This window comes from Xanthomonas sp. XNM01 (assembly GCF_014851915.1).
Lineage (GTDB): Bacteria > Pseudomonadota > Gammaproteobacteria > Xanthomonadales > Xanthomonadaceae > Pseudoxanthomonas.
In genome coordinates this window covers 1-57671 of record NZ_JACVAP010000003.1, presented here as the reverse complement: position 1 = coordinate 57671, position 57671 = coordinate 1, and the positions used below count along the sequence as shown (strand labels likewise).

Annotated in this window: 48 protein-coding genes and 1 pseudogene (1 of these 49 running past the window's edge); 37 read left to right on the top strand and 12 right to left on the bottom strand. The window is 70.0% G+C overall.

Features of this window, described 5'->3' with window-relative positions; genetic code table 11:
- From IB242_RS11525 to IB242_RS11515, 3 genes and pseudogenes are all read left to right on the top strand, one after another.
- Window positions 1-738, top strand: the 3' portion of a protein-coding gene (locus IB242_RS11525) for a 3-deoxy-7-phosphoheptulonate synthase class II (protein WP_192279409.1). Its footprint begins 657 nt before the window's first position; the window shows 738 of its 1395 coding nt (coding positions 658-1395); the start codon falls outside the window, past its left edge; the stop codon is at window positions 736-738.
- 169 nt (window positions 739-907) lie between these two features.
- Window positions 908-1609 carry a hypothetical protein gene (locus IB242_RS11520; protein ID WP_192279407.1) on the top strand — a complete coding sequence of 234 codons (702 nt, stop codon included), beginning with the start codon at window positions 908-910 and terminating at the stop codon, window positions 1607-1609.
- A gap of 171 nt (window positions 1610-1780) precedes the next feature.
- Window positions 1781-2845: pseudogene (locus IB242_RS11515) on the top strand (mechanosensitive ion channel domain-containing protein); the annotation flags it as partial.
- A gap of 90 nt (window positions 2846-2935) precedes the next feature.
- On the opposite strand, the gene IB242_RS11510 reads toward IB242_RS11515, so the two are convergent.
- The 3 genes from IB242_RS11510 to typA all read right to left on the bottom strand — a co-directional run bounded on the left by IB242_RS11510 (window position 2936) and on the right by typA (window position 6931).
- On the bottom strand, window positions 2936-4534 hold the full coding sequence (locus IB242_RS11510; RefSeq protein WP_192279403.1) for an amidase: 1599 nt from the start codon (window positions 4532-4534) through the stop codon (window positions 2936-2938).
- Window positions 4535-4599: 65 nt separating this feature from the next.
- Window positions 4600-5088, bottom strand: coding sequence for a DUF2127 domain-containing protein (locus tag IB242_RS11505; protein WP_192279401.1), 489 nt, complete (start codon window positions 5086-5088; stop codon window positions 4600-4602).
- A gap of 13 nt (window positions 5089-5101) precedes the next feature.
- A complete protein-coding gene (gene typA / locus IB242_RS11500; protein WP_192279399.1) occupies window positions 5102-6931 on the bottom strand; it encodes a translational GTPase TypA in 1830 nt (609 codons plus the stop codon).
- A gap of 219 nt (window positions 6932-7150) precedes the next feature.
- Between typA and IB242_RS11495 the strand changes: the two genes are divergently transcribed.
- The 4 genes from IB242_RS11495 to prpE all read left to right on the top strand — a co-directional run bounded on the left by IB242_RS11495 (window position 7151) and on the right by prpE (window position 11247).
- The gene (locus IB242_RS11495; protein WP_192279398.1) at window positions 7151-7645 is read left to right on the top strand and encodes a peptidylprolyl isomerase; all 495 of its coding nucleotides are present in this window, start codon (window positions 7151-7153) and stop codon (window positions 7643-7645) included.
- Window positions 7646-7706: 61 nt separating this feature from the next.
- Window positions 7707-8066 (top strand): glutaredoxin domain-containing protein, encoded by a 360-nt coding sequence (locus IB242_RS11490; RefSeq protein ID WP_192279396.1) that lies wholly within the window; start codon window positions 7707-7709, stop codon window positions 8064-8066.
- A gap of 65 nt (window positions 8067-8131) precedes the next feature.
- Window positions 8132-9115: a malate dehydrogenase gene (locus tag IB242_RS11485; protein ID WP_192279394.1), complete on the top strand. Its 984-nt coding sequence runs from the start codon at window positions 8132-8134 to the stop codon at window positions 9113-9115.
- A 239-nt stretch (window positions 9116-9354) separates the two neighbouring features.
- Entirely contained in the window at window positions 9355-11247 is a 1893-nt protein-coding gene (gene prpE, locus IB242_RS11480; RefSeq protein ID WP_192279391.1) for a propionate--CoA ligase, read from the top strand.
- 511 nt (window positions 11248-11758) lie between these two features.
- Here the strand turns inward: prpE and IB242_RS11475 are convergent.
- Both IB242_RS11475 and IB242_RS11470 read right to left on the bottom strand, forming a co-directional pair.
- Window positions 11759-13129 (bottom strand): M14 family zinc carboxypeptidase, encoded by a 1371-nt coding sequence (locus IB242_RS11475; protein ID WP_225540587.1) that lies wholly within the window; start codon window positions 13127-13129, stop codon window positions 11759-11761.
- 265 nt (window positions 13130-13394) lie between these two features.
- A complete protein-coding gene (locus IB242_RS11470; RefSeq protein ID WP_192279387.1) occupies window positions 13395-14621 on the bottom strand; it encodes a citrate synthase family protein in 1227 nt (408 codons plus the stop codon).
- Between the two features lie 120 nt (window positions 14622-14741).
- Between IB242_RS11470 and prpB the strand changes: the two genes are divergently transcribed.
- The 8 genes from prpB (at window position 14742) to IB242_RS11430 (ending at window position 23583) form a co-directional block, all read left to right on the top strand.
- The gene (gene prpB, locus IB242_RS11465; RefSeq protein ID WP_192279386.1) at window positions 14742-15647 is read left to right on the top strand and encodes a methylisocitrate lyase; all 906 of its coding nucleotides are present in this window, start codon (window positions 14742-14744) and stop codon (window positions 15645-15647) included.
- 31 nt (window positions 15648-15678) lie between these two features.
- Window positions 15679-16281 (top strand): DUF1003 domain-containing protein, encoded by a 603-nt coding sequence (locus IB242_RS11460; protein WP_192279384.1) that lies wholly within the window; start codon window positions 15679-15681, stop codon window positions 16279-16281.
- A 41-nt stretch (window positions 16282-16322) separates the two neighbouring features.
- Window positions 16323-17489 carry a 2-methylcitrate synthase gene (gene prpC, locus IB242_RS11455; protein WP_192279382.1) on the top strand — a complete coding sequence of 389 codons (1167 nt, stop codon included), beginning with the start codon at window positions 16323-16325 and terminating at the stop codon, window positions 17487-17489.
- Window positions 17490-17699: 210 nt separating this feature from the next.
- The gene (gene acnD, locus IB242_RS11450; RefSeq protein ID WP_192279380.1) at window positions 17700-20324 is read left to right on the top strand and encodes a Fe/S-dependent 2-methylisocitrate dehydratase AcnD; all 2625 of its coding nucleotides are present in this window, start codon (window positions 17700-17702) and stop codon (window positions 20322-20324) included.
- 43 nt (window positions 20325-20367) lie between these two features.
- A complete protein-coding gene (locus IB242_RS11445) occupies window positions 20368-20838 on the top strand; it encodes an SRPBCC family protein (RefSeq protein WP_192279378.1) in 471 nt (156 codons plus the stop codon).
- A gap of 73 nt (window positions 20839-20911) precedes the next feature.
- A complete protein-coding gene (locus IB242_RS11440) occupies window positions 20912-21646 on the top strand; it encodes a hypothetical protein (RefSeq protein WP_192279376.1) in 735 nt (244 codons plus the stop codon).
- A gap of 13 nt (window positions 21647-21659) precedes the next feature.
- Window positions 21660-22850, top strand: a complete 1191-nt coding sequence (prpF, locus tag IB242_RS11435) for a 2-methylaconitate cis-trans isomerase PrpF (RefSeq protein WP_192279374.1) — start codon at window positions 21660-21662, stop codon at window positions 22848-22850.
- A gap of 169 nt (window positions 22851-23019) precedes the next feature.
- Entirely contained in the window at window positions 23020-23583 is a 564-nt protein-coding gene (locus IB242_RS11430; protein WP_192279373.1) for a hypothetical protein, read from the top strand.
- A 93-nt stretch (window positions 23584-23676) separates the two neighbouring features.
- On the opposite strand, the gene IB242_RS11425 is transcribed toward IB242_RS11430, so the two are convergent.
- From IB242_RS11425 to IB242_RS11415, 3 genes are all read right to left on the bottom strand, one after another.
- Window positions 23677-24288 carry a glutathione S-transferase N-terminal domain-containing protein gene (locus tag IB242_RS11425; protein ID WP_192279371.1) on the bottom strand — a complete coding sequence of 204 codons (612 nt, stop codon included), beginning with the start codon at window positions 24286-24288 and terminating at the stop codon, window positions 23677-23679.
- Window positions 24289-24361: 73 nt separating this feature from the next.
- On the bottom strand, window positions 24362-24820 hold the full coding sequence (locus IB242_RS11420; protein WP_192279369.1) for a cell wall hydrolase: 459 nt from the start codon (window positions 24818-24820) through the stop codon (window positions 24362-24364).
- A 293-nt stretch (window positions 24821-25113) separates the two neighbouring features.
- A complete protein-coding gene (locus IB242_RS11415; protein ID WP_192279367.1) occupies window positions 25114-27159 on the bottom strand; it encodes an NADPH-dependent 2,4-dienoyl-CoA reductase in 2046 nt (681 codons plus the stop codon).
- Window positions 27160-27313: 154 nt separating this feature from the next.
- On the opposite strand from IB242_RS11415, the gene IB242_RS11410 reads away from it, so the two are divergent.
- The 3 genes from IB242_RS11410 to IB242_RS11400 are packed head-to-tail and all read left to right on the top strand — an operon-like array spanning window position 27314 to window position 32296.
- Window positions 27314-28756 carry a hypothetical protein gene (locus IB242_RS11410; RefSeq protein ID WP_192279365.1) on the top strand — a complete coding sequence of 481 codons (1443 nt, stop codon included), beginning with the start codon at window positions 27314-27316 and terminating at the stop codon, window positions 28754-28756.
- The gene (locus IB242_RS11405; protein ID WP_192279363.1) at window positions 28753-29499 is read left to right on the top strand and encodes a hypothetical protein; all 747 of its coding nucleotides are present in this window, start codon (window positions 28753-28755) and stop codon (window positions 29497-29499) included. The genes IB242_RS11410 and IB242_RS11405 overlap by 4 nt, the downstream gene beginning before the upstream one ends.
- Entirely contained in the window at window positions 29492-32296 is a 2805-nt protein-coding gene (locus IB242_RS11400) for an ATP-binding protein (RefSeq protein ID WP_192279361.1), read from the top strand. Before IB242_RS11405 ends, IB242_RS11400 begins: the two co-directional genes overlap by 8 nt.
- Before the next feature lie 93 nt (window positions 32297-32389).
- On the opposite strand, the gene IB242_RS11395 is transcribed toward IB242_RS11400, so the two are convergent.
- A complete protein-coding gene (locus tag IB242_RS11395) occupies window positions 32390-33406 on the bottom strand; it encodes a zinc-binding alcohol dehydrogenase family protein (protein ID WP_192279359.1) in 1017 nt (338 codons plus the stop codon).
- Between the two features lie 286 nt (window positions 33407-33692).
- On the opposite strand from IB242_RS11395, the gene IB242_RS11390 reads away from it, so the two are divergent.
- The 4 genes from IB242_RS11390 (at window position 33693) to IB242_RS11375 (ending at window position 36660) form a co-directional block, all read left to right on the top strand.
- The gene (locus tag IB242_RS11390) at window positions 33693-34793 is read left to right on the top strand and encodes an OmpA family protein (protein ID WP_192279357.1); all 1101 of its coding nucleotides are present in this window, start codon (window positions 33693-33695) and stop codon (window positions 34791-34793) included.
- A gap of 149 nt (window positions 34794-34942) precedes the next feature.
- Window positions 34943-35452: a hypothetical protein gene (locus tag IB242_RS11385; RefSeq protein WP_192279355.1), complete on the top strand. Its 510-nt coding sequence runs from the start codon at window positions 34943-34945 to the stop codon at window positions 35450-35452.
- A gap of 16 nt (window positions 35453-35468) precedes the next feature.
- Complete coding sequence (locus IB242_RS11380; protein WP_192279354.1) at window positions 35469-36242, top strand: pseudouridine synthase; 774 nt, start codon at window positions 35469-35471, stop codon at window positions 36240-36242.
- Between the two features lie 103 nt (window positions 36243-36345).
- Window positions 36346-36660, top strand: a complete 315-nt coding sequence (locus tag IB242_RS11375; protein WP_192279352.1) for a hypothetical protein — start codon at window positions 36346-36348, stop codon at window positions 36658-36660.
- A gap of 71 nt (window positions 36661-36731) precedes the next feature.
- Here the strand turns inward: IB242_RS11375 and kbl are convergent, their stop codons facing one another.
- The gene (gene kbl, locus IB242_RS11370; protein ID WP_192279350.1) at window positions 36732-37925 is read right to left on the bottom strand and encodes a glycine C-acetyltransferase; all 1194 of its coding nucleotides are present in this window, start codon (window positions 37923-37925) and stop codon (window positions 36732-36734) included.
- 265 nt (window positions 37926-38190) lie between these two features.
- Here kbl and IB242_RS11365 point away from each other — a divergent pair, with 265 nt between their 5' ends.
- The 6 genes from IB242_RS11365 (at window position 38191) to IB242_RS11340 (ending at window position 44360) form a co-directional block, all read left to right on the top strand.
- Window positions 38191-39558, top strand: a complete 1368-nt coding sequence (locus IB242_RS11365; protein ID WP_192279348.1) for a porin — start codon at window positions 38191-38193, stop codon at window positions 39556-39558.
- 26 nt (window positions 39559-39584) lie between these two features.
- Window positions 39585-40610: a sulfate ABC transporter substrate-binding protein gene (locus tag IB242_RS11360; protein ID WP_192279346.1), complete on the top strand. Its 1026-nt coding sequence runs from the start codon at window positions 39585-39587 to the stop codon at window positions 40608-40610.
- A 3-nt stretch (window positions 40611-40613) separates the two neighbouring features.
- Window positions 40614-41474: a sulfate ABC transporter permease subunit CysT gene (gene cysT, locus IB242_RS11355; RefSeq protein ID WP_192279345.1), complete on the top strand. Its 861-nt coding sequence runs from the start codon at window positions 40614-40616 to the stop codon at window positions 41472-41474.
- A gap of 44 nt (window positions 41475-41518) precedes the next feature.
- Window positions 41519-42427: a sulfate ABC transporter permease subunit CysW gene (gene cysW, locus IB242_RS11350; protein ID WP_343237138.1), complete on the top strand. Its 909-nt coding sequence runs from the start codon at window positions 41519-41521 to the stop codon at window positions 42425-42427.
- Between the two features lie 14 nt (window positions 42428-42441).
- Complete coding sequence (locus IB242_RS11345) at window positions 42442-43476, top strand: sulfate/molybdate ABC transporter ATP-binding protein (protein ID WP_192279343.1); 1035 nt, start codon at window positions 42442-42444, stop codon at window positions 43474-43476.
- 182 nt (window positions 43477-43658) lie between these two features.
- A complete protein-coding gene (locus IB242_RS11340) occupies window positions 43659-44360 on the top strand; it encodes a TorF family putative porin (protein WP_192279341.1) in 702 nt (233 codons plus the stop codon).
- 106 nt (window positions 44361-44466) lie between these two features.
- On the opposite strand, the gene tdh is transcribed toward IB242_RS11340, so the two are convergent.
- Window positions 44467-45501, bottom strand: coding sequence for an L-threonine 3-dehydrogenase (gene tdh / locus IB242_RS11335; protein WP_192279338.1), 1035 nt, complete (start codon window positions 45499-45501; stop codon window positions 44467-44469).
- Window positions 45502-45654: 153 nt separating this feature from the next.
- Here tdh and IB242_RS11330 point away from each other — a divergent pair, with 153 nt between their 5' ends.
- The 9 genes from IB242_RS11330 (at window position 45655) to IB242_RS11290 (ending at window position 55751) form a co-directional block, all read left to right on the top strand.
- Window positions 45655-47814, top strand: coding sequence for a S46 family peptidase (locus IB242_RS11330; RefSeq protein ID WP_192279336.1), 2160 nt, complete (start codon window positions 45655-45657; stop codon window positions 47812-47814).
- Between the two features lie 108 nt (window positions 47815-47922).
- A complete protein-coding gene (locus IB242_RS11325; RefSeq protein WP_192279334.1) occupies window positions 47923-48567 on the top strand; it encodes a histidine phosphatase family protein in 645 nt (214 codons plus the stop codon).
- 128 nt (window positions 48568-48695) lie between these two features.
- Complete coding sequence (locus IB242_RS11320) at window positions 48696-49763, top strand: sensor domain-containing diguanylate cyclase (RefSeq protein WP_192279332.1); 1068 nt, start codon at window positions 48696-48698, stop codon at window positions 49761-49763.
- A 34-nt stretch (window positions 49764-49797) separates the two neighbouring features.
- Complete coding sequence (gene folC, locus IB242_RS11315; protein ID WP_192279325.1) at window positions 49798-51069, top strand: bifunctional tetrahydrofolate synthase/dihydrofolate synthase; 1272 nt, start codon at window positions 49798-49800, stop codon at window positions 51067-51069.
- A gap of 64 nt (window positions 51070-51133) precedes the next feature.
- A complete protein-coding gene (locus IB242_RS11310) occupies window positions 51134-52177 on the top strand; it encodes an SPOR domain-containing protein (protein ID WP_192279323.1) in 1044 nt (347 codons plus the stop codon).
- Between the two features lie 28 nt (window positions 52178-52205).
- Window positions 52206-52847: a CvpA family protein gene (locus IB242_RS11305; protein ID WP_192279321.1), complete on the top strand. Its 642-nt coding sequence runs from the start codon at window positions 52206-52208 to the stop codon at window positions 52845-52847.
- A gap of 21 nt (window positions 52848-52868) precedes the next feature.
- A complete protein-coding gene (gene purF, locus IB242_RS11300) occupies window positions 52869-54341 on the top strand; it encodes an amidophosphoribosyltransferase (RefSeq protein ID WP_192279319.1) in 1473 nt (490 codons plus the stop codon).
- Between the two features lie 52 nt (window positions 54342-54393).
- On the top strand, window positions 54394-54939 hold the full coding sequence (locus IB242_RS11295) for a hypothetical protein (RefSeq protein ID WP_192279317.1): 546 nt from the start codon (window positions 54394-54396) through the stop codon (window positions 54937-54939).
- On the top strand, window positions 54936-55751 hold the full coding sequence (locus tag IB242_RS11290) for a ferritin-like domain-containing protein (protein ID WP_192279315.1): 816 nt from the start codon (window positions 54936-54938) through the stop codon (window positions 55749-55751). The genes IB242_RS11295 and IB242_RS11290 overlap by 4 nt, the downstream gene beginning before the upstream one ends.
- Window positions 55752-55788: 37 nt before the next feature.
- Here IB242_RS11290 and IB242_RS11285 read toward each other — a convergent pair.
- Window positions 55789-57671 (bottom strand): tetratricopeptide repeat-containing protein kinase family protein (locus tag IB242_RS11285; protein ID WP_192279313.1); only part of this gene is annotated, 1883 nt, incomplete at its 5' end.

The window sequence follows — 57671 nt, the reverse complement described above, 5'->3', positions numbered from 1 at the left end:
GAGGCGGTGCGTTTCATGGAGACGCTGGCCGGCGCCGAGGTGCACAACCTCAACCGGATCGATTTCTTCACCTCGCACGAAGCGCTGCTGCTGCCGTACGAGGAGGCGTTGACCCGGCAGGTGCCGCGCCAGTGGGGCTGGTTCAACCTGTCCACGCATTACCCGTGGATCGGCATGCGCACCGCCGCGCTGGATGGCGCGCATGTGGAGTACTTCCGCGGCATCCGCAACCCGATCGCGATCAAGGTCGGACCGTCGGTGCAGCCGGACCAGCTGCTGCGCCTGATCGACGTGCTCAACCCCGACGACGAGCCGGGCCGGCTGACCTTCATCCATCGCATGGGCGCGGCGCAGATCGCGCAGAAGCTGCCGACCCTTCTGGAAGCGGTGCGCCGCGACGGCCGTCGCGTGCTGTGGGTCTGCGATGCGATGCACGGCAATACCGAGAGCACCGCCAACGGCTACAAGACGCGCCGGTTCGCCAACATCCTCGGCGAGCTCGAGCAGGCATTCGATCTGCATGCGGCCGCCGGCACCCGTCTGGGCGGCGTGCATCTGGAGCTGACCGGCGAGGACGTCACCGAATGCACCGGCGGCGCGCGCGAGCTGACCGAGACCGACCTGGAGCGCGCTTACCGCTCGACCGTCGACCCGCGCCTGAACTACGAACAGTCGCTGGAGATCGCGATGGCGATCGTGCGCAAGCAGAACCAGCGGCCGGTCGCGGCCGGCGCCTGAGCCGTTTCGCAGCGCGCCCGCCGCCTGCTGGTGGGGGGTGTGTCCGGCCTGCGCGGTGCGCGCAGGCGCCCTGTGGCGGTGCATCGCGACGTTTCCGCGCCGCGTACCCGCCGGATCCGCCGGGCGAAGCGGCGCAGTGCCCGCCACCATGGCCAGACAGGAGCGGGTCGTGACCCCTGAAGCCTTCGCGGTCGTCGAACAGCGGTGTGGCGCGTCGCGCCGCCAGAACGACACGTTCGGATCGCTCCTGCCTGCTGATCGGTCCGACACCAGGCGGGTCGAGCTGGCCCGCGCCGCGATCGACCTGGCGCAGGAGCATCACTCCGCCACGGTTCGCCTCGTCCTCGCCCGCGAGTTCGGCGCCGCTGCTGCGCTGCTTCGGCCCATTCTCGAGGCTGCTGCAACGGGCGACTGGTTGGTCTATGTGGCCAGCAATGAGCAGGTAGCCGCCCTGCCGATGGACGCAGCGGACAATCCCGTCGTGGACGTCCCGCCGCTGGGTGAAATGGCGAAATCGCTCGTGCCCGTGTTTCCGCCGATCAGCATGATCGTGGAGGGGTGGAAGCCGGGAGGCGCTGCCAAGTGGCTGCACAAGTACGCGCACGGCAGCGTGCCGCAGCTGAATCGCCGCGGCGACGATGGATGGTCCGAAGGTGACCTGGTGTTTGCGCTGATCCGGGCGGACACGTTTGCGACGGTGGCGTGCTGCCTGGAAACGGTGCTGGCCCCCAATCAGCCACTCGCGGCCTATGGCTTCGGGCGGCGGGATGCGCTGGCGCAGGAGCGATTCGATCTCTTCGGCGGCGTCGCCGTTCCCCCTCAACCAGCGACGCTCCCGGAGGCGCCGCTGGTGCTCGCCGAGCGCATGTAGCGCCAAGTCGTGGAACGCCTCGCGGCAGCCGGCGTGGCCGCGCGCGTTCCGCACCGGCATGCATGATCCGCACGCGTGCAGTGACAGCAGTCACGCGCGGCCACCAGATTGCCTACACATGCGCCTGCGCATACTGCATCGCCATCGGTCTTCGATGGAGGTGATGCGGGCATGCGGGATATCCGGTTCGACTCGGCGCTGCTGGAAACCTGGTTCCTTCCGATAGGCGCGGCCCTGCTGCTGGGGCTGGTGGTGCATCTGGTGCTGCAGCGGGTGTCGCGCCGGATGCGCGACCGCGATGCCACCCATGCGCGCGTGCTGCGCGTGGTGATCGTGCCGCTGTCGTTCGCGCTGCCGCTGCTGTTCCTGATGCCGGCGCTGCAGGCCGTGCCGATGGAGGAGAGCACGCTGGCGATGTGGATCCACGTGCTGCGCCTGGCCCTGTTCGGCTGCCTGACCTGGCTGCTGGTGCGCGTGGTCGGCGCGGTCGAGGCCTCGATCCTGCGCCGCAATCCGATGGAGATCGCCGACAACCTGCACGCGCGGCGCATCCAGACCCAGACCCGGGTGCTGAGCCGGGTGGTGATGGGGGCGGTGATCCTGCTGGGCATCGCGCTGGCGCTGATGACCTTCCCGGCGGTGCGCCAGATCGGCGCCACCCTGCTGGCGTCGGCCGGCATCGTCGGCCTGGTGGCCGGCATCGCGGCCAAGCCGGTGTTCGGCAACCTGATCGCGGGTCTGCAGATCGCGCTGGCGCAGCCGATCCGGCTCGACGACGTGGTGATCGTCGAAGGCGAGTGGGGGAGGATCGAGGAGGTCACCAGCACCTACGTGGTGGTCCGCATCTGGGACGAGCGCCGCATGGTGGTGCCGCTGACCTGGTTCATCGAGAACCCGTTCCAGAACTGGACGCGGACCAGCGCGCAGATGCTGGGCACCGCCTTCCTGTGGCTGGACTACCGCACGCCGCTGCCGGCGCTGCGTGCCGAGCTGGAGCGGATCTGCCGCGAGGAGCCGCTGTGGGATGGCCGGGTCTGCGTGACCCAGGTGACCGAGACGGCCGAGACCACGATCCAGGTGCGCCTGCTGGTCAGCGCCCGCAACTCGGGCGAGGCATTCGACCTGCGCTGCATCGTGCGCGAGCGGATGATCGATTTCCTCACCCGTCAGCATCCCTACGCGTTGCCGCGGCTGCGCGCGGAGATCGAACAGGCCGAACAGGCGAGGACGCCGTCCGCGCGCCAGCCGCGTCCGGAGATTCCCAGTTCCCCGCGCGCCGAGGACGTCGATCCCGAGCTGCCCCCCGCTGCGGCCGGTTGAGCGGGCTCAGTCGACGGTGGTGGCCGGCATCGCCGGCAGCGGCGGCGGGCGGCGCGCCTGGGTGAGCTGCTCGTAGGCGTAGCCGTACTGCAGCACGCGCGCGTCGTTCCAGGCCGTGCCGATGAAGCTCAGGCCCAGCGGCAGTCCTCCGGCCTGACCCATCGGTACCGTCAGCGCCGGATAGCCGGCCACCGCGGCGGCGCCGTAACCGGCACCGGGGAACCGGTCGCCGTGGGCCGGGTCGATCCGCCAGGCCACGCCGGTGGTCGGTGCGACCAGCACGTCCAGGCGCTGCGCGCGCAGCGCCGCATCGATGCCTTCCGGACCCGCCAGGCGGCGCGCGCGCATGCGTGCGGCGATGTAGCCGGGATCGTTGAGGCCGCCGCGTGCGGCCGCTTCCTCGAACAGCTCCTGGCCGAACAACGGCATCGTCTGCGCGGCATGCGCGCGGTTGTACTCGATCAGCGCCGCCAGGGTGGTCAGTGGCGCGCCGCGCTGCTGCAGATAGCGCTCCAGGCCGGCCTTGAACTCGAACAGCAGGAGCTCGCGCTCGTCGTCTTCCCACTGCCCGGCGGTGGGGATGGCGGCGTCGACGACGGTGGCGCCGGCCGCTCGCAGCGTGGCGATCGCCTGCCCGGTGGCGGCGGCCACCTCCGGTGAAATCCCGGTCGCCTCGCGCAGCACGCCGATGCGCACGCCGCGCAGCGCGTCGGCGCGCAGGCGCTCGGCGTAGTCCGGCGCGAGCAGGCTGCTGCCGTCGGCGGTGGCCGGATCGGCGGGATCGCGCCCGGCGATGGCCGACAGCAGCAGCGCCGCATCGGCGACGCTGCGCGCCATCGGCCCAGCCGTGTCCTGGCTGTGCGAGATCGGCAGGATGCCATCGCGGCTGACCAGGCCGACCGTGGGCTTGAAGCCGACCACGCCGTTGACCGCGGCCGGGCACAGGATGCTGCCATCGGTCTCGGTGCCGATGCCGGCGGTGGCCAGGTTGGCCGCCACGGCCACCGCGGTGCCCGAGCTCGATCCGCACGGCGAGCGGTCCAGCGCATAGGGATTGCGCGTCTGCCCGCCGCGCGAACTCCAGCCCGAGATCGAGCGGGTGGAGCGGAAGTTGGCCCATTCGCTGAGGTTGGTCTTGCCGAGGACGACCGCGCCGGCTTCGCGCAGCCGCCGGACCAGAAAGGCATCCTGCGCCGGGCGGAAGTCGGCCAGGGCCAGCGACCCTGCGCTGGTCGCCATCGGCGTGGCGTCGATGGTGTCCTTGAGCAGCAGCGGGATGCCGTGCAGCGGCCCGCGCAGGCGTCCGGCACGGCGTTCGGCGTCGCGTGCGTCGGCTTCGGCGCCGGCCTGCGGATCGAGTTCGATGATCGCGCCCAGCCGCGGGCCGTTGCGGTCCAGCGTCTCGATGCGCTGCAGGTACGCGTCCACCAGGTGCCGGCTGCTGGTCTCGCCGCGGGCCATCGCGGCCTGCAGCTGGGCGATGTCGGCCTCGCCGTAGGGGAACTGCGCCGTCTGGGGCGATGTCCCGGTGCTGTCGGGCGGGGCGGGAGACGGCTGGCAGGCGCAGAGCAGGGCAGCGGCGGCCAGCGACAGGAACGTACGCATCGGCGATGTCCGTGGGACCACCGGCAGGCTAACCATGCGCATCGGCCCGCGCAACGCGACGCTGCTCAGCCTGCGTCCGGCCCGTTGGCCGGCCGGCGGCGGAACAGGTCGCGGGCCAGCACGCCGACCACGATCAGGTTGACCGCGAGCACCGCCCAGGCGGTCCAGCCCGGGTGGCGGACGATGGCGTAGATGTCGAAGGGCAGGTAGAGCGAGGCGGACACGCAACCCAGCCATGACGCCCAGGCGCGCGCGCGCCACAGGCCCCAGGCCTCGACCAGATGCAGTACACCGTAGGCGAGCATCGCCAGGGCGGCGATGTGGATGGCGTCCGGCGTGATCATCCGCAGCAGCGACGGCAGCGCGCCGTGCTCGGGATCCAGACTGAAACGCTCGATCAGCAGATCGAGCGCATGCTGCAGCGGCAACGGACCGAGGATCTCCAGTCCGGTTGCCGCCAGCAATGCCAACGCGCCCTTGGCCGCCTCCAGCGTGGCGATCAGGTGCAGGCCCGGATGCGCACGCGGATCCGGGTTGTAGGGCGCGTCGGCCACGCGTGCGACGGGATCAGCCGGCGCGCGAGGCGCGCTTGCGGTCGCTTTCGGTCAGGAACTTCTTGCGCAGGCGGATCTCCTTCGGGGTGATCTCGACCAGCTCGTCGTCCTCGATGAAGTCCAGGGCCTGCTCCAGCGAGTACTTGATCGCCGGGGTCAGCGCGATCGCATCGTCCTTGCCCGACGCGCGCATGTTGGTCAGCGGCTTGGTCTTGATCGCGTTGACGGTCAGGTCGTTGTCCTTGGAGTGGATGCCGACCAGCTGGCCTTCGTACACGTTGTCGCCTTCGGCCGCGAACAGCTTGCCGCGCTCCTGCAGCGGGCCCAGCGAGTAGGCCGGCGTGGCGCCCGGCGCATTGGCGATCATCACGCCGTTGATGCGCTTGGCGATCGCGCCCTGCTCCTTCGGGCCGTAGTGGTCGAACACGTGGAACAGCAGGCCCGAACCCTGGGTCAGGGTCTTGAACTCGTTCTGGAAGCCGATCAGGCCACGCGCCGGGATCTGGTACTCCAGGCGCACGCGGCCCTTGCCGTCCGGCTCCATGTTCTTCAGCTGGCCCTTGCGGGTGCCCAGCTTCTCCATCACGCCGCCCTGGTGGACTTCTTCCACGTCGACCACCAGCTGCTCGATCGGCTCCATCTGCTGGCCGTCGATCTCCTTGATGATCACTTCCGGACGCGACACGGCCAGCTCGTAGCCTTCGCGACGCATGTTCTCGATCAGCACCGACAGGTGCAGCTCGCCGCGGCCGGAGACCAGGAACTTGTCGGCGTCCTCCAGCTGCTCGACCTTCAGCGCGACGTTGTGCACGGTCTCGCGCTCGAGGCGGTCCTTCAACTGGCGGCTGGTCAGGAACTTGCCGCCCGACAGGTCCTTGTGGCCGGCGAACGGCGAGTTGTTGACCTGGAAGGTCATCGAGATGGTCGGCTCGTCGACGGTCAGCGGCGGCAGCGCCTCGGGCGTGTCCAGCGCGCAGACGGTGTCGGAGATGGTCAGCTCCTGGATGCCGGAGATGGCGACGATGTCGCCGGCCTCGGCCGAATCCTGCTCGATCCGCTCCAGGCCCAGGAAGCCCAGCACCTGCAGCACCTTGCCCTGGCGCTTCTTGCCCTCGCGGTCGATCACCGCGACCGGCATGTTCTTCTTGAGCGTGCCGCGCTGGATGCGGCCGATGCCGATCACGCCGACGAAGTTGTTGTAGTCCAGCTGGCTGATGCGCATCTGGAACGGGCCATCCGGGTCGACTTCCGGCTTCGGCGCGTGCTGCATGATCGCCTCGTACAGTGCGGTCATGTCGCCGTCGCGCACGCTGTCGTCCAGCGAGGCGTAGCCGTTCAGCGCCGAGGTGTAGACGATCGGGAAGTCCAGCTGCTCGTTGGTCGCGCCGAGCTTGTCGAACAGGTCGAACACCTGGTCGATCACCCAGTCAGGACGCGCGCCCGGGCGGTCGATCTTGTTGACCACCACGATCGGCTTGAAGCCCATCGCGAAGGCCTTCTGGGTGACGAAGCGTGTCTGCGGCATCGGGCCGTCCATCGCGTCGACCAGGATCAGCACGGTGTCGACCATCGACAGCACGCGCTCGACCTCGCCACCGAAGTCGGCGTGGCCCGGGGTGTCGACGATGTTGATGCGGTTGCCGTTCCAGGTGATGGCCGTGTTCTTGGCCAGGATCGTGATGCCACGTTCCTTTTCCTGGTCGTTGCTGTCCATCACGCGCTCGGCCAGCACCGTGCGCTCGGACAGGGTGCCGGACTGCTTCAGCAGGCAGTCGACGAGGGTGGTCTTGCCATGGTCGACGTGGGCGACGATGGCGATATTGCGCAGTTTTTCGATGGACATGGCGATAGGCGCGCCGTTCGCACGCGGGGCAGGGAAGAAAGGAAGCCGGCTATTATATCCGGTCTGCCCGTCAACGGTGTGACCGCTGGCGAAGCTGAACGAGGGAGCGTTCCGGACGCCGCCGCCAGCGGCCGGGGCGGGCTTGAATTCGCCACCCTCCATGCCCACCCCAACCGGGCACCGCCATTCCGGCCCGTCCCCCTGCTAGAGGAACTCCGCATGTCCCTGACCGCCACCTTCGACACCTCCCGCGGCACCATCAAGATCGATCTGCTGGCCGACAAGGCGCCGCTGACCGTCGCCAACTTCGTCAACCTGGCCCAGCGCGGCTTCTACGACGGCCTGAACTTCCACCGCGTGATCGGCGATTTCATGATCCAGGGCGGTTGCCCGGAAGGCTCCGGCCGCGGCGGCCCGGGCTACCGGTTCGAGGACGAGACCGACAACGGCGTGCGCCATGAGCGCGGCGTGCTGTCCATGGCCAATGCCGGCCCGAACACCAACGGCAGCCAGTTCTTCATCACCCACGTGGCCACCCCGCACCTGGACGGCCGCCACACCGTGTTCGGCAAGGTCACCGAAGGCCTGGACGTGGTCGACAGCGTCGCCCAGGGCGACAAGATCAACTCGGTGAAGATCGAGGGCGATGCCGAGGCCGCACTGGCCGCCAGGGCCGACCGCGTCGCCGAGTGGAACCGCCACCTGAGCGCCTGATGCGGGCCGGGGCCGGACAGGGTGCGTGCTACCATTTCCGGCTCCCACGCACCGTGACCGCATGCGGATTCCCGCTCTCCTGCTGCTGATCGGCGCCCTCGGCGGCGCCTGGGCCTGGTGGTCGCACGACCGCCAGGCGCCGCTGCATCCGGACGACCCGCGCCAGGCCACCGGCGATGCCGGCATCGTGATGCTGGCCGCCGAGTGGTGCGGCTACTGCCGCAAGCAGCAGGGCGACTTCGAGCGCGCCGGCGTACGTTACCGCGTGCTCGATGTCGAGACCGAGGATGGCGACCGTGCGATGCGCGCGCTCGGCGCGCGTGGCGTGCCGGTCACCGTGGTCGGCCAGGCCGTGATCCGCGGCTACGACACCGCCTCCTTGGACCAAAGACTTAGTCCGCTGGGTTACGACGTCTATTAACCTGCGCCGGCCCCGCGTTCCCTCCACGTTCCACCCGTCATCCACCGCGAAGGACACTTCCACAGATGAAGACCCCCGTTCGAGTTGCCGTCACCGGCGCCGCCGGCCAGATCGGCTACGCCCTGCTGTTCCGCATCGCTTCCGGCGAGATGCTCGGCAAGGACCAGCCCGTGATCCTGCAGCTGCTGGAGCTGCCGATCGACAAGGCCCAGGCCGCGCTGAAGGGCGTGATCATGGAACTGGAGGACTGCGCGTTCCCGCTGGTGGCCGGCATCGTCGGCACCGATGACCCGGAAGTGGCCTTCAAGGACGCCGACGTGGCCCTGCTGGTCGGCGCGCGTCCGCGCGGCCCGGGCATGGAGCGCAAGGACCTGCTGCTGGAGAACGCGAAGATCTTCACCGCCCAGGGCGCCGCGCTGAACAAGGTCGCCTCGCGCGACGTCAAGGTGCTGGTCGTGGGCAACCCGGCCAACACCAACGCCTACATCGCGATGAAGTCGGCGCCGGACCTGGATCCGAACAACTTCACCGCCATGCTGCGCCTGGACCACAACCGCGCGCTGAGCCAGCTGGCGACCAAGGCCGGCGTGGCCGTGGGCGACATCGAGAAGCTGATCGTGTGGGGCAACCACAGCCCGACCATGTACCCGGACTACCGCTTCGCCACCGTCGCCGGTGCGTCGCTGAAGGACCGGATCAACGATGCCGACTGGAACGCCAACGACTTCATCCCGAAGGTCGGCAAGCGCGGCGCGGCGATCATCGAGGCCCGCGGCCTGTCCTCGGCTGCCTCGGCTGCCAACGCGGCCATCGACCACATCCGCGACTGGGTGCTGGGCAGCAACGGCAAGTGGACCACGATGGGCATCCCGTCCGATGGTTCCTACGGCATTCCGGAAGGCGTGATCTTCGGCTTCCCGGTGATCACCGAGAACGGCAAGTACACCATCGTCCAGGACCTGCCGATCGACGACTTCAGCCAGAAGGCCATCGACAAGACCCTGGCCGAGCTGGAAGAAGAGCGCGCCGGCGTGTCGCATCTGCTCTAATCGCAGGCCTGTCGCACGCGTGACGGACAAGGCGGCTTCGGCCGCCTTTTTCGTGCGCGGAGCATGGCCCGCACGGCGCGGGAGATCGGCGCCGATACCGGTGCGCCGTGGCTGTGGCCAGTCCACCTGCTTCCTGCCTGATGCGCGATGGCCCAGGGCCTGCTTCGACCAAGGTCTGAGGGCGCGCGTGGCCTGGCGGGTCTAGATTCGACCCGGCACGCCACTAGGAGGGGGCCGCCATGCAGTACACCGAGTTCCATCGTCGCTCGATCGAACAGCCCGAGGCGTTCTGGGCCGAGCAGGCCGCCGCGATCGACTGGAAGACGCCGCCGCAGACGATCCTCGACGACAGCGATCCGCCGTTCCGGAAGTGGTTCGTCGGCGGTACGACCAATCTGTGCCACAACGCGGTCGACCGGCATCTGGACGCGCGCGGCGACCAGCTCGCGCTGGTCGGCTGGTCCAGCGAAACCGGCAGCGTGCGCGAACTGAGCTACCGCGAGCTGCATCGCGAGGTGAATGCGTTCGCATCGGTGCTGCAGTCGCTGGACGTGGGTCAGGGCGACCGCGTGGTGATCTACATGCCGCATACGCTGGATGCGGCGATCGCGATGCTGGCCTGCGCGCGCATCGGGGCGATCCACTCGGTGGTGTTCGGCGGATTCGCCGCGCAGAACCTGGCGGTACGCATCGATGACGCGAAGCCCAAGGTACTGGTCTGCGCCGATGCCGGCAGCCGCGGTGGCAAGGTGACTCCGTTCAAGCCGCTGGTCGACGACGCGCTGGCGCGTGCGGCGCATCCACCGGCCCATGTGCTGGTGATCGATCGCGGACTGGCCGGCGACGTCGCACTGCAGCCGGGGCGCGATCACCTGTACGGCCCGCTGCGCGAGGCGCATCTGCAGGCGCAGGTGCCGGTGGTGTGGCTGGAATCGAACGCGCCCAGCTACATCCTCTACACCTCCGGCACCACCGGCCGGCCGAAGGGCGTGCAGCGCGATGTCGGCGGCTATGCGGTCGCGCTGGCGTTGTCGATGTGGTCCATCTACGACGTACGTCCGGGCCAGGTGATGTTCTCGACTTCGGACATCGGCTGGGTGGTCGGGCATTCGTACAACGTCTACGGCCCGCTGATCGCGGGCGCGACGTCGATCCTTTACGAAGGCCTGCCAACTTCGCCCGATCCGGGCATCTGGTGGAAGATCTGCGAGCGCTACGGCGTGCGCACGATGTTCTCGTCGCCGACCGCGGTGCGGGTGCTGAAGAAGCAGGATCCGGCCTGGTTGACGCGGCATGACCTGTCGAAACTGCAGTACCTGTTTCTCGCCGGCGAGCCGCTGGACGAGCCGACTGCGCAGTGGATCACCGAAGCACTGGGCAAGACGGTGATCGACAACTACTGGCAGACCGAGACCGGCTGGCCGGTGCTGACCCTGATGCCGGGGCTGGAGATGCAGCCCGTGAAACTTGGCTCGCCCGGGCTACCCGCACCCGGCTACCACCTGCGCGTGATCGACGAGACCACCGGCGCCGATGTCGGCCCCGGGCAGAAGGGCGTGCTGGCGATCCAGCCGCCGCTGCCGCCGGGCTGCCTGAGCACGGTCTGGGGCGACGATGCGCGCTTCGTCTCCAGCTACTTCAGCCACTTCAGGGAGAGGCTGTACAGCTCGCTGGACTGGGCGATCCGCGACGCCGACGGCTACACCTTCATCCTCGGTCGCACCGATGACGTGATCAACGTTGCCGGGCATCGTCTGGGCACGCGCGAGATCGAGGAATCCGTATCCAGCCATCCGGGGGTGGCCGAGGCCGCGGTGATCGGCGTGCACGATGAAGTGAAAGGCCAGGTGCCGGTGGTGTTCGCCACGCTGCGCCAGGCTGGCGATGAGGCCGCGGCGGCTGCGCGCGGGATGCTGCAGACCGTGTCGGAACAGCTGGGGCCGGTCGCGCGGCCATCGCGTGTGTATGTGGTTGGTGCATTGCCGAAGACGCGCTCGGGAAAGCTGCTGCGGCGTTCGCTGCAGGCGCTGGCCGAGCAGCGCGACCCGGGGGATCTGTCGACGCTGGACGATCCCAACGCGCTGGACGAGGTGCGACGCGCGCTGGAGCGGGGTGCGGATGCGGGCGGCTGAGGGCGTGTTGCGGCGCTGATGGGGTGCGCGTCGCGTGTGCTTTTGGATCGGCGCGCGGTTGTCGGCGCGGATGACGGTTGTGATGAAGCGTCGGCTTCGTACGGGCAGCCACCCGCCGATCCACTGCGTGGGGCGTTTTGATCGTGGCTTTGGTGAAGGTGCCTGCAATGAATGCAGTGCGCGTGTCGCGGTGTTGATGCGGGATGTGTCGATGCGACTGTTCGGACGGATGCAGGCCGTCGGTGGGACATCGGCTTCGGATGGGCAGCGGTCCGCCGGGTGACTGCCGCTGTTCCCGCGGCCGGGCGTCCTGCCCGGACGCGTGCGCGAGGCCATCCTGCCGTGCTTTCCGCGGCAGCCGCCGCCGGTCCACTGTGCGGGGCGTTGTGATCCTGACTTCGGTGATGGTGGCAACTGTGAACGCGTTCCGGCGCTGATGCGAGGCGGCGATGCCGCTGTCATCGGGTTGCGTCCTCGGGGTCATCCGACGCGCGGTGATCCGCAGCGGTGTCTACTCCTTCTGTGATCCTGCCTCGTCCTCGTCAGGCTGGACGTGCCCGGGGTCGACATCGCCGGCCAGCGTCCACACCACGTCACGGCCTTCGGGATCGCGGCTGAGCACGAAGCGTGCAGGCGCGCCGGGCAGCAGCGCCGGTGGGCGCGATGCCGCGTTGCCGGCAGGCGGCAGTGGCACGACGAACAGGCCGTGCGCATCGATCGTGCGGCGTGCGTTGGCGTCGGCCAGGTCGCCGACTTCGTTGATGCTGCCGCCGCGCTCGCTCAGCGGATCGCGGAAATTCACCAGCAGGTCGGCGCGCAGCTGTGGTTGGCCGGGCACCGCCAGGGTGCCGCCGAGGATGCGCAGGTCGGGCCAGACCTTGCCGTTCTCCGGCAGGTCGCGGTACAGCGCGGCGGGCAGGCCTGCATGGCTGCCGCTGGCGATGCTGTCCAGGCCGGCGACCAGGGCCAGGAAGTACAGCCGGCGCAGCTGCTGCTTCTCCAGATCACCGTCGATGCCGCCGGCTTCGATCAGCACCGTGCTCGTGCCCCACTGCGTGGTCAGGTCGCCGAACGCACGCGGGTCGAAGGTCTCGTCCCAGCGGGCGATGTGGCCGGCCAGTTGCGGCTCCAGCGCGATCCGGATCGCGCCGGCGACCTCGATCGCACGCGTGCGCACGTCGTTGATCGTGTTGGCGTGGTCGTACGGTGGCGACAGCAGCGCGATCGCGGTGCCGCGCGCGGAATCGCCGGCGCGGTAGCCGACACGCTGGTCGTGCAGGTTGAAGCCGAAGCGCGGCTGCACGCGGTCGTGCAGGGCCTTCAGCGTGCGTGCTTCGGGTGTGGCCAGCGCACGTGCGTCGCGGTTCAGGTCGATGCCCTGCGCGTTGCGGCGCTGGAAGCGCGCGGTGCCGTCCGGGTTGACGATCGGCATGATGTGCAGCGTGGTGCGCTCGCGCAGGCGCCGCACCAGTGGATCGCGCGGATGCTCGCCGAGGAAACGGAACAGGTCGGCCAGCGCCATCGACGCGGTCGCCTCGTCGCCATGCATCTGCGACCACAACAGCACGCGGGTTTTGCCGTTGCCCCAGGTGATGTGGCGCAACGGGCGGTCCTCGACGCTGCGGCCGATCTCCTCGACGCTGAAGCCCTCGCGCGTCTCGAGCAGTGGCATGGCGATCCGCCACCAGTGTTCGGGGTCGAAATCGCGGCGTTCCAGTCCTGCCACACGCAGCTCGCTGGCGTAACGCGCATCCAGCGCGGGCAGCCAGGCCGGTGGCGGCGGGACCGGCGTGGTGCTGGCGGTGGCAGACGTCGCCTGGGCGGGGACGCAGGGCATCGCGCTCAGCAACAGCAGCAGGGGCAGGGCGAAGGCATGGCGCATCACGGGCCTGGGGTCGCGAATGGTGTCAGGCAGGGTCGGCAGCGTGTGCCGCAGTGTCAAGCCGCATGGCGTGAGGATAGAGGCTTGCGATGCAGGCGCGATGTCGTACGTCGATGCCGGCATCGCGCCGCGTCAGGGCGGGTACCGTTGCGTGCCGACCGGTCCTCGCGATTCGTCCTGTGCGCATGCCGTGCACGGCCGGCCATGCGCGTCGTACCTGCGGCATCAGCCGCCGCGTCGGCGCTGCCGTTCGCGCGGCGCCGTGTCACTCCTGCGCCGTGCCGCCTTCGGGCAGGGCGCCAGTGTAGCGGGCGCGCGGCCGGATCAGCTTGCCGAAGGTCTGCTGTTCCAGTGCATGCGCCAGCCAGCCGGCGAGGCGTCCGGCGGCGAACAGCACCAGCGCCGGCGAGGCGGGCAGGCCGTAGGAGTGGCAGATCGCGGCCAGCAGCAGGTCCACGTTCGGCTGCTGGCCGCTGGCCTCGCTGGCGGCGGCGATCATCTCGTCGATGCGGCGCATCGCGCGGCTGCGGCCGGCGCGCTCACGCAGCATGCGCAGCAGCTCGGCCGCGCGCGGGTCGCCCTGCGGGTAGAGCGCGTGGCCGAAGCCGGGCAGCTCGTCGCCGCGTTGCCAGCGCGAGGCGATGAAGGTGCCGGCCGACGGCGCGTTCAGCGCATCGTCGATCAATGCATGCGCGCGTGCGGTGGCGCCGCCATGGCGCGGGCCGGACAGCGCGGCCAGGCCCGCGCAGACCGTGGCATGCAGGTGCGCGCCGGTGGAGGCGACCACGCGCGCGGCGAACGCCGACACATTGAGTTCGTGGTCGGCGCACAGCACCAGCGCGGCGCGGACCAGACCGGCGAAGCCGGCATCGTCCGGCTGCCAGGCCTGCGCCAGGGTCAGATGCACCGGCCGCGGATCCGGCCGCGCGGCGACCAGCAGCGCCGCGTTCTGGCGCAGCAGGCTGGCGGCGATCTCGCGCCGTACCGGCAGCGAGGAGTTGAACGAATGGCGCACGTCCAGCGCCAGCAGCGGGATCGCCGCCATCGCCCGTTCCAGCGGCGGCAGGCGCGCATCGCCAGCGATCGGCGCGACCCGGGTCGGCCAGCGCGTGGCCGGCGCGCTGGCGAACGGATCCTCCTCGCCGCAGTCCCACAGAATCCGGGCGATGTCCTCCAGTGTGGCGCCGGCACGCACCGCCTCAACCGCGGACTGGCCGCGGTAGTAGGGGCTGTCCGGGCGGATCAGCGAGATCCGGGTCTCCAGCACCGGCAGGCCGCGGTCCAGGCTCTGTGCGGCGCCACGCGCGGCGCCGTGGCCGGCGCGCTTGCGCTGCACCAGTTGCTCGACGTCCTGGCGCCGGTACACGCGGCTGCGCTGGTCCGGCCCGGGCCGCGACTCGAGCTGGCCGCGGCTGACGTAGGCGTACAGCGTCGCCGGGCTGATGCCGAGGATCGCGCAGGCCTCGCGGGCCGGGATGTAGTCGTCGCTCATGTCGATATATTGATTGATTGCATCAAGATTGATCAATAGGTTGATTGCTGCCAGATTGACGGCGCCCCATGGGATCCGTTCCCGGGTCGCCGGGGCGCATCGACAGGAGCATCCGATCCCATGAGCACGCAGTCCGCTGGCGCCACCACATCTCCGGGAGCGGCGTTCCGCGCCGCCCTTGCCGCCGAATCGCCGTTGCAGGTGATCGGTGCGATCAACGCCAACCACGCGCTGCTGGCGAAACGCGCCGGCTACCGGGCGATCTACCTGTCCGGTGGCGGCGTCGCCGCCGGCTCGCTCGGCCTGCCGGACCTGGGCATCAACACGCTGGACGACGTGCTGATCGACGTGCGCCGCATCACCGATGTCTGCGACCTGCCGTTGCTGGTCGACATCGACACCGGCTTCGGGCCGAGCGCGTTCAACATCGAGCGCACGATCAAGTCGCTGATCAAGGCCGGCGCCGCCGCCTGCCACATCGAGGACCAGGTCGGCGCCAAGCGCTGTGGTCACCGCCCGGGCAAGGAGATCGTGCCGCAGGGGGAGATGGTCGACCGGGTCAAGGCCGCGGCCGATGCGAAGACCGATCCGGACTTCTTCCTGATCGCGCGTACCGATGCGATCCAGGTCGACGGCGTGGACGCGGCGATCGAACGCGCGATCGCCTGCGTCGAGGCGGGCGCCGACGGCATCTTCGCCGAGGCCGCCTACGACCTGGACACCTATCGCCGCTTCGTCGATGCGGTGAAGGTGCCGGTGCTGGCCAACATCACCGAGTTCGGCAAGACCCCGTTGTTCAGCCGCGACGAACTGGCCTCGGCCGGCGTGGCGATCCAGCTGTTCCCGCTGTCGGCGTTCCGCGCGGCCAACAAGGCGGCCGAAACCGTCTACACGGCGATCCGCCGCGACGGCCACCAGCAGGCGGTGGTGGACGGCATGCAGACCCGCGAGGAGCTGTACGAGCGGATCGGCTACCACGCCTTCGAGCAGCGGCTGGATGCCCTGTTCGCCGGCAAGGGCGCATGATCCACGCAGGTTCCCTCGCACGGGCATGTCCATGAACACACACACCGGCAGCGTGCCGCCAAGCGGTCGCATCGATCGTCGCCAGACCGCGCGGCAGTTGTTGCGGACCGAGCTGGAAAAGCTGCCCGATGCCGAACGCGAAGTGGTGGAGCGTTTCATCGCCAGGCGCCATGTGGCGCGCGACATCGCCAAACAGGTCCATCACGACCGCACGCTCGGCGAGCGCATCGCCGACCGGGTCGCCGAGATCGGCGGCAGCTGGAGTTTCATCATCGGCTTCGCGCTGGTGCTGCTGGCGTGGATCGTGCTCAACAGCGTGCTGCTGCACGGTGGCTTCGATCCGTATCCGTACATCCTGCTCAACCTGTGCCTGTCGTGCCTGGCCGCGATCCAGGCGCCGGTGATCATGATGAGCCAGAACCGCCAGGCCGCGGTGGACCGCCTGCGCGCGCAGAACGATTACGAAGTGAACATCAAATCCGAGCTGGAGATCCTGCAGGTGCACGAGAAGCTCAACCAGCTGCGCGAGCAGGATTGGGCGACCCTGGTCGAGCAGCAGAACCGCCAGATCGCCATGCTGCAGCAACTGCTCGAGCGCGCTGGCGGCCTGCCGCCGGATGCGCCCGCGCGCTGATCCGTCCAGACGACACGACCGCGATATCCCGGAGACGACGCATGAACGACACCAACGCAAGCCAGGCCGCACCGGCCTTCAAGCCGAAGAAGTCGGTGGCCCTGTCCGGCACCGCCGCCGGCAACACCGCCCTGTGCACCGTCGGACGCAGCGGCAACGACCTGCATTACCGCGGCTACGACATCCTCGACCTGGCCACCACCAGCGAGTTCGAGGAGATCGCCTACCTGCTGGTGCACGGCAAACTGCCGACCCGCGCCGAACTGCGCGGCTACAAAGCCAAGTTGAAGTCGCTGCGTGGCATCCCGGCCGCGGTCAAGGCCGCGCTGGAGGAACTGCCGCCGTCGGCGCACCCGATGGACGTGATGCGTACCGGCGTGTCGGTGCTCGGCTGCGTGGCACCGGAGAAGGACGACCACAACCACCCTGGCGCGCGCGACATCGCCGACAAGCTGATGGCCTGCCTCGGCTCGATGCTGCTGTACTGGTACCACTGGAGCCACAACGGCCGCGCGATCGACGTGGAGACCGAAGACGATTCCATCGGCGGCCACTTCCTGCACCTGCTGCACGGGCAGAAGCCGCCGGAATCCTGGGTCAAGGCGATGCACACCTCGCTGATCCTGTACGCCGAGCACGAGTTCAATGCCTCGACCTTCGCCTGCCGCGTCATCGCCGGCACCGGCAGCGACATGCACAGCGCCATCGCCGGTGGCATCGGCGCGCTGCGCGGGCCCAAGCACGGCGGCGCCAACGAGGTCGCGTTCGAGGTGCAGAAGCGCTACGACACGCCGGACGAGGCCGAGGCCGACATCAGGGCGCGGGTGGAGCGCAAGGAGGTCGTGATCGGCTTCGGTCACCCGGTCTACACCGTGTCCGATCCGCGCAACAAGGTGATCAAGCAGGTCGCGCTGGAACTGTCGGACGAGCAGGGCAGCCGCAAGATGTACGACATCGCCGAGCGCCTGGAAACGGTGATGTGGGACATCAAGAAGATGTTCCCGAACCTGGACTGGTTCAGTGCGGTCAGCTACCACATGATGGGCGTGCCGACGGCGATGTTCACGCCGTTGTTCGTCATCGCCCGCACCGCCGGCTGGAGCGCGCACATCATCGAGCAGCGCACCGACGGCAAGATCATCCGCCCCAGCGCCCACTACACCGGGCCGGAAGACCAGGCCTTCGTGCCGATCGACGCGCGCAGCTGAGGACCGGCGTCGGGCCGCGCTCCCGCGCGTGGCCCGGCACGGGTGCAGCCGGGCAGCGGGCACATGTCCGTCGGCGCAGCCGCCAGGCATGCGTCCGCTGCGCGTTCCGTCGTTCCGTCCATGTCCGCGTGTCGCCTCCCACGCGGAGAAGCGCACGCCACCGGACCGGCCACGCCGGATCCGTCGTCTCTTTCTCGAGTACCGCCAGCCATGAACAGCCAGCACCGCAAACCGCTCCCGGGCACATCGCTCGACTGGTTCGACGCACGCGCCGCCGTCGAGGCGCTGGAGCCGGGCGCCTATGCGCGGATGTCCTACACCGCACGCGTGCATGCCGAGAACCTGGTGCGTCGCTGCGATCCGGCGCTGCTGGACACCGCGCTGCGGCAGCTGATCGAACTGCGCCGCGACGTGGACTTCCCGTGGTATCCGGTGCGCGTGGTCTGCCACGACATCCTCGGCCAGACCGCACTGGTCGATCTGGCCGGCCTGCGCGATGCGATCGCCGGGCAGGGCGGCGACCCGGCCCAGGTCAATCCGGTGGTACCGGTGCAGCTGATCGTCGACCACTCGCTGGCGGTGGAATGCGGCGGCTACGACCCCGACGCGTTCGTGAAGAACCGCGCGATCGAAGACCGCCGCAACGCCGACCGCTTCGACTTCATCGACTGGACCGCGAAGGCGTTCCGCAACATCGAGGTGATCCCGCCGGGCAACGGGATCATGCACCAGATCAACCTGGAGAAGATGTCGCCGGTGGTCTACGTCCAGGACGGCGTGGCTTTCCCCGATACCTGCGTGGGCACCGACAGCCACACTCCCCATGTCGATGCGTTGGGCGTGATCGCCATTGGCGTCGGCGGGCTGGAAGCGGAGAACGTGATGCTCGGCCGCGCCTCGTGGATGCGCACGCCGGAGATCGTCGGCGTGGAACTGTCCGGCCGGCCCGGCCCGGGCATCACCGCCACCGACGTGGTGCTGGCGCTGACCGAGTTCCTGCGCCAGTCGAAGGTGGTCGGCGCCTATCTGGAGTTCCGCGGCGCCGGCGCGGCGGCGCTGACCGTCGGCGACCGCGCGACGATCTCGAACATGGCGCCCGAGTACGGCGCGACCGCGGCGATGTTCTTCATCGACGACAACACCCTGGACTACCTGCGCCTGACCGGCCGCGAGGAGGCGCAGGTGCAGCTGGTCGAAACCTATGCGAAGGCGGCCGGCCTGTGGGCCGACGCGCTGGCCGACGCGCGCTACGAACGCAGCCTGTCGTTCGACCTGTCCAGCGTGGTCCGCAATATGGCTGGGCCGTCCAATCCGCATCGGCGCCTGCCGACCTCGGCGCTGGCCGAACGCGGCATCGCCGGCGATCTTGCGCAGGCGCGCGCGCAGGAAGCGCAGGGGCTGATGCCCGACGGCGCGGTGGTGATCGCGGCGATCACCTCGTGCACCAACACCTCCAATCCGCGTAACGTCATCGCCGCAGGCCTGCTGGCCCGCAACGCGAACGCGAAGGGCCTGCTGCGCAAGCCCTGGGTCAAGACCTCGCTGGCGCCAGGTTCGAAGGCGGTGCAGCTGTATCTGGAGGAGGCCGGCCTGCTGCCGGAACTGGAACAGCTGGGCTTCGGCATCGTCGCCTTCGCCTGCACCACCTGCAACGGCATGAGCGGCGCGCTGGACCCGGCGATCCAGCAGGAGATCGTCGAGCGCGACCTGTACGCCACCGCCGTGCTCAGCGGCAACCGCAACTTCGACGGGCGCATCCATCCGTATGCGAAGCAGGCCTTCCTGGCCTCGCCGCCGCTGGTGATCGCCTATGCGATCGCCGGCACGGTGCGCTTCGACATCGAGAAGGACGTGCTCGGCACCGATGCCGATGGCCGGCCGGTCACGCTGAAGGAGATCTGGCCGTCGGACGAGGAGATCGACGCGATCGTCCGCGCCAGCGTCAAACCCGAGCAGTTCCGCAGGGTGTATGCGCCGATGTTCAACGTGCGCGTCGAGCACGGCGAGCCGGTGGCGCCACTGTACGACTGGCGGCCGATGAGCACCTACATCCGCCGGCCGCCGTACTGGGAAGGCGCGCTGGCCGGCGAACGCACGCTGCGCGGCCTGCGCCCGCTGGCGGTGCTGGGCGACAACATCACCACCGATCACCTGTCGCCGTCGAACGCGATCCTCGCCAGCAGCGCGGCCGGCGAGTACCTGGCGAAGATGGGCGTGCCCGAGGAGGACTTCAATTCCTACGCGACCCACCGCGGTGATCATCTGACCGCGCAGCGTGCCACCTTCGCCAACCCGAAGCTGGTCAACGAGATGGCCGTGGTCGACGGCCAGGTGAAGCAGGGCTCGCTGGCGCGCATCGAGCCTGACGGCCAGGTGGTGCGGATGTGGGAGGCGATCGAGACCTACATGCAGCGCCGCCAGCCGCTGATCATCGTCGCCGGCGCGGACTACGGCCAGGGCAGTTCGCGGGACTGGGCGGCCAAGGGCGTGCGTCTGGCGGGCGTGGAGGCCATCGTCGCCGAAGGCTTCGAGCGCATCCACCGCACCAACCTGATCGGCATGGGCGTGCTGCCGCTGGAGTTCCTGCCCGGGCAGACCCGCGCGACCCATGGCATCGACGGCACCGAAACCTTCGACGTGACCGGCACCCGCGGCCCGCGCGCGCAGCTGAGCCTGGTGATCCATCGCCGCAACGGCGAGCGGGTCGAGGTGCCGGTGCTGTGCCGGCTGGATTCGGATGAAGAGGTGTCGATCTACGAAGCCGGTGGCGTGCTGCAGCGCTTCGCGCAGGATTTCCTCGAGCAGAGCGGGGCGCAGGTGTCGAAAACGGCCTGACCCGGCCGTCGTCCCGGTACATCCCGACGCCAGGAGCATCGCCATGTCCAGCCAGTCCTCCAACGCCACCGGCACCGTCCACCTGCACCGTGTCCTGCGCGCGCCGCCGGCGCGCGTCTATCGCGCCTTCCTCGATCCGGCGGCGTTGGCCAAATGGCTGCCGCCGCATGGCTTCACCGGCACCGTCTATGCGTTCGATGCCTCGGTCGGCGGCGGGTACCGCATGGCGTTCACCAACCTCGGGACCGGCAGCAGCCATTCCTTCCGCGTCGTGTTCGTCGAACTGGAACAGGATGCGCGCATCGTCCATGTCGACACCTTCGACAGCCCGGATCTGCCGGGCGAGATCCGGGTCACCGTGACGTTGGCGCCGAATCTGTGCGGCACCGAGCTGCGCATCGAGCAGAGCGGGATTCCGGCCGCGATCCCCATCGATTTCTGCTACCAGGGCTGGCAGGAATCGCTGGCGCTGCTCGCGCTGCTGGTCGAGCCGGAGATCCCGGATGGCGGCTGAGATGCGCCAGGCCTGCGCGATGCGTGACCGTGGGCCCGCTGCGGCCGCGCCTCGCCGTGTTCGCGCCTGGCAGGTGGCATCGCTGCTGGTCCTTGCGCAGCTGGCCGGCCACGCGACGGCCGACAGCGCCCATACCACCCGCATCGCGGCGGACGACGTACGCCGGCTGGACACCCGCGCGCTGGCCATGCGCCTGCTTCCGCCTGAACCGGCCAGCCACGCCGTGTCCCACGACGTGCTCGAGTACAGCGTGTTCCGCTCCCAGCCCGCACGAATCCAAGGGGTCGGCTTCAGGTTGCCCGCAAGCCACGTGGACGGGGTCTGCGCCCAGCTTGAAGCCTTCGTCGGGCTCGATCCCGTCGAGGGCGACGATAGTTTCCTGGCCAGGCATCCGTCGCGCCGCACCTACATGGCGCTCGGCGCGCAGTGCGAGGCGATTCCGCAGGAACGCTATGCCCACTTGCAGATGCGGCTTGATCCCAAGGTGGCGGCGGAAGCCCTGCGCTGGCTCGCACGCCTGCGCAGCTCGGCAGCCATGGGTGAGCCGCTGCCGGAGGTGTCGTGCGCCTCCGAGGTCTCGGACATGGATGCGTGCTCACCGGGCGTGGCCACGATCCTCGCCAGCCTGCCGCTGGAGCGCATCCACACGATCACGCCGACACGGCCGGAAGAAGGCCTGCAACTGTCGGTCATGCCCAACGGTCCCGGGCCGGGACGCGGACATGCCTTCTGGAACGTGCGACTGCTGTTCGATCCGGCCACCCGCTACCGGGTGCAGCTGCAATGGATGATCCCGCCACCCTTCTGACATCGAGTGCCCCATGCCGTTTGCCCCCCAGCTCCGCATCCCCGCCACCTACATGCGCGGCGGCACCTCGAAAGGGGTGTTCTTCCGCCTCGAAGACCTGCCCGCCGTGGCGCAGGTGCCGGGCCCGGCGCGCGACGCGCTGCTGCTTCGGGTGATCGGCTCTCCCGACCCCTACGGCAAGCACACCGACGGCATGGGCGGGGCGACGTCGTCGACCAGTAAGTGCGTGATCATCGCGCCGGCGTCGGTGCCCGACCACGATGTCGACTATCTGTACGGGCAGGTGTCGATCGACAGCGCCTTCGTCGACTGGAGTGGCAACTGCGGCAACCTCAGCACCGCGGTCGGTCCGTTCGCGGTGGCCAACGGGTTCGTCGATCCTGCGCTGCTGCCGCGCGATGGCGTGTTCCCGGTGCGCGTGTGGCAGGCCAACATCGGCAAGACCATCGTCGTGCACGTGCCGGTCGTCGATGGCCAGGTGCAGGAAACCGGCGATTTCGAGCTGGATGGCGTGACCTTTCCCGCGGCCGAGATCGTGCTGGAATTCGTCGACCCTTCCGATGATGGCGAAGGTGCGGCGCTGTTCCCGACCGGGAATCTGGTCGACACGCTGGACGTGCCCGGTGTCGGCCCGCTGCAGGCGACGCTGATCACCGCCGGCATTCCCACGGTGTTCGTCGACGCCGCGGCGATCGGCTTCGATGGCACCGAGCTGCAGCCGGCGATCAACGAGGACAGGGCGCTGTTGGCGAAGCTCGAAGCGATCCGCGTCGCCGGCGCGTTGCGCATGGGCCTGATCCGCACGGCCGAGGAGGCCGCGACCCGCCAGCACACGCCGAAGGTGGCCTTCGTCGCACCGCCGCGCGCTTACCTGGCCAGCAGCGGCAGGGCGATCGGCGCCAGCGAGATCGACCTCAACGTGCGTGCGATGTCGATGGGCAGGCTGCACCACGCGATGATGGGGACGGCGGCGGTGGCGATCGGCACCGCCGCGGCGATCCCGGGCACCCTGGTCAATCTGGCTGCAGGCGGCGGCGCGCGCGAGGCGGTGCGGTTCGGGCATCCGTCCGGCACCCTGCGCGTCGGTGCCCAGGCGCGCCAGGTCGAGGGCCGGTGGGCGGTCACCCGGGCGGTGATGAGCCGCAGCGCCCGGGTGCTGATGGAGGGCGCCGTCCGCGTGCCGGCGGCTGTCCTGCCGGACTGACGGCCTGCCGCCGCGGTGCGGGCCAGGCTCGGCAGTTCCGCCCGCAATGTTCCCAGGCAGGGCGCCGCCTGGTTGCAGTGCGGCATGAATCGCTGCCGGATCGGTGTCAGGATCTGGCGTTCCGCGCGGGGAGCGCGGTGGCGACGACGCGAACCCGGGGGAGGGGCGCATGCGCGACGAGGACGTGTTCCGCAAGACCGAGGCGGGGCGGGACGAGATCGAACACCGGCATCGGCGGTTGGCGCCGCAGCTGCGCACCATCCTGTTGATGGTGGACGGCCGGCGCAGCGCGCGCGACCTGCGCGCGGTCATCGCCGGCGTGCATGCGCCGGCCGATACGCTGGTGCAGCTGCAGGCGATGGAGCTGATCGAGACGACACCGAGCGGATTCGATCCGGCCTCGCTGCTGCAGGCGGTGTCGCCGGGCCAGCAGCCGGGCGACGCCGTCGTCGCGGCACCGGCCGCCTTCGCCACCCCGACATCCGCGCCTGAGCCGGCCGTGTCGGTGGTGCAGCCGCTGGCCGTGGGCGACTACCACCGGCTCTACGAAGGCATGAGCGAGGCGATCCGGGCGCACCTGGGCCTGCGTGGCTACTTCATGCAGCTCAAGGTCGAGCGCTGCCAGGATGCCGTCGCGTTGCGCGCGCTGCTGCCGGAGATGCGCCAGGCGCTGGCCAAGGCCAAGGGCGAGGGATTCGCCGACACCTGGCTGCTGGCGACCGCCGGCCCTTGAAGGGGCGGGCACGGGCCGCTTCTGGCGCCGATGGACGCCTGCGACGTCCATCGGCGCTGCGCCGCCCCGTGGGACGTCGCGCGCTCCGCCTGCTCAGGCCAGGCCTTCGGCCTTCAGCACGGCCTGCACGCCCGGGTCGGCGTCCATGCGCGCCTGGAACGCGGCCAGCTGCGGCAGGCCGCCCAGGTCGACGCCGACCCGGCCCGCCCAGCGCAGGGTCAGATGGAGATAGGGATCGGCGTAGCTGCGGAAGCCGGCCAGCCAGTCCTGGCCACCCAGCTGCCGCTCGGCGGTCTCGAACAGGGCGCGCACGCGCGTGCGGGCGGCGGCCCGGACCGCGTCGTACTGGCTGTCGTCGCCGATGTAGTTGCCCGGCATGAACAGCGGCTTGAAAGCCGGGTGCAGATCGGAGTTGACGAAGGCCAGCCAGCGGTTGGCTTCGGCCCGCTGGCGGGCGCTGCCGTCGCCGGCAAGGCCGGCAGCCGGTGCCTGGTCGGCGATGTAGCCGAGGATGGCGGCGTTCTGGTTCAGCACGAACTCGCCGTCCACCAGCAGCGGCACGGCCCCGGCCGGGTTCAGCGCCAGGTAGGCCGGCGCCTTCATCGTGGTGGCGTCCAGGATCTCGACCTCGAAGGCCAGGCCGCTCCAGCGCAGGGAGATGTGCACGGCGGTCGAGCAGGCGCCGGGCTTGGTGTAGAGCTTCATCGGACGGTTCCGGGAGGTGGGCGGGGCCCGGACTATTCCAGAAGCGCCGGCGTGGCGGCAATCGCCGCCGCCCTCAACCCGCGCGCGGCTTCAGCCGCTGCACCCTGTAGAAGGTGTGGTCGCCGATGGTCGCGACCTGGTACGAATTGCTCCAGCTCGGGCTGGCGATGGCCATGGCCGCGAAATGGCTGGCGCCCGGGACGATCTCCCGCCGCTGGCCGACCGGCAGGGCCCAGTTGCGCTCGGCCGTCAGGGCCACGTTCACCGACCGGTCCCAAGCATCGAAATTGCCCAGGCGGGTGTTCGGCGAGACGATGGTCGGCGCGAACTGCTTGCGCGCGGTGACCACATCGCACATCGAGTCGCCCCACAGGCCGCTGTCCAGCCGGCGCAGGGCCACCTCGGCGACGGCCTGCTGGCCGCGGAGGCTCTGGTCGCGGGCCTCCAGGTACACGGTGGTGCTCAGACACAGCGAGTCGGCGGCCGGCTGCGGCAGAAGCTGCGACAGCCAGAGAATCCATGCCAGTTTCATCTACTTCTCCTTGCTCCGTCTTCGCAGCGGCCTGCTCCGTCCCAACGCGGGGCGGAACATCGACAGGACACTGCTGGGCGTCATGGGGAGGCGACCGCTGCCACGGGTCGCCCGGGAAGCCGGCAGGAATCTGGTGTGCCGGCAAGACCTGCCGAAGGGGGCGGGTCGAAGTGGCGCGCAAGATAGGCGCGCCGATCCGAACCAAAACTGAATAGGCAAGGTTGACGGGAGGGGGCTCGCTGGGGTTGGCCGGAGCGCCCGTGAAGGCGCCACCGGCCGTCCGGATCGGCGGTTCAGAAGCCGGCGGCGAGCCGGCTGCCCTGGGCGATCGCGCGCTTGGCATCGAGCTCGGCGGCGACGTCGGCGCCACCGATCAGATGCGTTTGGATGCCTGCAGCAAGCAGTTCTGCGTGCAACAAGCGGTTGGGTTCCTGTCCGGCGCAGACCACAACATGATCGACCGCCAGCAGCTGTTCGACCTCGTCGACGCGGATGTGCAGGCCGGCGTCGTCGACGCCCAGGTACTCGACGCCGCCGATCATCTTCACGCCCTTGCCCTTCAGCGTGGCCCGGTGGATCCAGCCGGTGGTCTTGCCCAGCCGCGCGCCAGGGCGGCCGGCGCTGCGCTGCAGCAGCCAGACGCGCCGGGCCGGCGGCTCGGGGGCCGGGGCCGCCAGGCCGCCACGGGCGTCGCCGTCCGGGGCCACGCCCCATTCGGCCATCCAGCGGGCGGTGTCCAGGCTGGGCGAAGGCCCTTCCTGCACCAGGAACTCGGCCACGTCGAAGCCGATGCCGCCGGCCCCGATCACGGCCACCGCGGCGCCGGGGCGGACCTGGCCGCGGAGCACGTCGACATAGCCGACCACCTTCGGATGGTCGGCGCCGGGGAAGTCGACGCTGCGCGGCACGATGCCGGTGGCCAGCACGACCTCGTCATGGCCGGCCAGCAGGGCCGCGTCGGCGCGCGTGTCCAGGCGCAGGTCGACGCCGGTTTCCTGCAGGCGGTGACCGAAGTAGCGCAGGGTCTCGTGGAACTCCTCCTTGCCCGGGATCGTCTTGGCCAGGTTGAACTGACCGCCGATCGCGCTGCCGGCGTCGAACAGGGTCACCGCATGCCCGCGCTCGGCGGCCACGGTCGCGCAGGCCAGACCGGCCGGGCCGGCACCGACCACGGCGATCCGCTTCTTCACCGTGGCCGGGGCGTAGTTCAGTTCGGTCTCATGACCGGCGCGCGGGTTGACCAGGCAACTGGCCAGCTTGTTCTCGAACACATGGTCCAGGCAGGCCTGGTTGCAGGCGATACATGTATTGATGGCGTGTGCGCGACCGGCGCGGGCCTTGGCCGGCCACTGCGGGTCGGCCAGCAGGGGGCGCGCCAGCGAGACCATGTCGGCCTGGCCGGCGGCGAGGATGCCCTCGGCCACGTCCGGCATGTTGATCCGGTTCACCGCGACCAGCGGCACGCCGACGTGCGGCTTCAGCCGCGCGGTCACGCCGACGAAGGCGCCGCGCGGGACCGAGGTGGCGATGGTCGGTACCCGCGCCTCGTGCCAGCCGATACCCGAGTTGATGATGGTCGCGCCGGCGGCTTCCACGGCTTTCGCCTGCTGCACGATCTCGTCCCAGGCGTTGCCGTCTTCGACCAGGTCCAGCAGCGACAGCCGGTAGATCAGGATGAAGTCCGGACCGCAGGCCTCGCGTACCCGGCGCACGGTCTCCACCGCGAAGCGCATCCGCTTTTCGGCGCTGCCGCCCCAGGCGTCGTCGCGGCGGTTGCTGCGCGGGGCGGTGAACTGGTTGATCAGATAGCCTTCCGAGCCCATCACCTCGACGCCGTCGTAGCCGGCCTCGCGCGCCCGTGCTGCGGCACTGGCGAACGCGTCGATCTGGCGCTCGACCCCGCGCGCGGGCAGCGCCCGCGGCGTGAACGGGTTGATCGGCGCCTTCAGCTTGGACGGCGCCACCTGCAGCGGGTGGTAGCCGTAGCGGCCGGCGTGCAGCAGCTGCAGGCAGATCTTCGCGTCGTGCTGGTGGACCGCCGCGGTGACCTGGCGGTGGCGGGCGACATCCCATGGGAAGGCCAGGGTGCCGCCGAAGGGCTTGAGCCAGCCGACCACGTTCGGCGCGAAGCCGCCGGTGACGATCAGGCCGGCACCGCCGGCCGCACGCTCGGCGAAGTAGGCGGCCAGCTTCGGGAAGTCGCGCGCGCGGTCCTCCAGCCCGGTGTGCATCGAGCCCATCAGCACCCGGTTGCGCAGGGTGGTGAAGCCCAGATCGAGCGGGGCGAACAGGTGCGGGTAGGGCGACGCGCTGGCGTCGACGGCGGTGGCTGGCGGCATATGGATACGCTGGCGTATTGAAAGCGCACGATGCCGCGAAACCGGGAGCCGTGCAAGCAGGCCGGCAACGGGGGCCGCGGCGGGGGCGCAGCGCCTCGTGTTGTCATCGGCCGCGCGCTCGCCCACCATGGCGCCCCCTTGTCCGCCGGCCACCATGGACGTCGCCACCCTCCCGTTCCACGACTACCTGCGCCCCGGCATCGCCGCGGCCGACCTGCCGGACCTGCATCCGCTGCTGTCGGCGCGCGACCAGCTGCGCGCGTTCTCGACCCTGTTCCATGGCGGCGAGGAGATCGTGATGGTGCGCCTGCTGGTGCTGCGCGCCATCGGCGAACGCGGCCAGGCGCCGGACTGGAGCCCGCAGGAACTGCGCGAGCATTTCGCCTACCTGGACCAGGTCAAGTTCGACACCGTGCTCGGCCGCCTGCGCGACAACGGCCTGCTGCTGTGGGAAGCCGGCAGCCAGCGCTACCGGATCAGCCCGAGCGGGCGCCAGGCGCTGTCGGCGATCGGCCTGCTGCTGCAGTTCAACCAGGAAGGCGACGAGCTGGCCTATGTGACCGCCCAGCTGGCCGCCGGCGAGGCGGTGGGCAAGGTCGGCGCCGACGACCTGCAGCACCTGCTGTCGCGCCTGAACGAGCTGCGCGAGGACTTCGACCAGGCCGTGCTCAGCGGCTCCGAGCACCGGATCCGGCGCGCGGCCGACACCCTGCAGTCGGTCTGGCGCTGGGTGGAGAAGGGCACCGAGATCATCACCCGGATCGCCGCCGACGGTGAGCTCGATACCGCCACCCACCGGGTCGCCCAGCAGATCGGCCGCGCCCAGAGCGCGATGCTGCGCCAGGCCTCGGTGTTCCAGCGGGCGCTGAACCAGCTCGACCGGCACCGCGTGCACCTCGGCGCCAGCGGCCTGTCCTCGTCCGACGTCAACCGCTACCTGCGCGACTGCGGCCCGGCCGCGCTGGCCGCGCTGGCCGACGACGTGCTGGCGCGTACGCCGATCCCGGCCTTCGTACTGGGCCCGATCGCGCTGGACGTGGCCGAGTACGAACTGGTCGAACGCGAGCGCGAGGCCGGCGAGGATGCCTCGCTGCCGCCGGCCCAGGCCGCGCCGGAAGACCTGCAGGCCGCCAGCGGCGAGCAGGAATACGAATACGCCGAGCAGTGGCTGTCACAGCTGGCCGCGCTGGACGATGTCGCCGCGCTGACCGACTGGGTGCCGCAGGAAGGCTTCGCGATCAGTGCCTACCGGCTGTCGCTGCTCGGCCTGATCGGCGACCCCGGTGCCGAGAACCGCAGCGGCGTCAGCGCGCAGCTGGCGCAGCTGCCGCTGCAGTGGCGGGTCGAGGCGGCGCTGGAGCCGATCCAGCGCGCCGGCGTGGCCCTGATGAGCCGCGGCCGGCTGGTGCCGGTCGGCATGGCCGATCCGCTCGCCGTCGCCGACGACGAAAGCAGTGAGGGCGACGCCGACGAGGCGATCCCGCCGCGCCGCGCCGCGAAGCCGGCGGCTGCCGCAGCGGCGCGCACACCCAGGACTTCTTCTGCAAAGAGTGCCGGCGCGCCCGCGTCGCGCCCGCGGAAACAACGGACCCCATGAACGACTCCACCGCTTCCCTGATCGCCCGGCTGCTGGCCGAGCGCTGGCTGCCGCGCGACGACCGCGCCGTGCGCCAGATGCTGGTCGACGCCGAACTGCGCGCCGACCTGGAACGCCGCCTGGCCGCCGCCGGCCTGCGCCTGCTCGAACATCCGTACGCCGCGCATGTCGCGGTCGGCATCGCCCGCCAGCAGGAGGCCGAGGTGTTCGGCCACGCCGAATCCTGGTCGGCCAGCAACCTGCAGCTGAGCCGCGACGCGCTGGCGCTGCTGGTGGTGCTGTGGGCGCTGCTGGTGCTGCCCAAGCGCCAGCGCCAGATCGCGCGCCAGGAAAGCGACCGCCAGCAGGACCAGGAGCAGATGTTCGCCGAGCTCAAGCCGGTGCCGGTCGGTGCGGAGATGGTCGACCCGATCAACGAGCGCACCCTGCTGGCCGACTTCGGCGACCGCCTCGGCGGCAAGAACCGGATCCAGATGAACCTGGGCGCGCTGGCCCGGCAGGGCTTCATCACCCGCCGCAAGGAGCGCATCCACGAAGGCCCGATGCTGGACCTGGCCTTCGACTACGAACGCATCGCCGCGCGGGTGATGGACGGCGCGCTGGCGCATGTGATCGCCGAGGCGCGCGCCTCGCAGGCGGCCGCGCCGCCGCCCGACGAGGCCGACGGCGATGCAGGCAACGACATGACGTCCGAGCCGGCCTACGAGCCGGCCGTGCAGGACGAGGAGCAGGACGATGTTTGAGTTCCGCAGCCTGGAAGTGGTGCACTGGGATTACTGGCAGCGCTACGAACTGCCGCTGGACGCGTCGATCATCACCGTGGTCGGCCCGAACGGCTCTGGCAAGACCACGCTGCTCGACGCGCTGCGCACGCTGCTGGCGATCGACGACCGCGACATGGCGCGCGACTACAAGACCTACCTGCGGCACAACGGCAAGCCGTTCGCCTGGCTGCGCGCGGTGGTCAGCAATCCGGTCGACCGGCGCGGCAAGCGCGCGTTCTTCCCGTGCATGGACGAGCAGGTGACGATCGCCTGCCGGATCCGCAAGCGCGGCGGCGACTGGACCCGCGACTACCAGGTGGTCGCCGGCGACGTGCCGGTGGAGACGCTGGAGCAGGGCGGCGAATGGCTGGGCGTGCGCGACTACCGCGTGCGGCTGGCCGGCGCCGGCCTGAGCCGCGCGATCTGCCGGGTGCTGACCCTGGAGCAGGGCGCCACCGACAAGCTCTGCCAGCTGTCGCCGCGCGAACTGCTGCAGCTGGTCTTCGACGTGTTCGAGGACAAGGCGGTGCTGGACGACTACCAGCGCGCCCGCGCCGACCAGTTCGACGTGGAGAAGGAGATCGGCCAGCTGCAGCAGGGCCTGGCCGAGCTGCATCTGCGTCTGGAATCCTCGCGCGCCGACGTGCGTTCGTTCGAGGAAGGCCGCGCGCTGCGCAACCAGCAGCAACGGCTGCAGGCCGAGATCGCGCCGAAGGTGGAACTGGCCGACCTGAAGGCCACCATCGACGGCGCGCGCCCGCGCCTGACCGGCCTGCGCCGTGGCCTGCGCGAGCGCGAACGCGCGCATGCCGCGCTGCAGGCCGAGGACGCCGCGTCCGGCAACCGCCGCGAGGAACTGCGCGCCGAACTGATCGACGCCAAGGCCGGCGTGCGTGCGGCCGAAGCGGCCTTCACCGAAGCCCGCGACCTGGCGCGCGATGCCGAGCACCTGGTCCGTCGCCACGACGAACTGGCGCGGCTGCAGGCCGAGCGCGGCAGCGTCGACGTCGACACCCTCAGCCGCCAGGTCGAGGATGGCCGCCGCCGCCAGGCCGAGCTCAAGCTCGAGGCCGAGCGCGACCGCCAGCGCAATGGCGAGATCGTCGCCCAGGTGGCCGCGCTCAGCGGTGGCGGGCGCGTGGTCGAGCCGTTCGAGCGCGATTTCCGCGCCGCACTCGACCAGGCCGGCATCGGCCACCGCGTGCTGACCGAACTGGTCGAGGTCGCCGACCCGCAGTGGGCGGTGGCGATCGAGGCCGTGCTGGCGCCGTATCGCCACCTGCTGCTGCTGGATTCGCCGCGCGATGCCTCGCAGGCCTGGGCGCTGGGCGAGAAGCTGCAGTACCGGCACTTCGTCGTCGCCGACCGCGCGCCGGTCGAGAAGCCGACCCGCGGCTCGCTGCTGGAGGTCGTGCATTTCTCGGCCGATCCGCCGGCGTGGCTGCCGCGCCAGCTCGACCGCATCCAGCGCGTGCAGGATGTCGAGGATGGCCACCGTCTTCCCAAGGGCCAGGACTGGATCACCGCCAAGGGCTATCTGCGCGAACACCGCGGCGGCCGCTTCATCGGCGGTGGTCAGCATCACTTCGGCGCCGGCGCCCGCCAGGCGCGGCTGGCCGACCTGCGTGCCGAGGCCGCCGCGCTGCTGCAGCGCGGTCAGGCCCGTGAACAGGAACTGGCCGCGCTCGGGCAGAAGGTCGCCGCCGACCAGACCCGCCTGCTCGGCCTGGATGCCGGCCAGGAGCTGGTGACCCGCGCCGCCGAGTTCGCCGATGCCGCCGAACGCCTGCCGCTGCTGGCCGAAGCCGCGCAGCAGGCGGCGCTGGCGCTGGCCGAGGCGCGCAACCGCCTGGACGGCAGCGAGGCGCTGGAGAAGGCCGAAAGCATCGCCGCCGCCAGCCGCGCCGGTGAACTGCGTTCGCTGGCGCAGGAGCTGCGCGACCGCGGCAGCCAGATCGGCAACGAGCGGCACGCGCTGGTCCAGCGCATGCTCGAGTTCCGCCGCCGACGCGCGCAGATGCCGGAGGCCTGGCGCACGCCGGCCGCCCTGCGCCAGGCGCGCGAGGAGTTCGAGAGCGCCGGCGCGGTCCGCCGCGAGCTGGAGCGGATCGAGGACCGGCTCGAGCGCGGCGGCTTCGTCGAGGACGACGCCTGCCTGGCGCTGCGCGACAAGTTCGGCGCCGACCATGGCGCGCTGGAAGAGACCATCGGCAAGCGCGAGGCGCATCTGTACCGCGCCCGCCGCATCACCGAGGAAGCGCGCGGCGCGTACATCAACGTGCTGCGCGCCACCGTGCGGCGCTATCGCCGCAACCTCGCCGCGCTCGGCGAGCTGGCCGGCATCGGCGTCGACGTCGAGATGCCGGAGCTGGTCAACGAGGACCTGGCCCTGGCCCAGGCCGGCCTCACCGTGCGTTTCGACTTCGACCGCAAGGGCTGGATCGGGCTGGACGACGGCGAGGCTTCGGGCGGCCAGCAGGTGATGAAGTCGCTGCTGCTGCTGGTGGCGCTGCTGCGCGACGAGGAACAGCCGGGCGGCTTCGTGTTCATCGACGAACCGTTCGCGCATCTGGACGTGTTCAACATCGAGAAGGTCGGCCGCTTCCTGCGCAGCACCGATGCGCAGTACATCCTGACCACGCCGATCACCCACAACCTCAACGTGTTCGAGCCCTCCGACCTGGTGATGGCGACCAGCAAGCGCCGCGCCGGCAGCACCTGGGCCGAGCCGGTGGCGGTGCTCAAGCGCGACCGCGGAGCGCCTGCAGCGGCCTGAGCGCGTCTGACCGAGTGATCGTCGCGCTGCAACGCATGAGGCCCGCCGGTACGCACCGGCGGGCCTCGTCGTCTGCGCAGCGCCTTGCCGCGTTTACCAGCCGGCCAGCACCAGCTTGCCGATCGTGCTGCCCGATTCCAGCTGTCGGTGCGCCTCGCGCAGGTTGGCCGCGTTGATCGTGCCCAGCGTCTGCCGGTGGATGCCGCGCAGCTGGCCGGCGTCGACCAGGCTGGCCGCGCGGCTGAGGATCTGGTGATGGCGGATCATGTCGGCGGTGCGGAAGCGCGGCCGCGCGAACATCATCTCCCAGTGGATGCCGATGCACTTGGCCTTGTACGGGTCGCCGATGCGCAGTTCGCCGGCCGGCTCGACGATCAGGCCGACATGGCCCTGCGGCGCCAGCAGCTCGCCCAGTTCGGTCCAGTAGCGGTCGGTGTCGGCCAGGTTGATCGCCGCGTCGATGCTGGCGATGCCCAGCGCGGCCAGCTGCGGGGGCAGCGGCTGGCGATGGTCGATCACGTGGTCGGCACCGAGTTCGCGGCACCAGGCGACCGTCTCCGGCCGCGACGCGGTGGCGACCACGGTGAAGCGCGCGCGCCTGGCCAGCTGGATCGCGATCGAGCCGACGCCGCCGGCGCCGCCGATCACCAGCAGCGTGCCCTGCGGCGTCTCGCCGTCGAAGTGGTAGGGCATGCGCTCGAACAGCAGCTCCCAGGCTGTGATCGTCACCAGCGGCAGCGCCGCGGCCTGGGCGAAGTCCAGCGTGTCGGGTTTGGCCGCGACCAGGCGCTCGTCGACCAGCTGGTACTGCGCGTTGCTGCCGGGACGGGTGACGTCGCCGGCGTAATAGACCGCGTCGCCGGGCTGGAACAGGGTGACCTCGGGGCCGACCGCCTCGACCACGCCTGCCGCATCGAAGCCGAGCACGCGCGGCTGCGCCTCGACCTGCGATTTCGGCGCACGCAGCTTGGTGTCGACCGGATTGACCGACACCGCCTCCACGCGCACCAGGATGTCCTGGCCGGTGGCTGTCGGGACCGGCAGTTCCAGGTCCTGCAGCGCGTTCGGATCGTCGATGGACAGGTAGCGGGTGAAGCCGATGGCCTTCATCTGGAAACTCCTTGCTGGGGGACCACAGGATACGGGCGGGGCCCAACCGGTTCAGGTCCGTGCGGCGATTCCGCGGGCAGCGTCAACACGCAATATGCGGAAACGTGACCGTTTCGACTTGTTTTCACATGTTATGGTACTGTTAACACCGTCTTCACCTAGTCCCGCCTAACCTTCGCGGCGACGACGTGACTGTACGGCCGTCAGGGATGCCCCGAGGTGTCTTGGGCATCTGAGTGATTCCTGAGGCACCCGTATCTCTACCCCGAATATCAAGGAGCTGCAGATGAATAAGAAACTTCTGACTGCTGCGCTGCTCGGCGGTCTCGCCGTGGCGCAGGCCGCGTCCGCACAGGAGTTCGACGACCGCTGGTACCTGACCGGTTCGGCCGGTTTCAACTTCCAGGACAGCGATCGCACCACCGAGGACGCTCCGTTCGGCACCCTGGGCCTGGGCAAGTTCATCAGCCCGACCTGGTCGCTGGATGGCGAGCTGAACTACCAGAACCCGGGCCTCGAGGCCAACAAGGATCTGAACTGGAGCCAGTACGGCATCTCGCTGGACCTGCGTCGCCACTTCGTGACCGAAGGCCGCGGCTGGAACCCGTACCTGCTGTTCGGCCTGGGCCTGCAGCGCGCCGAGGAAGAGTTCGACGCCTCGCCGAGCCCGAACTCGCCGGGTCAGCGCCGTGACAACAACCTGGCCGCCAAGGTCGGCGTCGGTCTGCAGACCACCTTCGACAAGCGCGTCGCCGTGCGCGCCGAGCTGGCCTACCGTGGCGACTTCGACGACCAGAGCGTGCACGCTCCGAACGAAGACCGCTTCGGCGACCTGCTGGCCTCGGTCGGCGTCGTGATCCCGCTGGGCCCGGCTCCGGTCGCCGCTCCGCCGCCGCCGCCGCCGGCTCCGGCCGCTCCGAGCTGCGCGGATCTGGATGACGACGGCGACGGCGTCAACAACTGCGACGACAAGTGCCCGAACTCGCAGCCCGGCCAGGCCATCGGTCCGGACGGCTGCCCGGTTCCGATCTCGATCGACCTGAAGGGCGTGAACTTCGACTTCGACAAGTCGACCCTGCGTCCGGACGCCGTGGCGATCCTGAGCGAGGCCACCGAGATCCTGAAGCGTTACCCGGATCTGCGCGTCGAAGTCGCCGGCCACACCGACTCGAAGGGCACCGACGAGTACAACCAGAAGCTGTCCGAGCGTCGTGCGAAGGCCGTGTACGACTACCTGACCAGCAATGGCGTCGCCGCCTCGCGTCTGGTCGGCCCGACCGGCTACGGCGAGAGCCGTCCGATCGCGCCGAACGCCAACCCGGATGGTTCGGACAATCCGGAAGGCCGCGCGAAGAACCGTCGTACCGAGCTGAACGTCCAGAACTGATCCTGGGATCCAGCTGCATGCGACACGACAAGGCCCGGCATCCGCCGGGCCTTGTTCTTTTCAGGGCAGGCACTGCATGCGTCCGCGATTCTGTTGAATCGCCGCTGCCCGCTGCCTACACTCCCCGCACCGCCTGAAGGATGACGTCCATGCTCCGTATCGCCGCCGCTGCCGGCCTGTTCGGCCTGACCCTGCTGCCGGCGATCGCGCAGGCCGCCCCCGACTGCACCGCCGGTGCGATCCCCCAGCCGCTGCCGCTGTCGGCCACCGCGATCGCGCCGGTCGCCGCCGAACTCGGGTCGCGTACGTCGCAGCTGGGCATGCCCAGTGGCGTGCTGGCCCCGGCGCAGGACCCGGCGCAGGCGCTTGATCGCGTGCTGCTGCGCCTGCGGATCGACGGCTGCCGCAACGTCGCCAAGGCGATGCCGGCGCCGGCCGCGGCCAATCCCAACGATCCGTCGGCCTACAAGCCGCAGACCGAGTTCGACAACACGCCCTGGCGCTTCGACATGAGCCAGGGAGGCAAGCGCATGACCGCCGACGAGTTCGATGCCTGGATGAAGTCGCGTGGCGTGCGCGTGGCCAGGGGCGCCGCCGCTCCGGCCGCCGCCGCGCAGCCGGCCGCCGCGCCGGCCGAGCCGGCGGCGAGCAAGGACTGATCCGGTCCAGCGCGGGATGAAGGCGTTGCGGCCCCCCCGGCAGGCGACGCGGCAGTCCGTTCCCGGCACGGCGCCCCGGCATGGACTGGCGCGGGTGCTGTCCAAGGCCGGTCTGTGTTCGCGGACCGAGGCGGCCGTCTGGATCCGCGCGGGCCGCGTTCGCGTCGATGGCCGGGTGATCCTCGATCCCGAGCATCCGATCCGCGATGGCATGCGTGGCGTGGTGGTCGACGAGGTCGCGACCGCGCCGGCGCAGCGCCGCTATCTGATGCTCAACAAGCCGCGCGGCCTGGTCACCAGTGTCCGCGACGAACAGGGCCGTGAGACGGTCTATCGCTGTTTCGACGGTGCCGGCCTGCCGTGGCTGGCGCCGGTCGGCCGGCTGGACAAGGCCAGCGAAGGCCTGCTGCTGTTCAGCAACGACCCGGTGTGGGCGGCGCGCCTGACCGATCCGGCCACCGGGCCGCTGAAGACCTACCACGTGCAGGTCGATGCGGTGCCCGACGCGGCGCGCCTGGCGGCGATCCGTGCCGGCGTGACGGTGGAGGGCGAACGGCTGGCGGCCCATGCGGTCACCCTGCTGCGCAGTGGCGGCAGGAACGCCTGGCTCGAGGTGGTGCTGGACGAAGGCCGCAACCGGCAGATCCGGCGGCTGCTGGCGGCCTGCGATCTGGCGACGCTGCGCCTGGTGCGGGTCGCGATCGGGGCGCTGCAGCTGGGGGCGCTGGGCAAAGGCCAGTGGCGCGAGCTTGCGCCGGAGGAAGTGGGCGAGTTGCGCTCATCCAGCTGAATCGGTCAGGCCTACGTCACACTGCATCCAGTTAATTCAACGAGATAGCTTGCATTCCTGCGGATCTGGATTAGGCTGGGTGTCCGCTGCCAGGAGTGATGCCATGTCTGTCCGTCGCCGTCTGTTCCCCTATGCCCTGCTCGCGTGCGCCGCCGCGGTGGCGACCGGCTGTGCGTCGGGCGGAAAACAGGTGGCCGAGGTGCCCGACGAGGCGCCGCTGGTGGTGACGGTCGCGGCGCCGCCGTCGATCACCGCACAGAAGGACGGGCAGGGCAGCTACCGGTTCGAGATGCAGCAGGGCGAGACGCGGATGACCGCCGACCAGTTCGATGCCTGGATGAAGGCCAACGGGATCCGCGTCGCACGCGGCACCGATGCGCCGGGGGCCGCGCCCGCAGCCTCCACCAGCCGGGATTGAGTCACCCGGGTGGCAGGATGGAAAAAGGCGCCGTCAGGCGCCTTTTTCGTCGACGACGATCGGCGTTGCGCTCAGTCCTTGAGCACGCCCAGTTCGCGGCCGATGCGGATGAAGGCATCGATCGCGCGGTCCAGGTGTTCGCGGGTGTGCGCCGCGCTCATCTGCGTGCGGATCCGCGCCTGGCCCTGCGGCACCACCGGGAAGAAGAAGCCGATCGCATAGATGCCTTCTTCCAGCAGGCGCTCGGCGAAGCGCTGCGCCAACGGCGCGTCGTACAGCATCACCGGGGCGATCGGATGCACCCCGGGCTTGATGTCGAAGCCGGCTTCGATCATGCGGCCGCGGAAGTAGGCGGTGTTGTCGGCCAGGCGTTCGCGCAGGTCGTCGGCGGCGGCCAGCATCTGGAACGCCTTGATGCCGGCGGCGACCACGTGTGGCGGCAGCGAGTTGGAGAACAGGTAGGGCCGCGAGCGCTGGCGCAGCAGCTCGACCACGTCCTTCTTCGCGGTGGTGAAGCCACCCAGCGCGCCGCCCATCGCCTTGCCCAGCGTGCCGGTGATGATGTCGATCCGGTCGAGCACGCCCTTGACCTCGGCCGAGCCGCGGCCGCTGGCGCCGAGGAAGCCGGTGGCATGGCACTCGTCGATGTGGACCAGCGCGTCGTACTTCTTCGCCAGCGCGGTGATCTCGTCCAGCGGGGCGATGAAGCCGTCCATCGAGAACACGCCGTCGGTGGTGATCAGCTTGGTCCTGCAGCCGGCGGCGTCGGCGGCCTGCAGCTGCTTCTCCAGGTCGGCCATGTCGCAGTTGGCGTAGCGGAAGCGCTTGGCCTTGCACAGGCGCACGCCGTCGATGATCGAGGCATGGTTGAGGCTGTCGGAGATGATCGCGTCGTGCTCGCCCAGCAGCGGCTCGAACAGGCCACCGTTGGCGTCGAAGCAGGCGGCGTAGAGGATCGTGTCCTCGGTGCCGAAGAAGTCGGCGATGGTCTTCTCCAGCTGCTTGTGCAGGTCCTGGGTGCCGCAGATGAAGCGCACCGAGGCCATGCCGAAGCCGTGCGTGTCCAGCGCGTCCTTGGCCGCCTGGATGATGTCCGGATGGTCGGCCAGGCCCAGGTAGTTGTTGGCGCAGAAGTTCAGCACGCTGCGGCCGTCGGCCAGGGTGATCTGCGCGGACTGCGGGCTGGTGATGATGCGCTCGGACTTGAACAGCCCCTGGGCGCGGATCTCGTCGAGGATGTCGGCGTAGTGCTGGGTGTTGGACATGGTCCGGACTCGGGCTGCGTGCGAAGCCGCCGATTTTAGCAAGCCGCACCGGATCGGCCGGTCGTCGTGCCGGCGACCGCTGCAGCTGGCGCGCGCGGTCATGCCCAGAAGGCATGAGCGCGCGCGATCTCGTCATTTCCCGCGTGCGGGCCGGGTGCGCAGGATCGGCTTCCCGGCCAGACGGCCAGCGGGATGGGGCGACGACATGCGGACGCAGGCGATGGTGCAGCGAGCGGCGGTGCGGCAGGCAACGGGCAGGGGCGGCATGCGTCGGCTGGCCGTGGCGCTGCTGTGCGCACTGGCGCTGCCGGCGTCTGCGCAGAGCGCGCAGCCGACCCTGGCCGAACTGCTGCAGCGGCTGGAGGCGCTGGAGCGTCATGGTGCTGCCGACGCGCAGGCGGTCGATGGCACGCCGCTGGACCTGGCCGCGCTGGACCAGCGCCTGCGCGCACTGGAGCGCAACCTGGAGCTGCAGGAGGAGGCACGCCAGGCGGCGCCGGTGGCGACCGCCGGCGCGGGTGGTGCGGCGCTGCGCTCCGGCGACGGCAGGTACGAGTTCCGCTTCCGTGGCCTGGTGCAGGGCGATGGCCGCTTCATCACCGGCGATGGCGCGTCCGACGGCGACGACACCTTCCTGCTGCGCCGGGTCCGTCCGACCTTCGAGGGCTCGCTCGGGCACCTGGTCGGATTCCGGCTCACGCCGGAGTTCGCCGGCGACAGCGCCAGCCTCGTCGACGCCTACATCGATCTGAAGTTCGATCCGGCCTTCACCGTGCGCGCCGGCAAGGTCAAGGGCCCGGTGGGTCTGGAACGGCTGCAGTCGGGCAACGCGCTGGCCTTGATCGAGCGTGGCTTCCCGACCGAACTGGCGCCCAACCGCGAACTGGGCGTGCAGGCGCAGGGCGAACTGGCCGATGCACGCTTCAGCTACACGCTGGGCGTGTACAACGGAGCCCCCGACGGGCGTGATGGCGCGACGAGCAACAGCGATGGACATTTCGAGTATGCCGGTCGTGCGTTCTTCGAACCGGTCAAGGGCATCGGCTTCGGCGTGGGCGGCAGCACCGGCGACAAGGACGGCGGCGGCAACGCGCTGCTGCCGCGCTATCGCACCCAGGGCCAGCAGCAGTTCTTCAACTACCGCGCCGCCGTGGTGGCCGACGGCAGGCACAGCCGTCTCTCGCCGCAGGGCTACCTCTATCGCGGCCCGTTCGGACTGCAGGCCGAGTACATCCGGTCCCGCCAGGCACTGCGGGCCGGCGCAACTCGTGCCACGCTCGAACACAGCGCCTGGCAGACCACCGCCAGCTGGGTGCTCAGCGGCGAGGACGCCGGGTTCCGCGGGGTGAAGCCGGCGCGTCCGTTCGACGCGCAGGGCGGGTGGGGGGCCTTCGAAGTGGTCGCCCGCGTGGGCGAACTCGCGATCGACGACGCCGCGTTCCCGCTGTTCGCCGATCCGTCCTTGACCTCGCGCAGGGCACGGGAATGGGCGCTGGGCCTAAACTGGTATCTCAACGCCAACCTCAAACTGGCCGTCAATTACCTCCACACCGGGTTCGACGGCGGAGCCACCGCCGGTGCCGACCGCGAGGACGAAAAGGCGGTGTTCTCCCGACTGCAGGTCGCGTTCTGACCTGCCCCCATGCCGGAGCCACGACGATGAAGACCTATCCCCGGATCCGCCGCACGCTGGGCACGGCCGCCGCCATTCTCGGCCTGGGCCTGGCGCTGTCGGCGTCCGCACGCGACATCAAGCTGCTCAACGTGTCCTACGACCCCACCCGCGAGCTGTACCGCGACTACAACGCCGCGTTCGCGAAGCACTGGCAGCAGGAGACCGGCGACACGGTCACCATCGAGACCTCGCATGGCGGGTCGGGCAAGCAGGCGCGTGCGGTGATCGACGGCATCGAAGCCGACGTGGTCACCCTGGCGCTGGCCTACGACATCGACGCCATCGCCCGGCACGCGAAGCTGCTGCCGGACGACTGGGAGCGCCGGCTGCCGGACAACAGCGCGCCGTACACCTCGACCATCGTGTTCCTGGTGCGCAAGGGCAACCCCAAGGGCATCAAGGACTGGCCGGACCTGCTGCGCTCCGGCGTGTCGGTGGTGACGCCCAACCCGAAGACCTCCGGCGGCGCGCGCTGGAACTACCTGGCCGCCTGGGCCTACGCAGAGCGGATCTTCAACGGCGACCGCGAGAAGATCCTGCGCTACATGCGCGCGCTGTTCCGCAACGTGCCGGTGCTCGATACCGGTGCGCGCGGCTCGACTACCACTTTCGTCCAGCGCGGCATCGGCGACGTGCTGCTGGCCTGGGAGAACGAGGCCTTCCTCGCGCTGGAGGAACTGGGCCCGGACAAGTTCGAGATCGTGGTGCCGAAGCTGTCGATCCTGGCCGAACCGTCGGTTGCGCTGGTCGACCGCAACGTCGACCGGCACGGCACGCGCGATGCGGCCGAAGGCTACCTGAAATACCTGTACTCGCCGGAAGGCCAGCGCATCGCCGCGCGCCACTACTACCGCCCCCGCCATCCCGAGCATGCCGACCCGGCCGATGTCGCGCGCTTTCCGAAGGTGGAACTGGTGACGATCCAGCAGGCGTTCGGTTCCTGGGAGAAGGCGCAGACCGAACACTTCGCCGACGGCGGCCTGTTCGACCAGATCCAGTCGAGCAAGTAAGCGATGGCGACGCTGGACGCAGGCGCACGGCGCGCACCGCGCCGGCGGGTGATCCCCGGGCTCGGACTGAGCCTGGGGATCACCTTCGTCTGGCTCGGGCTGATCGTGCTGCTGCCGCTGCTCGGGGTGTTCGTGAAGACCAGCGGCCTGGGCTGGTCGGGCATCTGGCAGGTCTGGAGCGAGCCGCGCGTGCTCGCGGCGCTGAAGCTCAGCTTCGGCACCGCGCTGGCCGCGGCTGCGTTCAATGCGGTGATGGGCACCTGGGTCGCCTGGGTGTTCGTGCGCTACCGCTTTCCGGGCAAGCGCCTGTTCGACGCGATGATCGACCTGCCGTTCGCGCTGCCGACCGCGGTGGCCGGCATCGCGCTGACCGCGCTGTACGGCGGCAACGGGTGGATCGGGCGCTGGCTGGAGCCGCTGGGCATCACCATCGCCTACACGCCGCTGGGCATCACCCTGGCGCTGGTGTTCGTCGGCCTGCCGTTCGTGGTGCGGGTGGTGCAGCCGGTGCTGGCCGAGAGCGAGCGGGAACTGGAGGAGGCCTCGGCCACGCTCGGCGCCAGCCGCTGGCAGACGATCACCCGGGTGATCCTGCCCGCGCTGTGGCCGGCGGTGCTGACCGGCTTCGCGCTGGCGTTCGCGCGCGGGGTCGGCGAGTACGGTTCGGTGATCTTCATCGCCGGCAACATTCCGGGCGTGACCGAGATCGCGCCGCTGCTGATCACCATCCGGCTCGAGGAGTTCGATTACGCCGGCGCCACCGCGATCGCCGCGGCCATGCTGCTGCTGTCGTTCGTGGTGCTGCTGCTGGTGAACACCCTGCAGGCGCGCCTGCTGCGCACTGGCCAGGCGAGGGCGGGATGAGCGAAGCTGCGACCTCCGTCGTCCCGATGCCGCAGGAGCGTGACGTGCCGGACACGCGTGCCCGCGCCGCGACCGCCTCGCCGACCACCGAGCCGCGCTGGGTGCAGTGGCTGATGATCGGCGGCGCGCTGGCGTTCCTGCTGGCGTTCCTGCTGCTGCCGCTGGTGCTGGTGTTCGCCGAGGCGCTGCGCGGCGGCTGGCAGACCTTCCTGCGCGCGGTCACCGATCCCGACGCGCTGGCGGCGATCCGGCTGACCTTGCTGGTCACCGCGATCGTGATCCCGCTCAACCTGGTGTTCGGCGTCGCCGCGGCGTGGGCGGTCAGCAAGCACCAGTTCCCCGGCAAGCGCGTGCTGGTCACCCTGATCGACCTGCCGTTCTCGGTCTCGCCGGTGGTGGCCGGCCTGGTGTTCATCCTGATCTTCGGCCGCGGCGGCTGGCTGTGGCCGGCGATCGAGGACGGCTGGATCCTGCAGCTGCCGCTGCTGGGCGAGACGCTGGTGCAGCTGCCGCGGGTGGTGTTCGCGCTGCCCGGCATCGTGCTGGCCACGACCTTCGTCACCTTCCCGTTCATCGCGCGCGAACTGATGCCGCTGATGGAGCAGCAGGGCAGCGACGAGGAACTGGCTGCGCTCAGCCTGGGCGCCAGCGGCTGGCAGACCTTCTGGCGGGTCACCCTGCCCAACATCCGCTGGGGCCTGCTGTACGGCGTGCTGCTGTGCGGCGCGCGTGCGATGGGCGAGTTCGGCGCGGTGTCGGTGGTGTCGGGTCACATCCGCGGGCGCACCAACACGCTGCCGCTGCACGTGGAGATCCTCTACAACGAGTACGCCTACAGCGCGGCGTTCGCCTGCGCCTCGCTGCTGGCGCTGAGCGCGCTGGTCACGCTGGCGGTCAAGACCTACCTGGAATGGCGGCACGGCGAATCGCTGGCCGCCAGCCACCGGCACTGAACGAGGAGACGCGGATGGAAATCCGGATCGAGGGCCTGCGGAAACACTTCGGCGCATTCGCCGCGCTGGACGACATCGACCTGCAGATCCGCGAAGGCGAACTGCTGGCGCTGCTGGGGCCGTCCGGCTCGGGCAAGACCACGCTGCTGCGGGTGATCGCCGGACTCGAGCACGCCGATGCCGGGCGCGTGCTGTTCGGTGGCGAGGACGCGTCGCGGCTGGCGGTGCAGGACCGGCGCGTGGGCTTCGTGTTCCAGCATTACGCGCTGTTCCGTCACATGACGGTGGCCGACAACATCGGTTTCGGGCTCAAGGTCCGCCGCGGCCAGGCGCGCTGGCCGAAGGCCAGGATCGACGCGCGGGTGGAGGAGCTGCTGTCGCTGGTCCAGCTGCAGGGGCTGGGCGGGCGCTACCCCAGCCAGCTCTCCGGCGGCCAGCGCCAGCGGGTGGCGCTGGCGCGTGCGCTGGCGATCGAGCCGCGCGTGCTGCTGCTGGACGAGCCGTTCGGCGCGCTCGACGCCCAGGTCCGGCGCGACCTGCGCACCTGGCTGCGGCAGCTGCACGAGCAGACCGGCCTGACCACGGTGTTCGTCACCCACGACCAGGAAGAGGCGCTGGAACTGGCGGACCGGGTCGCGATCCTCAACCAGGGCCGGATCGAGCAGCTGGCCACGCCAGCAGAGGCCTACGACCGGCCGGCGACGCCGTTCGTCTATTCCTTCGTCGGCGCGGTCAACCGGTTGCGTGGGCACCGCGACGGCGACCGCATCGACGTGGCCGGCCTCGGGCTGCCGGCGCCGGAGGGCGCGTCGGGCGCCGCGCTCGATGTCTACATCCGCCCCGAGGACCTGCATCCGGGCGAGGAGGGGTGGGCGAGCACGGTACTCGCGACCCAGCGCAGCGGGCCACGGCTGCGGCTGCGCGCGCGCCTTGACCACAGTGCCGAGGAGGTCGAGGTGGAGTTGCCGCTGGAGCTGGCGCAGCGGCACCCGGTCGGATCGCGGCTGGGGCTGGTGCCAGCGCGGTTCGGTGCGTTCCCCGCCGCCTGACCGGCGCGGAGAAGCCGCGCAGGGGTGAGTGGCCGGGCGCAGGAGGATAACGGGGGCGGCGTCCGGGACTTGACGCGGGGAAATGCTGCATCGCAGTATCGGTCTGGTTAATTAATTGTGAAACCGCGCCCCGCCACCGGTCGCGCGTCCAGGCCGTTGCACCCCACCAGGAGAGAACCCCGATGAAGGCAGTCAAGCTCGCCACCTCGCTCGCCGTCGCGCTGCTCGCGGCCGCTCCGTTCGCGTCCTTCGCGCAGGACGAGGAGACCCCGCTGATCAACTGGTCGATCGCGGCGACCTCCGATTACGTCTGGCGCGGCAGTTCGCAGTCCGACGAGAACCCGACCGGCCAGGTCGGCCTGACCTTCAACCTGCCGGCCGGCTTCTACGCCGGTGGCTGGGCCTCGGGCGTCGATTTCGGCGATGGCGATCCGGATTTCGAGGTCGACTACTACGTCGGCTACAACGTCGATTTCAGCGACTCGGTGAACTTCGACGTGATGCTCAACCGCTACACCTATCCGGGTGCGTCGGAGCTGAATTTCAACGAGCTGATTACCAAGACCACCTTCGTCGACACCTACAGCCTGACCGTGGCCTACGCCAACGACTTCGGCGGTTCGGATGCGAAGGCGTGGTACGTCAACGGCGGCGCCAGCTTCGGCCTGCCGCAGGATTTCAGCCTGGATCTGGGCGTCGGTCGCAGCCTGTTCGACGATGGGGTCGGCATGGAGGACTACACCGACTGGAGCGTCGGCGTCAGCCGCAGCTTCGGCATGGTCTCGGCGTCGCTGGGCTATGTCGGCACCGACGGCAACGGCCGCGACAACTTCGGCCGTCTGGCCGACGACCGCGTCGTGCTGACCCTCAGCGTCGGCAACTGATCGTCGTGCCGGTCGCGCTGCGGCCAGCAGAAACGCGAAAGCCCCGGCAGCGATGCCGGGGCTTTCGTCCATGTGGAGGCCGGCGTCGAGGCGATGCCGGCCCGCCTCAGTTCCAGCTCAGCACGACCTTGCCGGCCTTGCCCTGTTCCATCAGATCGAAGCCCTGCTGGAACTCGTCGATCGGCAGCTGATGGGTCAGCACCTTGCCCAGCGGGAAGCCGCTCAAAACAAGCTGCGTCATCTTGTACCAGGTCTCATACATCTTGCGGCCGTAGATGCCCTGCACGGTCAGGCCCTTGAAGATGATCTTGTCCCAGTCGCAGCCGGCGCCGCGCGGCATGATGCCGAGCATGGCGATCTTGCCGCCGTGGTACATGCAGTCGAGCATGTCGTTGAACGCGCGCGGGTTGCCGCTCATCTCCAGGCCGACGTCGAAACCTTCCATGTGCAGGTCGGCCATCACGTCCTTGAGCGACTGGTTGGCGACGTTGACCACGCGGGTGGCGCCCATGTCGGCGGCCAGCTTCAGGCGGAAGTCGTTGACGTCGGTGACCACCACGTTGCGCGCGCCGATGTGCTTGCAGATGCCGGCAGCGATGATCCCGATCGGACCGGCGCCGGTGATCAGCACGTCCTCGCCGATCACGTCGAACTCCAGCGCGCAGTGCGCGGCATTGCCATATGGGTCGAAGAAGGCGGCCAGTTCGGACGGGATCTGGTCCGGGATCGGCCACAGATTGCTGGCCGGCATCACCATGTACTCGGCGAAGGCGCCGTTGACGTTGACGCCGATGCCGACCGTGTTCGGGCACAGGTGCGGGCGGCCGCCACGGCAGTTGCGGCAGTGGCCGCAGACGATGTGGCCTTCGGCCGAGACGCGCTGGCCGACCTTGTAGCCGGTCACGCCCGGGCCGAGCTCGGCGACGCGGCCGACGAACTCGTGGCCGATGGTCAGGCCGGGCCTGATGGTCCGCTGGCTCCATTCGTCCCACAGGTAGATGTGCAGGTCGGTGCCGCAGATCGCGGTCTTCTCCAGCTTGATCAGGACCTCGTTCGGGCCCGGCACCGGCACCGGCACCTGCTCCAGCCAGATGCCCTTGGCGGCTTCGCGCTTGACCAGCGCCTTCATGGTTCGGGACATCGCGGGGCCGCCTTTCGCTGTGGAAGGCACGCATTATAAGGAGGTTGCGGTCGAAACCATTGCCGCGGACGCGCCCGGTAGGCCATCGGTCATGCGGCACCGGCAGGCGGCGACTGGCTAGAATCGGGGATCCTTTCAGCTGGAACCGTCTCCATGCGCCTGCGCCTGCTCACCGCCTCCGTCCTGGCCGCCCTGGCCGTCGCTCCCGCCGCGCTGGCAGGCGAGGGCATGTGGGTGCCGCAGCAGCTGCCGGAGATCGCCGGGCCGCTGAAGCAGGCGGGGCTGAAGCTGTCTCCGCAGCAGCTGGCCGACCTGACCGGCGACCCGATGGGCGCGGTGGTCGCGCTCGGCGGCTGCACCGCCAGCTTCGTGTCGCCGCAGGGCCTGGTGGTGACCAACCACCACTGCGCCTACGGTGCGATCCAGCTCAACTCCACGCCCGAGCACAACCTGATCCGCGATGGCTTCAACCCGGCCACGCCGGCCGACGAGGTCAGCGCCGGCCCGAATGCGCGCATCTACGTGCTCGACGACATCACCGACGTCACCGCGCAGGCCAATGCGGCGATGGCGGCGGCCGGCGACGACCCGCTGGCCCGCACCCGCGCGCTGGAGGCGTTCGACAAGGCCCAGGTCGCGGCCTGCGAGTCCGAGCCGGGCTTCCGCTGCCGCCTGTACAGCTTCTCCGGCGGCAACGCCTACCGCCTGTTCAAGAATCTGGAGATCCGCGACGTGCGTCTGGCCTATGCGCCTCCGGGCAGCGTCGGCAAGTACGGCGGCGACATCGACAACTGGATGTGGCCGCGCCACACCGGCGACTTCGCGTTCTACCGCGCCTATGTCGACCGCGACGGCAAGCCGGCGGCGTTCGCGGCCGACAACGTGCCGTACCGGCCGAAGCACTGGCTGCGCTTCGCCGACAAGCCGCTGGGCGAGGGCGACTTCGTGATGGCCGCCGGCTACCCGGGCCGTACCAGCCGCTACGCGCTGGCGGCCGAGTTCGACGACACCGCCAGCTGGGCCTATCCGACCATCGCCCGCCATTACCGCGCGGTGATCGGCCTGATCGAGGCCGCCGGCAAGGCCGACCCGCAGGTGCAGGTGAAGTACGCCAACACGATGGCCGGCCTCAACAACACCGCCAAGAACTACGAAGGCCAGCTGGAAGGCTTCAAGCGCATCGATGCCGCCGGGCAGAAGCGTGCCGAGGAGGCCGCGGTGCTGGCCTGGCTGCGCGGGCGGGGCGATGCCGGCGCGCAGGCGCTGGCCGCGCACCAGACGCTGCTGACGCAGGCCGAGCGTGGCCGCCAGACCCGCGACCGCGATCTGGTCCTGGCGCAGTTCAACACCACCGGTGCGATCGGTGCGGCCGTGCAGCTGTACCGCCTGTCGATCGAACGCGCCAAGCCCGATGCCGAGCGCGAGTCGGGCTACCAGCAGCGTGACCTGCCCGGCATCGAGGGCGGCCTGAAGCAGATGGAGCGCCGCTACGTCGCCTCGATGGACCGCCAGCTGCAGCAGTACTGGCTGCAGCAGTATGTCGCGCTGCCGGCGCAGCAGCGCGTGGCCGCGGTCGACACCTGGCTGGGCACTGGCGATGCCGCGGTCAAGCGTGCGCTGGACCGTCTGGCGAAGACCGGCCTGGGCAGCACCGAAGAGCGGCTGAAGTGGTTCAACGCCGACCGTACGGCGTTCGAGGCCAGCACCGACCCGGCGATCCAGTACGCGGTGGCGGTGATGCCGACCCTGCTGCAGCTGGAAGAGCAGCGCAAGCGCGGCACCGGCGAGGACCTGCAGGCGCGTCCGCGCTTCCTGCAGGCGGTGGCCGACTACCGCCAGAGCCAGGGCCGCTTCGTCTACCCGGACGCCAACCTGTCGCTGCGCATCACCTTCGGCAACGTGATGGGCTACACGCCGAAGGACGGCGTGGCCTACACCCCGTTCACCACGCTCGAGGGCCTGGCGGCGAAGGACACCGGCGTCGAGCCGTTCGATGCGCCGAAGGCGCTGCTGGAGGCGGTCGCGGCCAAGCGTTACGGCGGGCTGGACGATGCGCGGATCGGCTCGGTGCCGGTCAACTTCCTGTCCGACCTGGACGTCACCGGCGGCAACTCCGGTTCGCCGGTGCTGGACGCCAACGGCCGTCTGGTCGGCCTGCTGTTCGACATGAACTGGGAGTCGGTCAGCTCCAACTGGGTGTTCGACCCGAAGATGACCCGCACCATCACCGTCGACAGCCGTTACGTGCAGTGGGTGATGCAGGAGGCCTACCCGGCGCCGCGGCTGCTCGAGGAGCTCGAGCTGACCCGCTGACGCTCCGGCTGGACGGCCGCCGCTGCCGTCCGCGAGCGGGTATGATGCGCAGCCCGCCGCACCGGTCAGGTGCGGCGGTTTCCCTCGCAACGACACGACACCCATCCGATGCGCATCCTGCTTGCCCGTCACGGCGAAACGCCGTGGAACGCCGAAGGCCGCTACCAGGGCCAGATCGACATTCCGCTGTCGCCGGTGGGCGAGGGCCAGGCGCGTGCGCTCGGCGAGCGCCTGGCCACGTTCGCGATCACCCGCGCGGTCGCCTCGCCGCTGTCGCGCGCACGCCGCACCGCCGAACTGGCGCTGGGCGAGACGCGTGCGGCGATGCTGACCCTGGACGCCGACGTGCAGGAGATCGCGCACGGCGAGTGGGAAGGGCTGCTGGCCAGCGAGATCCACGACAAGGATCCGGCCCGCCTGCGCGCCTGGCGCGAGGAGCCCGATACGGTGCTGATGCCCGGCGGCGAATCGCTGCGCCAGGTGCTCGACCGGTCCTGGCGTGGCCTGGTCCGCGCCACCGAGGGTCTGGGCGAGGACGACACCCTGCTGCTGGTCGCCCATGATGCGGTCAACCGCGTGCTGTTGTGCCGGATCCTGGGTCTGCCGATCGGCAAGCTGTGGACCTTCCGCCAGGCGCCGACCACGCTGAACCTGCTGGAAGGCCCGGACGTGGACCACCTCGAAGTGGTGCGCCTGAACGACTGCGCCCACCACACGCCGTTCTTCGGCGAAGCCAAGCACCGGGCGCTGTAAGGCGCTGCCGCCACCGGGCGTGAGCCCGGTCGGCCCGGCCGCCGTGCCGGCCTCCGCAGGACGCACGCATTCCCCGGCGCGCAGGCTCCGGTCATCCCGCCGCCTCTGTCGGCGCACGGTCCAGCGCCATGCCCGATTACCTCCCCAGCGCCACCGAACACCTGCAGCGCACCCGCCGCTTCGTGCAGTGGATCTACCCGATGCGGGTACTGGGCGTGACCCTGCTGGCGCTGCCCGTCCTGTCGGTGATGGAGGAGCTCGATTCCCCGCCGCTGTTCTGGGTGGCGGCCGCGTTCAACGTGCTGGTGTGGCCGCACCTGGCGTTCCTGCTGGCGCGGCGCTCCCGCGACCCGCGCCGGACCGAGTTGCGCAGCCTGGTGATCGATACCGCCTTCGGTGGCTTCTGGATCGCGGTGGTGCACGTCAGCGCGATGCCGACCGCGGCGATGGCCGCGATTTTCGCCGCCGACCGGGTCGCGGCCGGCGGCTGGCGCCTGCTGTCCCGTGCGGCGCTGGCCCTGCTGCTGGCGTTCCTGGTGACCTGGCTGGCGCTCGGCCAGCCGTTCCAGCCGCAGACCTCGGCCCGCACGATGCTGCTGTCGATCCCGGCGATCTTCGTCTACATGCTGGCGCTGAGCCATGTGAACCACCGCATGGCGCGGCGCATCGCCGAGCAGAACCGCGCGCTGGACCGGCTGTCGCGGATCGATCCGGGCGTGGACCTGCCGAACCGGCGCTTCTTCAACCTGCGCGGCGGCGAGCTGCTGGCCGCGTCGAGGCGTGACGGCACGCCGCTCAGCCTGATGCTGCTGGACATCGACCTGTTCAAACAGATCAACGACCGCTTCGGGCACGCGGCCGGTGACGCGGTGCTGGCCCGGCTCGCCGCACTGCTGCGCGCGCATGCCGGTGCGGACGGATTCGCCGCGCGCATCGGCGGCGACGAATTCGTGCTGCTGCTGCCGCTGGTCGAGGAGGAGGCCGGTCGCGTCGCGCGCGCCCTGCAGCGCGATGCCGCCGCGCTGGCGCTGCCCGGCTGCGATGGCTGGCAGCTGGGGATCAGCATCGGTGTCGCCGGGCTGCAATCCGCGCACGTCGACCTGCAGGCCTGGATGGCCGCCGCCGACCATGCGCTGTACCTGGCCAAGGCCGCGGCCGGCCGGCGCGACCCTGCCGCGGATGCGGTGCTGCCCTGATAATGCCGGGCCACGTACACCGATCGATGCCGTCATGACCCTGCCGACGACCCTTGCCGACTGGCTGGCCCATATCGAACGCCAGCATCCCAGCGCGATCGCGATGGGCCTGGAGCGCGTGCGCGAGGTCGCCGACCGGCTCGGCATCGGCCGCCCGGCGCGCCAGGTCATCACCGTCGCCGGCACCAACGGCAAGGGCTCCACCGTGGCCTTCATCGAGGCGATCGCCCGCGCCGGTGGCTGGACCGTCGGCGCGTACACCTCGCCGCACCTGCAGCGCTACAACGAGCGCGTGCGCATCGATGGCGAGGAGGCCGGGGACGCGGCGCTGGTCGAAGCCTTCGCCGCGGTCGAAGCGGCGCGCGGTGCGACTGCGCTGACCTATTTCGAGTACGGCACGCTGGCCGCGCTGTGGCTGTTCCAGCGCGCCGACCTGGATCTGGCCGTGCTTGAGGTCGGCCTGGGCGGCCGGCTGGATGCGGTCAACGTGGTCGACCCGGACGTGGCGGTGATCACCACGGTCGACATCGACCACACCGACTGGCTGGGCAGCGACCGCGAGGCCATCGGCGCCGAGAAGGCCGGCATCGCGCGGCCGTGGAAGCCGCTGGTGCTGGGCGAGATCGATTCGCCCTCCAGCGTGCTGCGCCGCGCCTACCTGATCGGCGCCAATGCACTGCGCCTGGGCAGCGATTTCTTCCATGAGCCCGTCGACGACGGCCACTGGCGCTGGCGCGAGGTCGGTGCCGAACTGCTGCTGCCGATGCCGCGCCTGCGCGCGCCGGTGCAGCGCGCCAATGCCGCCACCGCGATCGCCGCGCTGCGTGCGCTGGAGACGCCGCTGCCGGAGCAGGCCTTCGCGCAGGGCGTCGCCACCGCCTCGCTGCCGGGCAGGCTGCAGCAGGTCGAGCGCGACGGAGTGGCGGTGCTGGTCGACGTGGGCCACAACCCGCAGGCCGCCCGCGAACTGGCGGCGTGGCTGGCGCAGCAGCCGGGCGAGGGCAGGACGGTGGCGGTGTTCGCCGCGCTGGCCGACAAGGATGCCGAAGCGGTGGTGCAGGCGCTCGCACCGCAGGTCGCACGCTGGCATCTGGCCGGGCTTGCCGACGCCGCGCGCGGACAGGACGCCGATGCGCTGGCCGCCCGCCTGGCCGCCACCGCGGCCGGTGGCGGCGAGCGGCATCCGGACGTGCGCAGCGCGCTGGACGCGGCCCTGGCCGCCGCCGAACCTGGCGACCGGGTCCTGGTGTTCGGCTCGTTCCACACCGCCGCCGCCGCGCTGGACGCCCTGCATTCAGTTCGATGACGGCGAGGCGCTGAATGCGCGCCCTATAATCGCTCTGCCTTCCCCGCCCCTGTCGCGAGCGCCTGTGGATACCACTCTCAAACAACGCCTGATCGGTGCGGTCGTGCTGGTCGCGCTGGCCGTGATCTTCCTGCCGATGCTGGTCCAGGGCCCCGCGCCGGACAGCGGTGTGGCCGACGTGTCCACGCGCGTTCCGGATGCGCCGGGAGGCGAGTACGAGACCCGCGAACTGCCGATGCTGAGCGCGCCGGGCGACGCGCAGCCGGCGTCGGTCGCGGCCGCGCCGCAGCCGGCATCCGAGGCGCCTGCGCCGACACCGGCACAGCCGGCGCCCGCCGATCCGGCCGTGGCCGCCGGGCGCTGGGCGGTGAGCTTCGGCGCCTACGCCAGCAGCCGCGATGCCGATGCGGTGCTGTCGCGGCTGCGCCAGGCCGGCCTGGAGGGTTTCAGCGAACAGGCCACGCTCAACGGCCGCCAGGCATGGCGCGTCCGCGTTGGGCCGTACGACGACCGCGCCCAGGCCGAGGCCGGGCGGCTGCAGGCGGTGCGCATCCGCAACGACGTCAATGCGCAGGTGATCGCGCTGGATGCAGGCAACGCGGCCGCCCCGGCCCAGGCCTCGCCGGCGCCTGCCGCGACCACGGCCGCGGTGTCCACGCCGACGCCGGCACCCGCCAGCGCGGCGGCCGAGACCACGCCGTTGCGCCCGGAGCCGCAGGCCAGCGCTCCGGCCAGCACGACCCGCACCGCGACCACCGCCACGCCGCCACCGGCCACGCGGCCCGCCGCCACTCCGCCGCGGCCGGCGGAAGCACCGAAGCCCGCGCCTGCCGCGAGCACGCCCGCGCCGACGCAGGCTCCGGCCGCCACCAGCATCGGTTTTGCGGTGCAGATGGGCGCCTTCGCCAGCACGGCCGAGGCCAACGCGCTGCGCGACCGGCTCCGCTCGGGTGGCTTCAGCGCCATCGTGCAGCCGGTACGGACCGACAAGGGCACGCTGAACCGGGTCCGCGTCGGGCCGGTGTCGAGCCGGGCCGAGGCGGACCAGCTGAAGGCGCGTCTGGCGGCCGGCAGCTTCGGCGCCGGCATCGTCGTCAGCCACCCGTGACGACGGCCGGCTTCGCCGGCCACCGCCGATGAACACCATCGACCTGGTCCTGCTGGCCATCATCGGCGTGTCGGCGCTGCTGGGGACCCTGCGCGGCTTCGTCGGCGTGGTCGCCTCGGCGGTGACCTGGGTCGGCGCCGGCTGGGTCGCCTTCCACCATGGCGCCGACCTGGCGTTCTGGTTCAGCGACGACGGCCAGCCGGGCGCGACCGACCTGCTGGGCGGCTACGTGGCCGCCTTCGTCGGCGTGGTCGTGGTGGTGTCCCTGGTCAGCTGGAGCCTGCGCAGGGTGCTGCACTCGATCGGCCTGTCCGGCGTGGACCGGATGCTGGGTTTCGCGATCGGCACCCTGCGCGGCGGCTTCATCGCCTGCGTGGTGGTGCTGCTGATGGCGTTCAGCACGCTGCCGCGCGAACCGTCCTGGAAGGAATCGGCGCTGCTGCCGCTGCTGACTCCGGGCGCGCAGTGGATGAGCCTGTGGCTGCCGGAGTGGGCGGCGGGGCAACTGGACTTTGGCAACGGTGCGGCGGCAGGGGATAATGGCGCCTCGCATCTGGCAGGCGCGATGATCGGCACGATCGTCGACGGCCTGCCGTCCCCGCTGGAAGGGGACGAACCCACCACTACGGGCGACGAGACCGAACCGTCTCCGCCCAACCCCGGTCAATGACCGCTGCGGAGTACCCGGATCATGTGTGGCATCGTCGGTATCGTCGGCAACGAAAACGTCGCCGGGCAACTCTATGACGGCCTGACCGTCCTCCAGCACCGCGGCCAGGACGCCGCCGGCATCGCCACCGCCGACGGCACCCGCCTGCGCGTGCAGAAGGCCAACGGTCTGGTCCGCGACGTGTTCGACGAGAAGCGTATGGGCGTGCTGGAAGGCCGCGTGGGCATCGCCCACTGCCGCTATCCGACCGCCGGTTCGGAAGGCATGGACGAGGCCCAGCCGTTCTACGTGAACTCGCCCTACGGCATCGCGCTGGCGCACAACGGCAACCTGATCAACACCGAGGCGCTGCGCCAGCAGGTGTTCGAAGCCGACCGCCGCAACATCAACACCGATTCGGACAGCGAGGTGCTGCTGAACGTGTTCGCGTTCGAGCTGGACGCGCAGCGCATGCTGACCCCGGAAGCGGCGATCCGCGCGGTGGCCGGCGTGCACCGCCGCTGCAAGGGCGGCTACGCGGTGGTCAGCGTGGTGCTGGGCCTGGGCCTGGTCGCGTTCCGCGACCCGCACGGCATCCGGCCGCTGGTGCTGGGCAAGCGCGCTGGCGTCGACGGCGGCCACGACGAGTACATCGTCGCCTCCGAATCCTCGGCGCTGGACATCCTCGGCTTCGAGCGCGTGCGCGACGTGCGCCCGGGCGAGGCGCTGGTGATCACCGCGCGCGGCGAGCTGTTCTCCGAGATCTGCGCCACCGAGACCACGCAGACCCCGTGCATCTTCGAGTACGTGTACTTCGCGCGGCCCGACTCGATGATCGACAACGTATCGGTGCACAAGGCGCGCCTGCGCATGGGCCAGAAGCTGGGCGAGAAGATCCTGCGCCTGCGCCCGGACCACGACATCGACACCATCATCCCGATCCCGGACACCTCGCGCGACGCCGCGCTGGAGATGTCCAACGTGCTCGGCGTGAAGTACCGGGAGGGCTTCGTCAAGAACCGCTACGTCGGCCGCACCTTCATCATGCCGGGGCAGGGCGAGCGGGTGAAGTCGGTGCGCCGCAAGCTCAACCCGATCCATCTGGAATTCCGCAACCGCGTGGTGCTGCTGGTCGACGACTCGATCGTGCGCGGTACCACCAGTCGCCAGATCGTGCAGATGGCGCGCGACGCCGGCGCACGCAAGGTCTATCTGGCCAGCGCCGCGCCGCCGGTGCGCCACCCGAACATCTACGGCATCGACATGCCGGCGGCCGAGGAACTGGTCGCCCATGGCCGCAGCGAGCAGGAGATCCAGGAGTTCCTGGGCTGCGACTGGCTGATCTATCAGGACCTGGAAGATCTTGAGACCGCGGTGCGCGACGGCAATCCGGAACTGAAGGAATTCGACTCCTCGTGCTTCGACGGCGACTACGTCACCGGCATCGAGAACGGCTACTTCGAGCGGATCCAGCAGCTGCGCTCGGACGAGGCCAAGCGCAAGCGCCGTGCCTGATACGCGGGAAAACCGCTGCGCCGTTGTGGCGCGGCGGGCCGCACTGGTGGCGATGACGCTGCTGGTCGCCGCCTGCGCGCGCGACGGCGCGGGAGCGCCGGTGCGCTCGCTCGACGATCCGCGCCTGCGCGACGGTGGCGTGCCGCACGCGCAGCAGACCGCGCTCGATTTCAACATGACACCCGACCAGCTGCGCCTGCTGGATCCGGCCTATCCGGTCGCTGGCGGCATGCCCCTGGCGATCGCCGGCGCCAACCGGATCGGCGAGGACCTCGTGCTGCTTCGCCTGCGCGGGCACCGCGAACCACGGTCGGCGTCGGGTGATGCGCCCGAGTGGAGCTATGCGGTCGACTGCCGCAGCGGCGAGGCGCGCCTGCTCGGGGCCGGCATCGGGATCGGCCGGGGCAATCCTTCCTCGCACGTACCAGCCGATGTTCCCGAACCGACCGAGGCCGAGCGCACGCCGGCGTTCGACCTGGTCTGCGGGCACCGGACCGACTGCGAATTCAACCAGCGCGGCAACCGCTGCGAGCAGGCGGTCGAGCGCTGGATCCAGGCGCAGGACGCCGCATCCGGCCGCGCGGAACCGGCACGATGAGCCTGGATCTGTACCGGGCCGCGCGCGCCTGTCTGGATGCGTCCGATCCGGCCGAGAAGGTCGCCTTGACCCAGCGCCATGCGGCTGCCTGGCGCAACGGCGAGCTGGACGTGCCGGCCGATGCACCGCGGCCCGAACCGATCCGCATGCCGGGCCGGCCGCCGCGGCCGCGGCTGGTGCATCCGCGCGATCTGCCCAAGCGCGGGCTCGGCAGCGTCGAGGGGCGCGCCGCCTTCATCCACGCCATCGCCCACATCGAACTCAACGCGATCGACCTGGGCTGGGATGCGGTCTACCGCTTTCGCGGCCTGCCGCGTGGCTTCATCGACGACTGGGTGATGGTCGCCGACGACGAGTCGCGCCATTTCTCGATGCTGCGCGACAGATTGCGCGCGCTCGGCCACGACTACGGTGATTTCGACGCCCACAACGGCCTGTGGGAAATGTGCGAGAAGACCGCACATGACGGGCTGGCGCGGATGGCCCTGGTCCCGCGGGTGCTGGAAGCGCGCGGCCTGGACGTGACACCGGGCATGATTGCCAAACTGACCTCGCTGGGCGACATCGACACCGTTGCCGTGCTTGAAGTCATCCTGCGCGAGGAGGTCGCGCATGTGGCGGCCGGTTCGCGCTGGTACCGCTGGTACTGCGAAGGCGCCGGCGTCGAACCGCGCGCGCGTTTCCGTGAGCTGCTGGCCGAGTACGCGCACGGTTACCTGCGCGGACCGTTCAACATCGAAGCGCGGCTGCTGGCCGGTTTCGACGAGGACGAACTGGCGAGCCTGGTCGCGCAGGCCGACGCGCCGCGCTGAGGTGCGGTTGGCACTTTTGAAGATCGAGTCCTGACAGTCACTTGGCTGGAATGAGGTCTCGGAGCTTTGCTGCCGAGTCCCTCCAGCGGGAGTCTGTAGGAAATCCATCGCGGTCGAGAAGATCATCGAAATCGTCGATGATCGCTTGCGCCGCGTTGGGGTCTTTCAGGGACATGTGCGTGCGGATCAGGCCTCTGGTCAGATTGTATTGCACGACGATGAACTCGCCGGTCGTGTCACCAAGCAGTCGTTTGGCCTGCTCGAAGCTGTCGAGTGCGGTTTCGGGCGAGGCGCCGCTGTCGAGAAGGATGTCGCCGCGCGTGGACAGCGCGAACGCCAGGTTGACCGTGTCGACACCGGGCGCCTGCAGTTTGCGCAGGCCCGGAAGCACGCTTTCGATGGCCTCCATCGCGGCCGCGTGTTGCCCCATGCGATTGAGTGTTACTGCCTGGTTCGTCGCCATCTGCAGGAACAACCGGTTGTCGGTGCCGAGTGCCTGACGCGCCATGTCCACGGATTTCGCCTGCCACTTCACCTGCTCCTCCCTCTTCTGTAGTCGCCCGTACCCGACTGCGATCTGATTGAGCAGGGTTGCTCTGCTGCCACTGATCTCCCCAAACAGGCGAACATGTCTGTCGTCGATTTCGTGGAGCAGGCGCACTCCTTCGGCTGGATTCTTCTCCATGACCAGCGTGGCATGGCGCTGCGCGTATTGCAGTCTGTTTTTGGCCGAAAGCCCGCTTTCCGATGTGATCTTCATGGCGTTCGCCATGGCTTCGATGGCCGCTTCGTTCTGGTTGAGGCGATTATGTGCCTGGCTGATGCCGAACCAGACATTCCCAAGCAGGTTGGCGGCCGTCCCGCTGTCGGTCGCGCGTTCCGATTCAATCAGCGGAATCAGGGTGCTGTACCCTTCGAGTGACTCTTCAGGAGTGTCGGCTCCCATCAGTGAAAGGTTGATCAGCTCACGTTCGCGAAGTCGCATCCATGCCAGCGGCTTCTTCTCGTTCTCTGGGAAAAGGGACATGCCGTTCCGCGCGACACTGAGTGCAACCTGGTTTTTTCCCGACATCTGGTGTGCGGTTGATATCTCTGTGATGACATCCGCCATGTCGTCGATGGAGGCGCCGCGCTCACGAAGATCCCGCAATGTGACTTCGAAAAGTGGCAGAGCGCTGCTTTCCATTCCAAGTGCACTGTAGGCATCCGCGATGGATAGCCTGAGACTGGTTCTCGTGGCTGGATCCAGATCCTTGCGATGCTCCAGCGCAACCGTGCTGGCGTCGAGGACCTCCCGTACCGTGATTCGATCACCGTCCTGTCCCGCATCCGGTGACGCCTTGGCGAACAACTCACGCATGAACTCCGACACCGCTTCGGCCTTGTTGCGCTCGGCCAGCACCTGTTCGAGCTGGCGCTCGCGCTGGACGGCGAAGCCGGCAGCGACGGCGATGACGCCCACGCCTGCGGCGATCACCCACCGCTGGCGGCGGACCAGGCGGCCGAGCCGGTACAGCGCATGGCCGCGGCGGGCGAGCACCGGGCGGTGCTGCAGGAAGCGACGGATGTCCTCGGCCATCGCGGCAACCGACGCGTAGCGTGCCTGCGGATCGCGGCGCAGCGCCTTGAGCACGATGGCATCGACGTCGGCCGGGATCCGCACCGGCGGCAGACGTGGAGTAGCGTCCTGCGCGCTGCCTGCACCTGCCACACCGCGGCGGGCACGCCTGCTTGGTGGTTCGATCGCACCGGACAGGATCGCCTCGCCGAGACGATGGCCGTCGAGCGCCTGATGCGGGCGCTGCCCGGCCAGCAGTTCGTACAGGACCACACCCAGCGCCCAGACGTCGGCGGCGGTGGTCAGCGGCGCGCCCTCGACCTGTTCGGGGCTGGCGTAGGCGGGCGTCAGGACCTGGGTGC

Excerpts from the sequence above, each read along its gene's own strand:
- IB242_RS11510 (WP_192279403.1), bottom strand. The coding sequence starts at position 4,534 with ATGCGTACGTTCCTGTCGCTGGCCGCCGCTGCCCTGCTCTGCGCCTGC.
- typA (WP_192279399.1), bottom strand. The coding sequence starts at position 6,931 with ATGTCCATCGAAAAACTGCGCAATATCGCCATCGTCGCCCACGTCGAC.
- IB242_RS11495 (WP_192279398.1), top strand. The coding sequence starts at position 7,151 with ATGTCCCTGACCGCCACCTTCGACACCTCCCGCGGCACCATCAAGATC.
- IB242_RS11490 (WP_192279396.1), top strand. The coding sequence starts at position 7,707 with ATGCGGATTCCCGCTCTCCTGCTGCTGATCGGCGCCCTCGGCGGCGCC.
- IB242_RS11485 (WP_192279394.1), top strand. The coding sequence starts at position 8,132 with ATGAAGACCCCCGTTCGAGTTGCCGTCACCGGCGCCGCCGGCCAGATC.
- prpE (WP_192279391.1), top strand. The coding sequence starts at position 9,355 with ATGCAGTACACCGAGTTCCATCGTCGCTCGATCGAACAGCCCGAGGCG.
- IB242_RS11475 (WP_225540587.1), bottom strand. The coding sequence starts at position 13,129 with ATGCGCCATGCCTTCGCCCTGCCCCTGCTGCTGTTGCTGAGCGCGATG.
- IB242_RS11470 (WP_192279387.1), bottom strand. The coding sequence starts at position 14,621 with ATGAGCGACGACTACATCCCGGCCCGCGAGGCCTGCGCGATCCTCGGC.
- prpB (WP_192279386.1), top strand. The coding sequence starts at position 14,742 with ATGAGCACGCAGTCCGCTGGCGCCACCACATCTCCGGGAGCGGCGTTC.
- IB242_RS11460 (WP_192279384.1), top strand. The coding sequence starts at position 15,679 with ATGAACACACACACCGGCAGCGTGCCGCCAAGCGGTCGCATCGATCGT.
- prpC (WP_192279382.1), top strand. The coding sequence starts at position 16,323 with ATGAACGACACCAACGCAAGCCAGGCCGCACCGGCCTTCAAGCCGAAG.
- acnD (WP_192279380.1), top strand. The coding sequence starts at position 17,700 with ATGAACAGCCAGCACCGCAAACCGCTCCCGGGCACATCGCTCGACTGG.
- IB242_RS11445 (WP_192279378.1), top strand. The coding sequence starts at position 20,368 with ATGTCCAGCCAGTCCTCCAACGCCACCGGCACCGTCCACCTGCACCGT.
- prpF (WP_192279374.1), top strand. The coding sequence starts at position 21,660 with ATGCCGTTTGCCCCCCAGCTCCGCATCCCCGCCACCTACATGCGCGGC.
- IB242_RS11430 (WP_192279373.1), top strand. The coding sequence starts at position 23,020 with ATGCGCGACGAGGACGTGTTCCGCAAGACCGAGGCGGGGCGGGACGAG.
- IB242_RS11425 (WP_192279371.1), bottom strand. The coding sequence starts at position 24,288 with ATGAAGCTCTACACCAAGCCCGGCGCCTGCTCGACCGCCGTGCACATC.
- IB242_RS11420 (WP_192279369.1), bottom strand. The coding sequence starts at position 24,820 with ATGAAACTGGCATGGATTCTCTGGCTGTCGCAGCTTCTGCCGCAGCCG.
- IB242_RS11415 (WP_192279367.1), bottom strand. The coding sequence starts at position 27,159 with ATGCCGCCAGCCACCGCCGTCGACGCCAGCGCGTCGCCCTACCCGCAC.
- IB242_RS11410 (WP_192279365.1), top strand. The coding sequence starts at position 27,314 with ATGGACGTCGCCACCCTCCCGTTCCACGACTACCTGCGCCCCGGCATC.
- IB242_RS11405 (WP_192279363.1), top strand. The coding sequence starts at position 28,753 with ATGAACGACTCCACCGCTTCCCTGATCGCCCGGCTGCTGGCCGAGCGC.
- IB242_RS11400 (WP_192279361.1), top strand. The coding sequence starts at position 29,492 with ATGTTTGAGTTCCGCAGCCTGGAAGTGGTGCACTGGGATTACTGGCAG.
- IB242_RS11395 (WP_192279359.1), bottom strand. The coding sequence starts at position 33,406 with ATGAAGGCCATCGGCTTCACCCGCTACCTGTCCATCGACGATCCGAAC.
- IB242_RS11390 (WP_192279357.1), top strand. The coding sequence starts at position 33,693 with ATGAATAAGAAACTTCTGACTGCTGCGCTGCTCGGCGGTCTCGCCGTG.
- IB242_RS11385 (WP_192279355.1), top strand. The coding sequence starts at position 34,943 with ATGCTCCGTATCGCCGCCGCTGCCGGCCTGTTCGGCCTGACCCTGCTG.
- IB242_RS11380 (WP_192279354.1), top strand. The coding sequence starts at position 35,469 with ATGAAGGCGTTGCGGCCCCCCCGGCAGGCGACGCGGCAGTCCGTTCCC.
- IB242_RS11375 (WP_192279352.1), top strand. The coding sequence starts at position 36,346 with ATGTCTGTCCGTCGCCGTCTGTTCCCCTATGCCCTGCTCGCGTGCGCC.
- kbl (WP_192279350.1), bottom strand. The coding sequence starts at position 37,925 with ATGTCCAACACCCAGCACTACGCCGACATCCTCGACGAGATCCGCGCC.
- IB242_RS11365 (WP_192279348.1), top strand. The coding sequence starts at position 38,191 with ATGCGTCGGCTGGCCGTGGCGCTGCTGTGCGCACTGGCGCTGCCGGCG.
- IB242_RS11360 (WP_192279346.1), top strand. The coding sequence starts at position 39,585 with ATGAAGACCTATCCCCGGATCCGCCGCACGCTGGGCACGGCCGCCGCC.
- cysT (WP_192279345.1), top strand. The coding sequence starts at position 40,614 with ATGGCGACGCTGGACGCAGGCGCACGGCGCGCACCGCGCCGGCGGGTG.
- IB242_RS11345 (WP_192279343.1), top strand. The coding sequence starts at position 42,442 with ATGGAAATCCGGATCGAGGGCCTGCGGAAACACTTCGGCGCATTCGCC.
- IB242_RS11340 (WP_192279341.1), top strand. The coding sequence starts at position 43,659 with ATGAAGGCAGTCAAGCTCGCCACCTCGCTCGCCGTCGCGCTGCTCGCG.
- tdh (WP_192279338.1), bottom strand. The coding sequence starts at position 45,501 with ATGTCCCGAACCATGAAGGCGCTGGTCAAGCGCGAAGCCGCCAAGGGC.
- IB242_RS11330 (WP_192279336.1), top strand. The coding sequence starts at position 45,655 with ATGCGCCTGCGCCTGCTCACCGCCTCCGTCCTGGCCGCCCTGGCCGTC.
- IB242_RS11325 (WP_192279334.1), top strand. The coding sequence starts at position 47,923 with ATGCGCATCCTGCTTGCCCGTCACGGCGAAACGCCGTGGAACGCCGAA.
- IB242_RS11320 (WP_192279332.1), top strand. The coding sequence starts at position 48,696 with ATGCCCGATTACCTCCCCAGCGCCACCGAACACCTGCAGCGCACCCGC.
- folC (WP_192279325.1), top strand. The coding sequence starts at position 49,798 with ATGACCCTGCCGACGACCCTTGCCGACTGGCTGGCCCATATCGAACGC.
- IB242_RS11305 (WP_192279321.1), top strand. The coding sequence starts at position 52,206 with ATGAACACCATCGACCTGGTCCTGCTGGCCATCATCGGCGTGTCGGCG.
- purF (WP_192279319.1), top strand. The coding sequence starts at position 52,869 with ATGTGTGGCATCGTCGGTATCGTCGGCAACGAAAACGTCGCCGGGCAA.
- IB242_RS11295 (WP_192279317.1), top strand. The coding sequence starts at position 54,394 with ATGACGCTGCTGGTCGCCGCCTGCGCGCGCGACGGCGCGGGAGCGCCG.
- IB242_RS11290 (WP_192279315.1), top strand. The coding sequence starts at position 54,936 with ATGAGCCTGGATCTGTACCGGGCCGCGCGCGCCTGTCTGGATGCGTCC.